The following is a 57,671-nucleotide window of genomic DNA, read 5'->3' as shown; positions in this document are numbered from 1 at the left end:
CCAGCACCGTGCCGGTGCCGTGCCCCTCCACCACGTCCACGTCGGCCGGGGTGAGCCCGGCCGCCGCCAGCGCCTTGCGGATCACCCGCTGCTGCGAGGGGCCGTTGGGCGCGGTCAGCCCGTTCGACGCGCCGTCCTGGTTCACCGCCGACCCGCGCAGCACGGCCAGCACGTGGTGCCCGTTGGCCCGCGCCTCGGAGAGCCGCTCCAGCAGCACCATGCCGGCGCCCTCGGCCCAGCCCGTGCCGTCGGCCGCGTCCGCGTAGGACTTGCACCGGCCGTCGGCCGCCAGCGCCCGCTGCCGCGAGAACTCCATGAACATGCCCGGCCCGGCCATCACGGTGGCACCGCCGGCCAGCGCCAGCGAGCACTCGCCGCGCCGCAGCGCCTGCGCGGCCAGGTGCATCGCCACCAGGGACGACGAGCACGCCGTGTCCACGGTGACCGCCGGACCCTCGAAGCCGAACACGTAGGAGATCCGGCCCGACGCCACGCTGCCGGTGGTCCCCGTCCCGGTGAAGCCCTCCAGCTCCGGGGGGACGGGGCCGCCGGTCGCGTAGCCCTCGTTGATCACTCCGACGAAGACGCCGACGTCCGAGCCCTTCAGCCCCGCCGCGTCGACGCCGGCCCGCTCCAGCGCCTCCCACGAGGTCTCCAGCAGCAGACGCTGCTGCGGGTCCATCGCCACCGCCTCGCGCGGCGAGATCCCGAAGAAGCCCGCGTCGAACAGCCCCGCCTCGTGCAGGAAGCCGCCCCGGCTCACGTAGGAGGTGCCGCTCTTCTCCGGGTCCTCGTCGAACAGCCCGTCCAGGTCCCAGCCGCGGTCGGTCGGGAAGCCCGACACGCCGTCCCCGCGCTCGGTGACCAGCCGCCACAGGTCGTCGGGGCCCGCCACCCCGCCCGGCAGCCGGCACGCCATGCCCACGATCGCGATCGGCTCCGCCTTCTCGGCCTCCAGCTCCAGCACGCGTTGCTGGGAGCGGCGCGCTTCGGCGAGGACGCGCTTGAGGTAGTCGCGAAGCTTGCTTTCATCCGCCATCGAAGTTCGGCTCCTAGAAGGCTGTGGCGTCGGGTGGTCTGCGGGGGTGCCGGTGGCGGTCAGCTGCCGAACTCCGTGTCGATGAGGTCGAAGAGCTCGTCGTCGGAGGCGGTGTCGTAGTCGATCTGTTCCTCGGCCGCCCCGCCGCCGTTCGCCGTCGACCAGGTGGCCAGCAGGCCCTGGAGCCGGGTGGCGACCTGGGCGCGGGCCGTGTCACCGGCCGGTGTCTCGGCCAGCATCGCCTCCAGCCTGCTCAGTTCGACCAGCAGCGGGTGCGAGGTGGCGGTGGCCTCGCCGGACGGGTCCAGCCGGTCGTGCAGGTAGTGCGCGAGGGCCAGCGGCGTCGGGTAGTCGAAGACCACCGTGGCCGGCAGGCTCAGGCCCGTCGCCTCCCGGAGCCGGTTGCGCAGTTCGACGGAGGTGAGCGAGTCGAAGCCGGCGTCCTTGAACGCCGTCTCCGGCCTGACCTGCTCCGACCCGGCGTGGCCGAGCACGGTCGCCACCCGGGCGCGGACCAGGTCCAGCAGCAGGGCCTGCTGCTCGGCGGGCGCCAGCCCGGCCAGCCGGCGGGCCAGCCCGCCGCCGCCGTCACCGGCGGCCGCCCGGACGGCCTGCCGGCCGGTGCGGACCAGACCGCGCAGCAGCGGCGGGACACCGCCCCCGAGCGCGGCGTCGGCGCGCAGCGCCCGCAGGTCGAGCTCGACCGGCACCAGCAGGGCCTCGCCGGTGCGCAGCGCCGCGTCGAACAGCGCCGTGCCCGCCTCGGCCGTCAGGGGCCGGACACCGCCGCGGCGGCCGCTCCGGTCCTGACCGGGCCCGTCGGCGGAGCCGTCGGCCTGCGCCCACACCCCCCAGGCGAGGGACGTGCCGGGCAGGCCTGCCGCGCGGCGCCGGTGCGCCACCGCGTCCAGATAGGCGTTGGCCGCGGCGTAGCCGCCGGTGCCCGCGCCCAGGAAGACCGAGGAGGCGGAGGACATCAGGACGAACGCGTCCAGCTCGGGGGCGAGTTCGCGGCTCAGCTCGTCCAGGTGGCGGACGGCGGTCACCTTCGGCGCGAAGACCCGCGCCATCCGGTCCGGGTCGACCTCGCCGATCACCCCGGCGTCGAAGACCCGGGCGGCGTGCACGATGCCGGTCAGCGGGTGCCCGGCCGGCACGCCGGCCAGGAGCGCCGCGACCGCCTCCCGGTCGGTGACGTCGCAGGCCACCACCGACACCGTGGCCCCGGCGGCCTCCAGCTCGGCGGCGAGCTCCGCCGCGCCGTCGGCGTCCGGGCCGCGCCGGCCCGCGAGGACCAGGTGGCGGACGCCGTGCCGCGCGACCAGGTGACGGGCGGTCAGGGCGCCGAGCGAGCCGGTGCCGCCGGTGATCAGGACCGTGCCGTCCGGGCGGAAGGCCGGTTCGCCGCCGGGCACCTCGCCGGCGGTCCGGGCCAGGCGCGGTACGTGCAGCGCCGTCCCGCGCACCGCGACCTGCGGCTCGCCGAGCGGCAGCGCCGCGGCGAGCGCGGTGTCCAGGTCGTCCGGCGCGGCCGGGTCGAGGTCGAGCAGGACGATCCGGTCCGGGCTCTCGGCCTGGGCCGCCCGGACCAGGCCCCAGACGGCGGCGCCGGCCGGGTCGGTGAGCGCGGCGTCGCCGCCGGCGGGCACCGCGCCCCGGGTCCGCACCACCAGCCGGGAGTCCTCCAGGGCTTCGTCGGCCAGCCAGGACTGCACCACGGCCAGCACCCGGGTGGTCAGCGGGAGGACGGCGTCCGCCCCCTCGCCGTCGGTGACGGCCGTCAGGACCACGACCGGGGGAACGTCCCCACCGGCCGTCAGGGCCGCGAGGTCCGCCTCGGTCGCGACGGCCGCGCGCCGCGGCGCCGTGCCGGTGCCCTGCAGCGGCGCCGGGGGCAGCGCCGTCCAGTGGACCCGGTACAGGCCGTCGCCGTCGGCCGTGCCCGCCGCGGCCGCCAACTGCTCGGCGGAGAGCGGCCGCAGCGTCACCGCGGCTGCCGTCAGGACCGGGCCGCCGGCCTCGTCGACCGCCACCAGTGCCAGCGTGCCGGGCCCGGCCGTGGTGATCCGCACCCGCAGCGCGGAGGCGCCGACGGCGTGCAGGGCCAGTCCGTGCCACTCCAGCGGCTGCCACGTCCGGTCCCGGTCCGCCGCGGCCGCCTCCCGCAGGGCGGGGTGCAGGGCGGCGTCCAGCAGCGCGGGGTGCAGGCCGAACCGGGCGGCGGTGTCCCGCTGCCCGTCGGGCAGGGCGAGCTCGGCGAACACCTCGTCGCCGCGCCGCCACACCGCCCGGAGGGCCCGGAACAGCGGTCCGTACTCGTGGCCGTGAGCGATGAGTTCGGTGTAGAGGCCGTCGACGTCGACCGGCTCCGCACCGGCCGGGGGCCACGCCCCGGTGTCGAACGGCTCGGCCCCCGCCGTGGGCGCCACCGCGAGGGTGCCGGTGACGTGGCGGGTCCAGGTGTCCGTCGCGTCCTCGTGGGCGGAGTACACCTCGACCGTGCGGGCGCCCTGCTCGTCCGGTCCGCCGACGGCGACCTGGACCCGGACCCCGCCGTGCTCGGGCAGGAGGAGCGGTACCTCGACGACCAGGTCGTCGAGGGTGCCGCAGCCGACCTCGTCGCCGGCCCGGACGGCCAGCTCCACCAGGGCGGCACCGGGGACGAGGACCACTCCCCCGACGGTGTGGTCGGCGAGCCAGCCGTGCGTGCGCAGCGACAGCCGGGAGGTGAACACCAGGCCATCCGACTGCGGCAGTTGGACGACGGCGCCGAGCAGCGGGTGGTCGGCCCGGCCCTGGCCGAGCGAGGCCGCGTCGGTGGCGGCAGCGCTCCGGAGCCAGTAGTGCTCGTGGTCGAAGGCGTAGGTGGGCAGCTCCAGATGGGTGACCGGAAGGCCGGCGGGCAGGGTCTTCGCCCAGTCCACCTCGACGCCCCGGACGAAGAGTTCGGCCACCGAGGCCAGCACGGTGTGCGCCTCGGGGCGGCCGTCGCGCAGGGCGGCCACCGTGACCGCGCGCTCACCGGCGGACTCGGCGACCACGCCGCTCAGCGCGGCGCCGGGGCCCAGCTCGACGAAGACCGCGTTCCCTAGACCGGCCGCCGTGGCGATGCCGTCGGCGAACCGGACCGGGCGGCGGACATGGTCCACCCAGTAGGCGGGATCGGCCAGTTGACCGGGCTCGGCCGGACGGCCGGTGACGTTGGAGATCACCGCGAGCTTGGGCTCGCCCCACGAGACCTCGGCGAGCACGGTGGCGAACTCCGCCAGCATCGGCTCCATCAGCGCCGAGTGGAAGGCGTGCGAGACGGTCAGCTGCTTGACCTTGCGGCCCTGCTCCCGCAGTTGCTCCGCGGCCTTCAGCACGGCCGCCTCCTCACCGGAGAGGACCACCGACGAAGGACCGTTCACCGCCGCCAGGTCCACGCCGTCACCGAGGAGTTCGGCCACCTCGTCCTCGGTGGCTGCCACCGCCACCATCGCACCGCCCGAGGGCAGCGCCTGCATCAGCCGACCGCGTGCGGCGACCACCGCCGCCGCGTCCCCGAGCGAGAGCACCCCGGCCACATGGGCGGCCGTGATCTCCCCGATCGAGTGGCCCATGACGGCGTCCGGCCGGACGCCCCAGGACTCGATCAGCCGGAACAACGCCGTCTCCACGGCGAACAACCCGGCCTGGGTGTAGACGGTCTGGTCCAGCGATCCCGCTGTACCGAACACCACGTCCTTGACCGGGTGCTCGGCCCAGCCCGCCAGCCGCGCGTCCAGCGCCGCGCAGGCCGCGTCGAAGGCCTCGGCGAACACCGGGTACCGCTTCGCCAGTTCACGGCCCATCCCGACCCGCTGCGAACCCTGACCCGGGAAGACCAGGACCGTCCGGGCCTGGCCACCCCCGGTCACGACACCGGCGGCGGACTCCCCGCGCGCCAGGGCGCTCAGCCCCGCCAGCGCCTCCTCCGGCGAGCCCGCCAGCACCACCGCGCGCTCCGACAGCAGCGCCCGCTGCGCCAGCAGCGCGGCGGCGATCTCCGCCGTCCCCGCCCGGGACGTCTCGACGAAGGGCGCCAGCCGGTCGGCCTGCCCGGCCAGCGCGCCCGTGCTCTTCGCCGACAGCACCAGCGGGACCACACCCGTCGGCTCGACGGCGGGCCGCTCCACCGCGTTCTCCTCCGGCACCTGCTCCAGGATCAGGTGCGCGTTGGTCCCGCTCAGCCCGAACGAGGAGACGCCCACCCGCCGGGGGCGGCCGGTCTCCGGCCACTCCCGCGCCTCGGTCAGCAGCTCCACCGCGCCCGCCGTCCAGTCCACCTGCGAGGACGGCGCGTCCACGTGCAGGGTGGGCGGCAGCACGCCGTGCCGCAGCGCCTGGACCATCTTGATCACACCGGCCACGCCGGAAGCCGCCTGGGTGTGGCCGATGTTGGACTTCAGCGAGCCCAGCCAGAGCGGCCGCTCCGGGTCGCGGCCGCGCCCGTAGGTGGCCAGCAGCGCCTGGGCCTCGATCGGGTCACCCAGCACCGTGCCCGTGCCGTGGCCCTCCACCGCGTCGATGTCGGCGGTGGACAGGCCCGCGTTGGCCAGCGCCTTGCGGATCACCCGCTGCTGCGAGGGACCGTTCGGCGCGGTCAGACCGTTCGACGCGCCGTCCTGGTTCACCGCGCTGCCGCGGACCACCGCGAGCACCCGGTGCCCCTTGCGCCGCGCCTCCGAGAGACGCTCCAGCACCACCACACCCGCGCCCTCGGCCCAGCCGGTGCCGTCCGCCGCGTCCGCGTAGGACTTGCACCGGCCGTCCGAGGCCAGACCGCGCTGGCGGGAGAACTGCACGAACGCGCCGGGGCCGGTCATCACGGCCGCGCCGCTGGCGAGGGCCAGCGAGCACTCACCGGTCCGCAGCGCCTGCGCGGCCAGGTGCATCGCCACCAGGGACGACGAGCAGGCCGTGTCCACGGTGACCGCCGGGCCCTCGAACCCGAACACGTAGGACACCCGGCCCGAGGCCACACTGCTGCCGGCGCCGGTCGTGACGAAGCCCTCCAGCTCGGCGGGTACGTCGCTGCCCGAGCCGTAGCCCGCGCCCATCAGGCCGGAGAAGACGCCGACATCGGTGCCCTTGAGCGTGGCCGGGTCGATGCCGGCCCGCTCCAGCGCCTCCCACGAGGTCTCCAGCAGCAGGCGCTGCTGCGGGTCCATCGCGAGTGCCTCGCGCGGCGAGATCCCGAAGAAGCCCCCGTCGAACAGCGCCGCCTCGTGCAGGAAGCCGCCCTGGTCCACGTAGGAGGTCCCGGCCTTGTCCGGGTCCGCGTCGAAGAGGCCGTCCAGGTCCCAGCCGCGGTCGGACGGGAAGCCGGACATCGCGTCCCGGCCCTCGCTGACCAGCCGCCAGAGGTCATCGGGGCTAGCCACACCGCCGGGCAGGCGGCAGGCCATGCCGACGATCGCGATCGGCTCCGACGGGTCGGCGAGCACGACCGCCGGCGCCGCCGCGCCGGTCTCGGCGGCCACGTGGCCGAACTCCTCATGCAGGTGCCGGGCGAGGGCGAGCGGGGTCGGGTGGTCGAAGACCACCGTCGCGGGCAGCTTCAGACCGGTCGCCTCGCGCAGCCGGTTGCGCAGCTCGACGGAGGTCAGGGAGTCGAAGCCGGAGTCGCGGAACGCCGTGTCGGTCTTCACGCCCTCCGGTGCCGCGTGCCCGAGCACGGTCGCCGCGTGGCCGCGGACCAGTTCCAGCAGCAGTGCCTCCTGCTCGGCCACCGTCAGCCCGGTCAGCCGGCCGGCCAGGCCGGCCGTTCCGTCGGCCGCCGCCGACCGCGCGGTCTGCCGGCTCGCCCGGATCAGCCCCCGCAGCAGCGGCGGCACCTCGCGGCCCGCCGCCGCGTCGGCGCGCATGGACCGCAGGTCGAGCTTGATCGGGACGAGCAGCGCGTCGCCGGTGCGCAGCGCCGCGTCGAAGAGGTCCAGGCCTTCGTCCGAGGCCAGCGAACGGCTCCGGCTCCGGCCGGTCCGGGCCTCCTCGGCGGTGTCGAGGTGGGCGGTCATCGCGGTGGCCTGCTCCCAGAGGCCCCAGGCCAGGGACATCGCGGGCAGGCCGTCGGCGCGGCGCCGGTGGGCGACCGCGTCCAGATAGGCGTTGGCCGCCGCGTAGTTGCCCTGTCCGGCCGAGCCGAAGACCCCGGCGGCCGACGAGAACAGCACGAACGAGCGCAGCTCCGGCGCCAGTTCACGGGTCAGCTCGTCCAGGTGCCGCACCGCGGTCACCTTCGGGGCGAACACGTGGGCCAGCCGCTCGGGCGTCAGCGCCCCGAACACCCCGTCGTCCAGCACACCCGCGGTGTGCACCACACCCGTCAGCGGATGCTCGACCGGCACCGCGGACAGCAGTGCGGCCGCCGACTCCCGGTCGGCCACGTCACACGCGGTGACGGTCACCGTCGCGCCCAGCGCGGTCAGCTCGGCCGCCAACTCCGGTGCGCCCTCGGCCCGCAGGCCGCTCCGGCTGGCCAGCAGCAGATGCCGGACCCCGTGCCCGGTGACCAGGCGCCGGGCCAGCAGGCCGCCGAGGGTGCCGGTGCCGCCGGTGATCAGGACGGTGCCCTCGGGGTCGAACGCCGCGGCCTCGTCGGCCGGGGCCGTGGCCCGGGCGATCCGGGGCACGTACATCGCCGTCCCGCGGACGGCGACCTGCGGCTCGTTGGTGCCCAGCACGGCGGCGAGCACCGGCTCGACGTCCGTCCCGGGGGCGGCGTCGGTGTCGAGCAGCACGATCCGGTCCGGGTTCTCCGCCTGCGCGACCCGGATCAGACCCCAGACCGCCGCACCTGCCGGGTCCGTCACCGCGGCGTCGCCACCGGCGGGCACCGCACCCCGGGTGACCACGACCAGCCGCGCCGCGTCCAGCCCCCGGGTGCTCAGCCAGGCCTGGACGACGTCCAGCACCCGGGCGGTCAGGCCGAGCACCGCGTGCTCGTCCGGGCCGTCCCCGACCGCGTCCAGGACGACCACGGGGGGCACGCCCGAGCCGTTGGTCAGCATGGCCACGTGGTCCGGCGAGGCCACCGGCACCCAGGCCGGCGGGAGTTCCAGGCCGGGAGCGGTACCGGTGGGCAGCTCCGTCCACTCCACCCGGAACAGCGCGTCGCGGCCTTCGTCGCCGCCCGCGCTGCCCAGCTGGTCGGCCGAGACGGCGCGCGAGACCAGCGAACGGAGCGTCAGGACGGCTCCGCCGGTCTCGTCGGCGGCCTCCAGCGCGAGCGTCTGCGCGTCGGACCGCACCAGGCGCACCCGCAGCGCCGAGGCACCGGCCGCGTGCAGCCGCAGCCCGTTCCAGCCGAACGGCAGGTGCACCTCGGACTCGCCGCCCGCCCGGTTCGCGCCCGTCGGGTCCCCCAGCGCCACGTCCAGCATGACGGGGTGGAGGGCGGCGTCGAGCAGCGCGGGGTGGATGCCGAACCGGCCGGCGGCGTCCCGCTGGTCCTCGGGCAGGGCGACCTCGGCGAACAGCTCCTCGCCGCGCCGCCAGACCGCCCGCACGCCCTGGAACACCGGCCCGTAGCCGTAACCGGCTTGGGCCAGCAGCTCGTAGCCGCCGGTGACACCCAGCTGCTCCGCGTCGGCGGGCGGCCAGGCGGTGAAGTCGAACACGGGACCGCCGGCGTCCGAGGTCGCCGTCAGGGTCCCGGTGGCGTGCCGGGTCCAGGCGTCCGCGCCGGTGTCCCCGGCCGCGTCCTCGCGGACCGAGTAGATGCCGACACTGCGGGCGCCCGCCCCGTCGGGGCCGCCGACGGTGACCTGGACCCGCACGTTGCCGTGCTCGGGCAGGACCAGTGGGGCCTCGATCACCAGCTCGTCCAGCGTGCCGCAGCCGACCTCGTCACCGGCCCGTACCGCCAGCTCGACCAGACCGGTGCCGGGCACCAGGACGGCGCCGCCGACGGCGTGGTCGGCCAGCCAGGGGTGGGTGTGCAGGGAGAGCCGGGAGGTGCAGAGCACGCCGCCCGTCTCGGGTACCTGGACCACCGCGCCGATCAGCGGGTGGTCGGCGGTGGCCTGGCCGAGCGAGGCCGCGTCGGTGGCCGGGGAGGTCCGCAGCCAGTAGTGCTGCTGGTCGAAGGCGTAGGTGGGCAGGTCCACCTGGGCGGTCTCGGCGCCGGCCGGCAGCACACCGGTCCAGTCGACGGCCACGCCGCGGACGTGGAGTTCGGCCATCGAGGCGAAGAGCCGGCGCGGGCCGCCCTCGTCCCGCCGCAGCGTCCCGGTGACCAGGGCCTCGGCCCCGGCCTCGTCCACGATCTCGCTCACCGGCTGGACCAGCACCGGGTGCGCGCTCGACTCCACGAACACCGTGTGGCCCTGGTCCAGCAGCGTCGCGATCGCCGGGCCGAAGCGGACCTGGCCGCGCAGGTTGCGGTACCAGTACCCGCCGTCCAGTACGCCCGCCTCGGTGATCCACTCACCGGTGACGGTGGAGAGGAACGGCACCAGCGGGGCCTGGCTGCGGATGTCCGCGAAGGCCTCGCCGAGGGTCTCCTCGATCGCCTCGACATGGCGGGTGTGGGAGGCGTAGTCCACCGCCACCCTGCGCACCCGCACACCGTCGGCCGCGAGGACCTCCAACGCCTCGTCCAAGGCCTCGGCGTCACCGGCGACCACCACCGAGGCCGGGCCGTTGACGGCCGCGACCTCGACGCGGTCCGCCCAGCGCACCAGGCGAGTCAGCGCCTCGCTCTCGGAGAGCGCCACCGACGCCATCCCCCCGCGCCCGGCGAGGCTGCCCGCGATCACCTGGCTGCGCACCGCCACGATCCGCGCCGCGTCCTCCAGGGACAGCGCACCGGCCACGCAGGCCGCCGCGATCTCGCCCTGGGAGTGCCCGACCACGGCGTCCGGCACCACACCCACCGACGCCCAGACCGCCGCCAGACCGACCATCACCGCGAAGCTCGCCGGCTGGAGCACGTCGACGCGCTCCAGCAGCTCGGCCGGCGCGTCCCCGCGCAGCACCTCCGCCAGCGACCAGTCGACGAACGGCTCCAGCGCCGCCGCGCACGCGGCCACCCGCTCGGCGAACACCGGGGAGGCGTCCAGCAGGTCACGCCCCATCCCGACCCACTGCGAGCCCTGCCCCGGGAACACCAGCACCGTCCGGCCCGCACCGGACACACTGCCCGTCACCAACCCCGGCGCGGACTCCCCGCGCGCCAACGCGGCGAGCCCCGTCAGCACCTCGGACCGCGAGCCCGCCACCAGCACCGCGCGCTCACCGAGCGCCGCCCGCCGGGTCGCCAGGACACCGGCCACCGCGGCCGGTGAGACCGGCGCGGACGCCTCGACGAAGGCCGCCAGCCGCTCGGCCTGCCCGGCCAGCGAGGCCGTCGAGGCCGCCGACACCACCAGCGGCACCACGGCGTCGGGGGCGGGCCCGGCCTCGGCCGGCTCCTCCTCGGGCGCCTGCTCCAGGATCAGGTGCGCGTTGGTCCCGCTCAGCCCGAACGAGGAGACGCCCACCCGCCGGGGGCGCCCGGTCTCCGGCCACTCCCGCGCCTCGGTCAGCAGCTCCACCGCGCCGACCGACCAGTCCACCTGCGGCGTCGGGGCCTCGACGTGCAGGGTGGGCGGCAGCACACCGTGCCGCAGCGCCTCCACCATCTTGATCACACCGGCCACCCCGGCCGCGGCCTGGGTGTGGCCGACGTTGGACTTGACCGAGCCGAGCCAGAGGGGTGCCTCCCCGTCCCCGCGCCCCTGCCCGTACGTGGCCAGCAGCGCCTGCGCCTCGATCGGGTCACCCAGCGAGGTCCCCGTCCCGTGCGCCTCCACCGCGTCGACGTCCGAGGCGGCCAGGCCCGCGTTGGCCAGCGCCTTGCGGATCACCCGCTGCTGCGAGGGGCCGTTGGGCGCGGTCAGACCGTTCGACGCGCCGTCCTGGTTGATCGCGCTGCCGCGCAGCACCGCCAGGATCCGGTGTCCGTTGCGCCGGGCCTCGGAGAGCCGCTCCAGCACCACGACGCCCGCGCCCTCGCCCCAGCCGGTGCCGTCGGCGGTCGAGGAGAACGCCTTGCACCGCCCGTCGGGGGCGAGTGCCTTCTGTCGCGAGAACTCCACGAAGGTGTGCGGCGTCGCCATGATCGTCGCGCCGCCGGCCAGCGCCAGCGAGCACTCGCCGGACCGCAGAGCCTGCGCGGCCAGGTGCATCGCCACCAGCGAGGAGGAGCACGCCGTGTCGACCGTCACCGCCGGGCCCTCGAAGCCGAACACGTAGGAGACCCGGCCCGAGGCCACGCTCATCGCGGAGCCGGTGGCGGTGAAGCCGCTCAGCTCCGGCGGGATGACACCGCCGATCCCGTAGCCCTGGGTCATCACGCCGGAGAACACCCCGACGTCCCGGCCCTTCAGCGCGGCCGGGTCGACCCCGGCCCGCTCCAGCGCCTCCCAGGACATCTCCAGCAGCAGCCGCTGCTGCGGGTCCATCGCCAGCGCCTCGCGCGGCGAGATCCCGAAGAAGCCCGCGTCGAAGAGCCCCGCGTCGTGCAGGAAGCCGCCCTGGTCGACGTAGGAGGTGCCGATGTTCTCCTGGTCGTCGTCGAAGAGGCCGCCCACGTCCCAGCCGCGGTCCTCGGGGAAGCCGGACACCGCGTCCCGGCCCTCGGAGACCAGCCGCCAGAGGTCCTCCGGGGTGACCACGCCGCCGGGCAGCCGGCAGGCCATGCCGACGATGGCGATCGGCTCGTCGAGGTCGGCCGCGACCACCGTCGGGACGGCGGCAGCGGCGGCGGTGTCGCCGAGCTCCTCGCGCAGGAAGCGGGCGAGCGCGACCGGCGTGGGGTAGTCGTAGACGACGGTCGTGGGCAGGTTGAGCCCGGTCGACTCGCGGAGCCGGTTGCGCAGTTGGACGGAGGTGAGCGAGTCGAAGCCGGCGTCCTTGAACGCCTTCTCCGCCTTGACGTTCGCCGCGCCGGCGTGTCCGAGCACGGTCGCGACATGGGTGCGGACCAGGTCCAGCAGCAGCGTCTCCTGCTCCGCCACGGCCAGCCCGGCGAGCCGGTCGGCCAGCCCGGAGGCGGTCCGGACGGCTCGTCGGCCGACCGGCACCAGGCTGCGCAGCAGCGGCAGGACGCCGCGGCCGGACGCGGCCTCGGCCCGGACGGCGCGCAGGTCGAGCTTGATCGGCACGGTCACGGCCCGGCCGCCGCGCAGGCCCGCGTCGAAGAGGTCCAGGCCCTCGGCCGGGGCGATCGCCAGGAACCCGCCCCGGTTCACCCGGGTCTGGTCGGCCTCGGTGAGGTGGGCGGCCATGCCACCGGCCTGCTCCCAGAGGCCCCAGGCGAGCGACGCGGCGGGCAGGCCGTCGGCGCGGCGCCGGTGGGCGACCGCGTCCAGATAGGCGTTGGCCGCCGCGTAGTTGCCCTGACCGGCCGAGCCGAAGACCCCGGCCGCCGACGAGAACAGCACGAACGAGCGCAGCTCCGGCGCCAGTTCACGGGTCAGCTCGTCCAGGTGCCGCACCGCGGTCACCTTCGGGGCGAACACGAGGGCCAGCCGCTCGGGCGTCAGTGCCCCGAACACCCCGTCGTCCAGCACACCCGCGGTGTGCACCACCCCGGTCAGCGGGTGCTCGGACGGGACGCCGGAGAGCAGTGCGGCCACCGACTCCCGGTCGGCCACGTCGCAGGCGGTGACGGTCACCGTCGCACCGAGACCCTCCAGCTCCGCCGCCAACTCCGGTGCGCCCTCGGCGCCGAGACCCCGGCGGCTGACCAGCAGCAGGTGCCGGACGCCGTGCCCGGTGACCAGGTGCCGGGCCAGCAGCGCGCCCAGCGAGCCGGTGCCGCCGGTGACCAGGACGGTCCCGTCCGGGCGGAACGCGGCGGGACCGTCGGTCGCGGCGCCGTCGGTGGCGCGGACCAGGCGCGGCGCGGACAGGGCCGCCCCCCGGACGGCGATCTGCGGCTCACCGGTGGCCAGCACGGCGGCCAGGACGGTACCGAGGTCGGTGTCGGCCTCGGTGTCGGTCTCGGTGCCGGTGTCGGTCTCGGTGTCGGTCTCGGTGTCCAGCAGCACGATCCGGTCCGGGTTCTCCGCCTGCGCGACCCGGATCAGACCCCAGACCGCGGCACCCGCCGGGTCCGTCACCACGGCGTCGCCACCGGCGGGCACCGCACCCCGGGTGCGCACCACCAGTCGGGAGCCTTCGAGGCCGGACGCGGCCAGCCAGGACTGCGCGACCGCCAGCACCCGGCCGGTCAGACCGAGAACCGCGTGCTCGTCCGTACCGTCCCCGACCGCGTCCAGGACCACCACCGACGGCGCGGGCGCGCCGTCCGCCGCGGCGGCGAGCGCGGCCACCTCGGCCGCACCGGACAGCACCGTCCACCGCACGGCGGCCGGAGCGGCGGCCGGGGGCAGTTCGGTCCACTCCACCCGGAACAGCGCGTCGCCACCGGTCGCGCCCGCCGAGGCGGCCAACTGCTCGACGGCGACCGGGCGGAGCGTCACGGAGTCGGCCGCCAGCACGGCGGCGCCGGTCTCGTCGGCGGCCTCGAAGGCCAGCGTGCCGGCGCCGAGCCGGGCCAGGCGCACCCGCAGGGCCGCCGCGCCCGTGGCGTGCAGCACCAGCCCGCTCCAGCGCAGCGGCTGCCACAGCCGGTCGGCGTCGGCCGCCACGGTGTCCCGCAGGCCCGGGTGCAGGGCCGCGTCGAGCAGCGCGGGGTGGATGCCGAAGCGGTCGGCCTCGTCGTGCTGGTCCTCCGGCAGGGCGACCTCGGCGAACAGCTCCTCGCCGCGCCGCCAGAGCGCCCGCAGGCCCTGGAACGCGGGGCCGTAGGCGTAGCCCTGGGCTACCAGGTCGGGGTAGAGGTCACCGAGGTCGACCGGCTGCGCGCCGGCCGGGGGCCAGGCGGTGAAGTCGAACTCCGGGCCGTCGGCGTCCGTCGTCGCCGTCAGGGTGCCGGTGGCGTGCCGGGTCCACGCGTCGGTGGCGTCCTCGCGGGCGGAGTACACCTCCACCGTGCGGGCGCCGTGCGCGTCGGGGCCGCCGACGGCGACCTGGACGCGGACCCCGCCGTGCTCGGGCAGGAGGATCGGCGCCTCGACGACCAGGTCGTCGAGGGTGCCGCAGCCGACCTCGTCGCCGGCCCGGACGGCCAGCTCCACCAGCGCCGTGGCGGGGACCAGCACGATCCCGCCGACGGCGTGGTCGGCGAGCCAGTCATGGGTGCGCAGGGAGAGCCGGGAGGTGAACACCAGGCCGTCGGACTGCGGCAGTTGGACGACCGCGCCGAGTAGCGGGTGACCGGCGCCGGTCAGGCCCAGGGCCGCCGCGTCGGTCACCGAGGCCAGCATCCGGAGCCAGTAGTGCTCGTGGTCGAAGGCGTAGGTGGGCAGCTCCACCCGGGCGGCGCCGGCTCCGGCGGGGAGGGTCTTCACCCAGTCCACCTCGACGCCCCGGACGAAGAGTTCGGCCACCGCGGCCAGCAGGGCGGGCGCCTCCGGGCGGCCGTCGCGCAGCGCGGCCACCGACACGGCTCGGCCGTCGACCGTCTCGTCCACCACACCGCTCAGTGCCGCGCCGGGGCCGAGTTCGACGAACACCGCGCCACCGGGTGCGGCCGCCGTGGCGACGCCGTCGGCGAACCGGACCGGGCGGCGGACATGGTCCACCCAGTAGGCGGGATCGGCCAGTCGGCCCGGCTCGGCGACGCGGCCGGTGACGTTGGAGACGAGGGGGAACCGGGGCTCGTCCCAGGTGACGCCGGTGAGCACGGTGGCGAACTCCGCCAGCATCGGCTCCATCAGCGCCGAGTGGAAGGCGTGCGAGACGGTCAGCTGCTTGACCTTGCGGCCCTGTGCCTTCAGGCTCTCGGCGGCTTTCAGTACGGCCGCCTCCTCACCGGAGAGCACCACCGACGAAGGACCGTTCACCGCCGCCAGGTCCACGCCCGCACCGAGGAGTTCGGCCACCTCGTCCTCGGTCGCGGCGACCGCCACCATCGCACCGCCCGAGGGCAGCGCCTGCATCAGCCGGCCCCTCGCGGCGACCACCGCCGCCGCGTCCGCCAGCGAGAGCACCCCGGCCACATGGGCGGCCGTGATCTCACCGATCGAGTGGCCCATGACCGCGTCCGGCCGGATGCCCCAGGACTCGATCAGCCGGAACAACGCCGTCTCCACGGCGAACAACCCGGCCTGGGTGTAGACGGTCTGGTCGAGGGATCCCGCCGTGCCGAGCACCACGTCCTTGACCGGGTGCTCGGCCCAGCCCGCCAACCGCTCGTCCAACGCGGCACACGCCGCGTCGAAGGCCTCGGCGAACACCGGGTACCGCTCGGCCAGCTCACGGCCCATCCCGACCCGCTGCGACCCCTGACCCGGGAACACCAGCACCGTCCGGGCCTGGCCGCCCCCGGTCACGACACCGGCGGCGGACTCCCCGCGCGCCAGGGCGGCCAGCCCCGCCAGCGCCTCCTCCGAGGAGCCCGCCAGCACCACCGCGCGCTCGGACAGCAGCGCCCGCTGCGACACCAGCGCGGCGGCGACGTCCGGGAGTTCCTGCTCCGACGCACCGACGAAGGCGGTCAGCCGCTCGGCCTGACCGGCCAGCGACCCGGTGCTCTTCGCCGAGAGCACCAGCGGCACGGCCCCGGCCCCCGGTGCGGCCTCACCCGCGAGGGGCTCCACCTCGTCCTCGGGCGCCTGCTCCAGGATCAGGTGCGCGTTCGTCCCGCTGACCCCGAAGGAGGAGACCCCGGCCCGGCGCAGCCGGTCCACCTCCGGCCAGGGCCGGCTGCGGTCGAGCAGCTCGACCGCGCCGACCGACCAGTCCACCTGGGAGGACGGCGCGTCGACGTGCAGGGTGGCGGGCAGCACGCCGTGCCGCAGCGCCTGCACCATCTTGATCACGCCCGAGACACCGGCGGCCGCCTGGGCGTGGCCGATGTTGGACTTCAGCGAGCCCAGCCAGAGCGGACGCCCGGGCTCGCGCTCCTGGCCGTAGGTGGCCAGCAGCGCCTGCGCCTCGATCGGGTCGCCCAGCACCGTGCCGGTGCCGTGCCCCTCGACCACGTCCACGTCGGCCGGGGTGAGCCCGGCCGCCGCCAGCGCCTTGCGGATCACCCGCTGCTGGGAGAGGCCGTTGGGCGCGGTCAGCCCGTTGGACGCGCCGTCCTGGTTCACCGCGCTGCCGCGCAGCACCGCGAGCACCCGGTGCCCCTTGCGGCGGGCCTCGGAGAGCCGCTCCAGCACGACCACGCCCGCGCCCTCGGCCCAGCCCGTGCCGTCCGCCGCGTCCGCGTAGGACTTGCACCGGCCGTCCGAGGCCAGACCGCGCTGGCGGGAGAACTCCACGAAGGTGTGCGGTGTCGCCATCACGGTCGCGCCGCCGGCGAGTGCCATCGAGCACTCGCCGCGGCGCAGCGCCTGCGCGGCCAGGTGGATCGCCACCAGGGACGAGGAGCAGGCGGTGTCCACGGTGACCGCCGGGCCCTCGAACCCGAACACGTAGGAGATCCGGCCCGAGGCCACGCTGCCCGCCGCGCCCGTCCCGGCGAAGCCCTCCAGCTCCGGCGGCACGTTGCCGCCGAAGAAGTAGTCGACGCCCATGATCCCGTTGAACACCCCGACGTCCGCGCCCTTGAGCGAGGTCGGGTCGACGCCGGCGCGCTCCAGCGCCTCCCAGGAGGTCTCCAGCAGCAGGCGCTGCTGCGGGTCCATGGCGAGCGCCTCGCGCGGCGAGATCCCGAAGAACTCGGCGTCGAACTTCCCCGCGTCGCGCAGGAACCCGCCCTGCGCGACGTAGGAGGTGCCGGCCTTGTCCGGGTCGTCGTCGAACAGCGCGTCCAGGTCCCAGCCGCGGTCGTCCGGGAACGCCGACACGCCGTCCCGGCCCTCACTGACCAGCTGCCACAGGCTCTCGGGGCCGGTCACGCCGCCGGGCAGGCGGCAGGCCATGCCCACGATCGCGACCGGCTCGTCCGCGTTCCGCTGGACCTGCTTGCGCAGGTCGTGCAGTTCGGCCGTGACACGCTTGAGGTACTTGAGGATCTTCTCGTCCGTGGCCATCGTCAATTCCTCACCGGGGTTTGGGCAGACCGTGAAGGCGTGGTGCTCAAGAGATGCCGAGCTCGTCGTTGATGAAGTCGAGGACCTCATCGGCGGAGGCGGACTCCAACTGCTCGGCGACCGTGGACTCCTCCGTCTGCTCGACCCCGTTGAACCTCGCCACCAACCCCTGGAGGCGGAGCACGATGCCGGCCTTCTTGGACTCGTCGGACACCAGTCCGGCGATCAGCGACTCGATGTCCTCGATCTTGGCGTTCACCATCGACAGCGCGTCGTCGGTGGTGCCGAGCTCGCCGTGCAGGTACCGGGCCAGGGCGAGCGGCGCGGGGTAGTCGAAGACCACCGTCGCGGCCAGTTTCAGGCCGGTCGCCTCGCGCAGCCGGTTCCGCAGTTCGACCGAGGTCAGCGAGTCGAAGCCGGCGTCCTTGAACGCCGTCTCCGGGCCGACCTGGTCGGGCCCGGCGTGACCGAGCACGGTCGCCACCTGGCCGCGGACCAGGTCCAGCAGCAGGGCCTCCTGCGCCGCCGGGGCCAGGCCGGCGAGCCGGCGGGTCAGCCCGCCGCTGTCACCGGCCGCGGTCCGGGCCAACTGCCGCCCGGAGCGCACCAGTCCGCGCAGCAGCGGCTGGGCGGTGCGGCCGGCGGCCGCGTCGGCCCGCAGCGACCGCAGGTCGAGCTTGATCGGCACGACCAGCGCCGTGTCGGTCCGCAGCGCCGCGTCGAACAGCCGCATGCCCTCGGCCGGGCCGATCGGCAGGACCCCGCCGCGGCTCATCCGGGCCTGGTCGGCGGCGCCCAGGTGGGCGGTCATGCCGCTGATCTGCTCCCAGAGGCCCCAGGCGAGGGACGTACCGGGCAGGCCCGCCGCCCGGCGCCGGTGCGCCAGGGCGTCGAGGTGGGCGTTGGCCGCCGCGTAGTTGCCCTGGCCGGCCGAGCCGAACAGGCCGGAGGCGGAGGAGAACACCGCGAAGGTCGTCAGGTCGAGGTCACGGGTGAGCTCGTCCAGGTGGCTCACGGCGGTCACCTTCGGGGCGAACACGCGGGCCAGCCGCTCGGGCGTCAGTGCGCCGATCACGCCGTCGTCCAGCACACCGGCGGTGTGCACGACGCCGGTCAGCGGGTGCTCGGCCGGGACGGCGGCCAGCAGCGCGGCCACCGCCTCCCGGTCGGTCACGTCGCAGGCGGCGACCGTCACCGCCGCGCCCAGCCCGTCCAGTTCGGCCACCAGCTCCGGCGCGCCCTCGGCGCCGAGGCCGCTCCGGCTGGCCAGCACCAGGTGCCGGACGCCGTGCTCGGTGACCAGGTGCCGGGCCAGCAGCGCGCCCAGCGAGCCGGTGCCACCGGTGACCAGGACGGTCCCGTCCGGGCGGAACGCCTCGGGTGCCTCCGTCGCGGGCCGGGCCTGCGCCCGGACCAGGCGCGGCACGGAGAGCGCCGCCGCCCGGACGGCGACCTGCGGCTCGTCGGCGGCCAGGACGGCGCCGAGCACGGTGGTGAAGGAGCCGTCGGTGTCCGGGTCGAGGTCGAGCAGGACGATCCGGTCCGGGTTCTCGGCCTGCGCGGTGCGCAGCAGGCCCCAGACCGCCGCGCCCGCCGGGTCGGTGACGTCGGCGTCGGTGCCGGCCGGCACCGCGCCCCGGGTGACCACCACGAGCCGCGCGTCCTCGAAGGCCGCGTCGGCCAGCCAGGCCTGGACGACCTCCAGGGCCTGTGCGGTCAGGGCGAGCACCTGGTCGGCGCCCTCGCCGCCGTGGGCCTCCAGGACGGCGACGGCGGGGGCCTCGGCGGCCAGCGCGGCCAGCGCGGCCACCTCCTCGCCGGTGGCGACCGGCACCCAGGAGGGCGCCGCCGCGGCCGCGGCCGCCGGCAGTGTGCTCCACTCCAGGCGGAACAGTGCGTCGCGGCCCTCGTCCGCGGCCGCGGCGGTGTCCAGCTGCTCGACGTCCACCGGCCGGAAGGTCACCGAGTCCACCGTCAGGACGGCGCCGCCGGCCTCGTCGACCGCGGTCAGCGCGAGCTTGTCCGGCCCCTGCGGGGCGATCCGGACCCGGACGGCGCCCGCGCCGGCGGCGTGCAGCACCAGCCCGTTCCAGGCGAACGGCAGGACGTTGTGGCCGTCCTCGGGCTGGGCGAACGCCTGGGTGTGCAGGGCCGCGTCGAGCAGCGCCGGGTGGATGCCGAAGCGGGCGGCCTCGTCGCGCCGCTCGTCCGGCAGGGCGACCTCGGCGAAGAGCTCCTCGCCGCGCCGCCAGACGGCCTGGAGGCCCTGGAACGCCGGGCCGTAGGCGTAGCCGTGCCGGGCGAGGTCCTCGTAGAAGCCGGCGACGTCGAGCTCCACGGGCTCCGCGCCGGCCGGCGGCCAGGCGGTGGTGTCGAAGCCGGGCGCCGCCGGGCGGTCGGCCGGGGCCGCCGTCAGGGTGCCGGCCGCGTGCCTGGTCCAGGCGTCCGGGCCGATCTCGCCGGCCGCGTCCTCGCGGGCCGAGTAGACCGCGACGGTCCGCGTGCCGTCCTCGTCGGGGCCGCCGACGGCGACCTGGATCCGGACTCCGCCGTGCTCGGGCACCACCAGCGGTGCCTCGATGACCAGTTCGTCGAGCCCGCCGGCGGCGACCACGTCGCCGGCCCGGACGGCCAGCTCCACCAGGCCGGTGCCGGGGACCAGCACGACCCCGCCGACGGCGTGGTCGGCGAGCCAGGCGTGCGTGCGCAGCGACAGCCGGGACGTGCAGAGCACCCCGCCCGTCTCGGGCACCTCCACCACCGCGCCGAGCAGCGGGTGGTCGGCCGTGACCTGGCCGAGCGAGACCGCGTCGGTGGCGGCGGTGGTCTGCAGCCAGTAGTGCCGGTGGTCGAAGGCGTAGGTCGGCAGCTCCAGGTGGGCGGTGCCGGTGGGCAGGAGGCCGGTCCAGTCCACCGCGACGCCCCGGACGAAGAGTTCGGCCACCGCGGTCAGTACGGTGTGCGCCTCGGGGCGGCCGTCGCGCAGGGCGGCGACGCAGACCGCGTCCTCCCCGGCGGACTCCGCCACCGCGCTGCTGAGCGCGGCGCCGGGGCCCAGCTCGACGAAGAGCGCTCCGCCCGGTCCGGCCGCCGCGGCGACGCCCTCGGCGAACCGGACCGGGCGGCGCACGTGGTCCACCCAGTAGGCGGGATCGGCCAGTTGGCCGGGCTCGGCGACGCGGCCGGTGACGTTGGAGATCACCGCGAGCTTGGGCTCGCCCCACGACACGTTGGCCAGGGCGGTGGCGAACTCCGCCAGCATCGGCTCCATCAGCGCCGAGTGGAAGGCGTGCGAGACGGTCAGCTGCTTGACCTTGCGGCCCTGTGCCTTCAGGCTCTCGGCGGCCTTCAGCACGGCCGCCTCCTCACCGGAGAGGACCACCGACGACGGGCCGTTCACCGCCGCCAGGTCCACGCCGTCACCGAGGAGTTCGGCGACCTCGGCCTCGGTCGCGGCGACCGCCACCATCGCACCGCCCGAGGGCAGCGCCTGCATCAACCGACCGCGTGCGGCGACCACCGCCGCCGCGTCGCCGAGCGAGAGCACCCCGGCCACGTGCGCGGCCGTGATCTCCCCGATCGAGTGGCCCATGACGGCGTCCGGCCGGACGCCCCAGGACTCGATCAGCCGGAACAGCGCCGTCTCCACCGCGAACAACCCGGCCTGGGTGTAGACGGTCTGGTCGAGGGATCCGGCCGTGCCGAGCACCACGTCCTTGACGGGGTGGTCGGTCCACCCCGCCAACTGCGCGTCCAGCGCCTCGCAGGCCGCGTCGAAGGCCTCGGCGAACACCGGGTACCGCTCGGCCAGCTCACGGCCCATTCCGACCCGCTGCGACCCCTGCCCCGGGAACACCAGCACCGTCCGGTCGGTGTCGGACACCGTGCCCGTCACCAGGACGGGGCTGCTCTCACCCCGCGCCAGGGCGCTCAGCCCGGCCAGCGCCTCCTCCGGCGAGCCCGCCAGCACCACCGCGCGCTCCGACAGCAGCGCCCGCTGGGCCAGCAGGGCGGCGGCGATCTCCGCCGCCCCCGCCCCGGAGGTCTCGACGAAGGGCGCCAGGCGGTCGGCTTGCCCGGCCAGCGAGCCCGCGCTCTTCGCCGACAGCACCAGCGGCACCGTACCGGCCGGAGCGTTCTCGACCACGACGGCCTGCGCCTCGGCCTCGACCGGGGCCTGCTCCAGGATCAGGTGCGCGTTCGTCCCGCTGACGCCGAAGGCGGAGACCCCGCCACGCCGCGGTCGGCCGGTCTCCGGCCAGTCCCGCGCCTCGGTCAGCAGCTCGACCGCGCCGGCCTGCCAGTCCACCTCGGTCGAGGGCTCCTCGACGTGCAGGGTGGGCGGCAGGACGCCGTGGCGCAGGGCCTCCACCATCTTGATCACACCGGCGACCCCGGCGGCCGCCTGCGCGTGCCCCAGGTTGGACTTCACGGACCCGAGCCAGAGCGGACGCCCGGGTTCCCGGTCCTGGCCGTAGGTGGCCAGCAGGGCCTGCGCCTCGATCGGGTCACCCAGCACCGTGCCGGTGCCGTGCGCCTCGACCGCGTCCACCTCGACGGTGGACAGGCCCGCGTTGGCCAGCGCCTTGCGGATCACCCGCTGCTGCGAGGGCCCGTTGGGCGCGGTCAGCCCGTTGGACGCGCCGTCCTGGTTCACCGCCGAGCCTCGGACCACCGCGAGCACCCGGTGCCCCTTGCGTCGTGCCTCGGAGAGCCGCTCCAGCACCACCACACCCGCGCCCTCGGCCCAGCCGGTGCCGTCCGCCGTCGAGGAGAAGGCCTTGCAGCGGCCGTCGGGCGAGAGCGCCTGCTGGCGGGAGAACTCCACGAAGGTGTGCGGGTTGGCCAGCACCGTGGCGCCGCCGGCCAGCGCCATCGAGCACTCGCCCTGGCGCAGCGCCTGGGCGGCCAGGTGGATCGCCACCAGCGACGACGAGCAGGCCGTGTCCACGGTGACCGCCGGGCCCTCGAACCCGAACACGTAGGAGACCCGGCCGGAGGCCACGCTGCCGGCGGAGCCCGTCGCGGTGAAGCCGCTCAGCTCCGGCGGCACCTCGCCGCCGAACCCGTAGCCCTGGCTCATGACGCCGGAGAAGACGCCGACGTCGGTGCCCTTCAGCGCGGCCGGGTCGATGCCCGCCCGCTCCAGCGCCTCCCAGGACGCCTCCAGCAGCAGCCGCTGCTGCGGGTCCATCGCGAGCGCCTCACGCGGCGAGATCCCGAAGAACCCGGCGTCGAACAGGCCGGCCTCGTGCAGGAAGCCGCCCCGGTCGACGTAGGAGGTGCCGATCCGGCCGGGGTCGGCGTCGAACAGGCCGTCCAGGTCCCAGCCGCGGTCCTCCGGGAACGGGGAGAGGGCCTCCCGGCCGTCGGCGACCAGCCGCCAGAGGTCCTCCGGGCTCGCCACGCCGCCGGGCAGCCGGCAGGCCATGCCGACGATCGCGATCGGCTCGTCGGGGTCGGCGGCCAGGACGGCCGGCGCCGCGGGCCCGGCCGCGGCGGCCACGTGGCCGAACGCGCCGTGCAGGTGGCGGGCCAGGGCGAGCGGGGTCGGGTAGTCGAAGACGACGGTGGTGGGCAGGTTGAGGCCGGTCGCCTCACGGACCCGGTTGCGCAGTTCGACGGAGGTCAGCGAGTCGAAGCCGGCGTCCTTGAACGCCTTCTCCGCCTTGACGCTGTCCGCCCCGGCGTGGCCGAGGACGGTCGCCACCTGGCCGCGGACCAGGTCGAGCAGCAGGGCCTCCTGCTCGCTGGCCGACAGCCCGGCCAGCCGGTCCGCCAGCCCGCCGCCGCTACGCTGGGCGGCCGCCGCCCGGACGGCCTGCCGGCCGGCCCGGACCAGACCCCGCATCAGCGGCTGGACGGCGCCGCCGGAGGCCGCGTCGGCGCGGGCCGCCCGCAGGTCGAGCTTGATCGGCACGACCAGGGCCCGGTCGGCGTGCAGGGCCGCGTCGAACAGGGCCAGGCCCTCGGCCGGGGTCAGCGCCAGGACGCCGCCGCGGCTCATCCGGGCCTGGTCCAGCTCGCTCAGGTGCGCGGTCAGGCCGGTGCTCTGCTCCCACAGGCCCCAGGCCAGCGAGACACCGGGCAGCCCGTCGGCCCGCCGGCGGGCCATCAGGGCGTCCAGGTAGGCGTTGGCGGCCGCGTAGTTGCCCTGGCCAGCCGAGCCGAACAGGCCGGCGGCGGAGGAGAACACCGCGAAGGCCGTCAGGTCGAGGTCACGGGTCAGCTCGTGCAGGTGCTGTACGGCGGTCACCTTGGGCGCGAAGACCCCGGCGATCCGCTCGGGCGTCAGTGCGCCGATCACGCCGTCGTCCAGCACACCGGCGGTGTGCACGACGCCGGTCAGCGGGTGCTCGGCCGGGACGGCGGCCAGCAGCGCGGCCACCGCCTCCCGGTCGGTCACGTCGCAGGCGGCGACCGTCACCGCCGCGCCCAGCCCGTCCAGTTCGGCCACCAGCTCCGGCGCGCCCTCGGCCCCGAGGCCGCTCCGGCTGGCCAGCACCAGGTGCCGGACGCCGTGCTCGGTGACCAGGTGCCGGGCCACCAGCGCGCCCAGCGAGCCGGTGCCACCGGTGACCAGGACGGTCCCGTCCGGGCGGAAGGCCGGTTCGGCGCCGGTCGCGTCGCCACCGGCCGCGCGGACCAGCCGCGGTGCGGAGAGCACCCCGGCCCGGACGGCGACCTGCGGCTCGCCGGAGCCCAGCACGGCGGTGAGCAGCGGCTCGACGTCGGTGCCGGAGGTGAGGTCGGTGGCGGTGTCGGTGTCGATCAGGACGAGCCGGTCCGGGTTCTCCGCCTGGGCGGCGCGGATCAGGCCCCAGACGGCGGCGCCCGCCGGGTCGGTCACCGCGGCGTCGCCGCCGGCCGGCACCGCGCCCCGGGTCACCAGCACCAGCCGGGAGTCCTCCAGGCTCGGTGCGGCCAGCCAGGTCTGGACGAGGTCCAGGATCCGGTCGGTCAGGGCCAGGGCGTCGCCGCGCCGGTCGGTCGCCTCCACCAGCGCGACCACCGGGGAGGTGACGTTGTCGGCGAGGATCTGCACCTCGTCCGCGTGGAACAGCGGCACCCACGGCGGCAGCGTCTCGCCGCCGGCGGGGGTCTCGGGCAGGTCGGTCCAGTCCACCCGGAAGAGGGCGTCCGGGCCGGCGTCCGCCGCGGCGGACGAGAGCTGCTCGGCGGAGACCGGCAGGAAGGCGAGCGCCTCCAGGGTCAGGACCGGGCCGCCCGTCTCGTCGGCGGCCTCCAGCGAGAGCCCGTTCCGGTCGGACGGCGCGAGCCGCACCCGCAGCGCCGAGGCGCCGGCGGCGTGCAGCGTCAGGCCGGTCCATTCGGCCGGCTGCCAGAGCCGCGGTCCGCCCGCGGTCCCGTCGGCCACGGCGGCGTGCCGCAGGCCGGACTGGAGGGCGGCGTCCAGCAGCGCCGGGTGGATGCCGAAGCGGCCGGCGTCGGCGCGCTGGTCCTCGGGCAGCGCGACCTCGGCGAAGACCTCCTCGCCGCGCCGCCAGAGCCCGCGGACGCCCTGGAAGGCCGGGCCGAGGGCGTAGCCGAGGCGGAGCAGGTCGTCGTAGAGCTCGTCGGCACGCGCCTGCCGGGCGCCGGTGGGCGGCCAGACGACGAGGTCGGCGTGCGCCTCGGTGCGGGCCGCCGCAGGGGAGAGCCGGCCGGTGGCGTGCCTGGTCCAGGCGCCGGTGTCGTCGTCGGCGTCCTCGCGGGCGGCGTAGACGTCGACGCTGCGGGCACCGCTCCCGTCGGGGCCGCCGACGGTGACCTGGACCCGGACGCCGCCGTGCTCGGGCAGCACCAGCGGGGCCTCGATCACCAGCTCGTCGAGGGTGCCGCAACCGACCTCGTCACCGGCGCGGACGGCCAGCTCGACCAGCGCGGCGCCGGGGACGGGGACGACCCCGCCGACGCCGTGGTCGGCCAGCCAGGGGTGGGTGCGCAGCGACAGCCGGGAGGTGAACGCCAGCCCGTCCGACTGCGGCAGCCGGACGACGGCGCCGATCAGCGGGTGGTCGACGGTGGCCTGGCCGAGCGAGGCCGCGTCGGTGGCCGGGGCGGTCTGCAGCCAGTAGTGCCGGTGGTCGAAGGCGTAGGTCGGCAGGTCGAGCGGGGCGGTGCCGGTGGGCAGCACGCCGCTCCAGTCCACGGCCACGCCGCGGACGAAGAGTTCGGCCATCGACAGGAACAGCCGGCGCGGGCCGCCCTCGTCCCGTCGAAGCGAGCCGGTGACCAGGGCGTCGGCCGCGGCCTCGTCCACGATCTCGTTGATCGGCTGGACCAGCACCGGGTGGGCGCTGGACTCGACGAAGACGGTGTGGCCCGCTTCGAGCAGCGCGGCGACGGCGGGGCCGAAGCGGACCTGGCCGCGCAGGTTGCGGTACCAGTACCCGCCGTCCAGCACGCCCGCCTGGTCGATCCACTCACCGGTGACGGTGGAGAGGAACGGCACCAGCGGGGCCTGGCTGCGGATGTCCGCGAAGGCCTCCGCCAGGGTCTCCTCGATCGCCTCGACATGACGGGTGTGGGAGGCGTAGTCCACCGCGACCCGGCGCACCCGCACGCCGTCGGCCGCGAGGACCTCCAGCGCCTCGTCCAAGGCCTCGGCGTCACCGGCCACCACGACGGAGGCCGGGCCGTTGACGGCCGCGACCTCGACGCGGTCCGCCCAGCGCTCCAGGCGAGTCAGCGCCTCGCTCTCGGGGAGCGCGACCGACGCCATGCCACCGCGACCGGCCAGCTGACCGGCGATCACCTGGCTGCGCACCGCGACGATCCGGGCGGCGTCCTCCAGCGACAGCGCACCGGCGACGCAGGCTGCCGCGATCTCGCCCTGGGAGTGGCCCAGCACGGCGTCCGGCAGCACGCCCACGGACGCCCAGACGGCGGCCAGACCGACCATCACCGCGAAGCTGGCCGGCTGGAGCACGTCCACCCGGTCCAGCAGCTCGGCCGGGGCCTCGCCGCGCAGCACCTCCTCCAGCGACCAGTCCACCCAGGGGCTCAGCGCCCGGGCGCACTCCGCGATCCGCTCGGCGAACACCGGGGAGGCGTCCAGCAGTTCACGCCCCATCCCGGCCCACTGCGAACCCTGCCCCGGGAACACCAGGACCGTCCGGCCCGCGCCGGCCGAGCCGAGCGAACCGCCGGTCACCAGGGCGGGAGCCGACTCGCCCCGGGCCAGCGCGCCCAGTCCGGCCAGCGCCTCCTCCGTCGAACCGGCCACCAGCACCGCGCGCTCGGAGAGCAGCGCGCGCCGGGACAGCAGCGCGTTCGCCGTGGCGGCGAGCGACGGCCGGTCCGCCGCGTCGAGGAAGGCCGCCAGGCGCGCGGCCTGACCGGCCAGCGAGCCGGTCGAGGCGGCCGACACCACCAGCGGCACCGTGTCGGCGCCCGGCAGCACGTCGCCCGCCGCCGGCTCGACGGCCGGCACCTCGGCGGACTCCTCCAGGATCAGGTGCGCGTTGGTGCCGCTGATCCCGAAGGAGGAGATCCCGGCCCGGCGCGGCCGGCCGCCGGCGGCCCAGTCGCGCGCCTCGGTCAGCAGCTCGACCGCACCGGCGGACCAGTCCACCTCCGGGGTCGGCGCGCTGACGTTCAGTGTGGAGGGCAGCACGCCGTGCCGCAGCGCCTGCACCATCTTGATGACGGCCGCGACACCGGCCGCGGCCTGGGTGTGGCCGATGTTGGACTTCAGCGAGCCGAGCCAGAGCGGCCGCTCCGGGTCGCGGTCCCGGCCGTAGGTGGCCAGCAGGGCCTGCGCCTCGATCGGGTCGCCCAGCGCCGTTCCGGTGCCGTGCGCCTCCACCGCGTCGATGTCCGAGGCGGCCAGGCCCGCGTTGGCCAGCGCCTTGCGGATCACCCGCTGCTGCGAGGGGCCGTTGGGCGCGGTCAGACCGTTGGAGGCGCCGTCCTGGTTCACCGCGCTGCCGCGCAGCACCGCGAGCACCTGGTGCCCGTTGCGCCGGGCCTCGGAGAGCCGCTCCAGGACCACGATGCCGACGCCCTCGGAGAGGATGGTGCCGTCGGCGCCCGCCGAGAACGCCTTGACCCGGCCGTCGGCGGCGAGGCCGCGCTGGCGCGACATGCCGAGGACGCCGACCGGCGAGCCCATCACGGCGACGCCGCCGGCCAGCGCCAGCGAGCACTCGCCGGACCGCAGCGCCTGCGCGGCCAGGTGGATCGCCACCAGCGAGGAGGAGCACGCCGTGTCCACGGTGACCGCCGGGCCCTCGAAGCCGAACACGTAGGAGACCCGGCCGGAGGCCACACTGCCCGCGGTCGCGGTGGTGACGAAGCCTTCGAGCTCGGCGGGCATGCTGGTCAGCGACTCGACGTAGTCGTGGATGGAGACACCGGAGAAGACGCCGATGTTGCCGCCCCGCGCCGTGCCGGGGTTGATGCCGGCCCGCTCCAGCGCCTCCCACGAGGCCTCCAGCAGCAGCCGCTGCTGCGGGTCCATCGCCAGCGCCTCGCGCGGCGAGATCCCGAAGAACTCGGCGTCGAACTCCCCGGCGTCGCGCAGGAAGCCGCCCTTGTGGACGTAGGAGGTGCCGGGCTTCGCGGCGTCGTCGTCGAAGAGCTCGTCGAGGTTCCAGCCGCGGTTGTCCGGGAAGCCCACCATGCCGTCGCGGCCCTCGTGCACCAGGCGCCACAGGCCCTCGGGGTCGACCACGCCGCCGGGCAGCCGGCAGGCCATGCCGACGATGGCGATCGGCTCGTCCGGGTCGGCCGCGACCACGGTGGGGGCGGCGGCGGCACCGGCCGCGGTGTCGCCGAGCTCCTCGCGCAGGAAGCGGGCGAGCGCCACCGGCGTGGGGTAGTCGAAGATCAGGGTGGCGGGCAGCTTGACCCCGGTCGCGGCGCTCAGCCGGTTGCGGAGCTCTACCGCGGTGAGCGAGTCGAAGCCGATGTCGCTGAAGCCCCGGGTGCCCTGGGCCAGTTCGTGGCCGTTGAAGCCGAGCACCGCAGTGGCCTCGGCCTGGACGATGCCCAGCAGGATGCTCTCCTGCTCGGCCTCGGACTTCCCCGCCAGGCGGCGGACCAGCCCGCTGCCGTCCCCGGCGGCGGTCCGTGCCACCCGGCGCCCGCTCCGCACCAGGCTGCGCAGCATGTGCGGGACGGCGCCGCCGGACGCGGTGTCCGAGCGCAGCGCCCGCAGGTCGAGCTTGATCGGGACGAGCAGCGCCTGCTCGGCCCGCAGGCCGGTGTCGAAGTGGGCCAGGCCCTCGGCCGGGGTCAGCGCCAGGACGCCGCCGCGGCTCATCCGGGCCTGGTCGACCTCGCTCAGGTGGGCGGTCAGGCCGGTGCTCTGCTCCCAGAGGCCCCAGGCCAGCGAGAGACCGGGCAGTCCGCCGGCCCGACGGCGGGTCATCAGGGCGTCGAGGTAGGCGTTGGCGGCGGCGTAGCTGCCCTGGCCGGCCGAGCCGAGCAGCGCGGCGGCGGACGAGAAGACCACGAACGTCCGCAGCTGCGGGGCGAGTTCCCGGGTCAGCTCGTCCAGGTGGCGCACCGCGGTCGCCTTGGGCGCGAAGACCCCGGCGATCCGCTCCGGCGTCAGCGCGCCGATCACCCCGTCGTCCAGGATGCCGGCCAGGTGGACGAGGCCGGTCAGCGGGTGTTCGGCCGGGACGGCGGTCAGCAGCGCGGCCACCGCCTCCCGGTCGGTGACGTCGCTCGCGACGACCGACACCGTGGCGCCGAGTCCGGCGAGTTCGTCGGCCAGTTCGTCGGCGCCCTCGGCGGCGGGGCCCCGGCGGCCGGCCAGCACCAGGTGCCGGACGCCGTGCTCGGTGACCAGGTGGCGGGCGACCACGGCGCCCAGCGAGCCGGTGCCGCCGGTGACCAGGACGGTGCCGTCCGGGTCGAAGGCGGTGGCAGGGGCCTCCTCCGGGGCGGCGTCGGCGCGCACCAGGCGGGAGGCGGAGAGCGCCGTGCCGCGCACCGCGACCTGCGGCTCGCCGGAGGCCAGCACCGCCCCGAGGACGGCTCCCGCCCCGGCCGCGGCGGCGGGGTCGAGGTCGACCAGGACGATCCGGTCCGGGTTCTCTGCCTGGGCGGCGCGGACCAGGCCCCAGACGGCGGCGCCGGCCGGGTCGGTCACGGCGGCCTCGCCGCCGGCCGGGACGGCGCCCCGGGTGGCGACCACCAGGCGGGCCTCGGCCAGGCCCGGCGCGGCCGTCCAGGCCTGGATCGCGGCCAGCACCCGGCAGGTGAGCTCCAGCGGGTCGGCCTCGGCGTCGGCCGCGGTCGCGTCCAGCACGGCGACCGCCGGCACGTTCTCGCGGGCGGCCAGCGCGGCCACGTCCTCCGGTCCGGACAGCGGGGCCCAGACCGGCGCGGCCGTGGCGCCCTCGGGCGCGGGCAGCCCGGTCCACTCGACCCGGAACAGCGAGTCCCGGCCGTCCTGGCCGGCCGCGCTGCCCAACTGCTCGGCGGAGACCGGCAGCGAGACCAGCGAGTCCATCGTCAGGACCAGCTCGCCGGCCTCGTCGGCGGCCTGGAAGGACAGCGCGTCGGTGCCCCGGGGGGCGACCCGCACCCGCAGCGCGGAGGCGCCCAGCGCGTGCAGCACCAGCCCGTTCCAGGCGAACGGCAGCACGTTGCGGCCGTCCTCCGGGTTGGTGAACGCGTTGGTGTGCAGGGCGGCGTCCAGCAGGGCGGGGTGGATCCCGAACCGGTCGGCGTGCTCCCGCTGCTCCGGCGGCAGCACGGCCTCGGCGAAGAGCTCCTCGCCGCGCCGCCAGACCGCCCGCAGGCCCTGGAACGCCGGGCCGTAGGAGTAGCCGCGGACGACCAGGTCGGTGTAGAAGTCCTCGATCTCCACGGGCTCGGCGCCGGCCGGCGGCCAGGCGGCGAAGTCCACGGCGGGCGTGGTGCTGCCGCTCGGGGCGGCGGACGAGAGCAGACCGGTCGCGTGCCTGGTCCACTCGCCGTCGCCGTCCTCGCCGGCGGCGTCCTCGCGCAGCGAGTAGACGTCCACCGTCCGGGAGCCGGTCGGGCCGGGGCCGCCGACGGCGACCTGGACCCGCACGCCGCCCTGCTCGGGCAGCACCAGCGGGGCCTCGATGACCAGCTCTTCGAGGATGCCGCAGCCGAACTCGTCGCCCGCGCGCACCGCCAGGTCGACGTAGACGGTGCCGGGGACGATCACCACGCCCTGCATGGCGTGGTCGGCGAGCCAGGGGTGGGTGCGCAGCGACAGCCGGGAGGTGAAGACCAGCCCGTCCGACTGCGGCAGCCGCACCACCGCGCCGAGCAGCGGGTGGTCGGTGCCGGTGAGGCCCAGCGAGGCGGCGTCGGTGGCCGATCCGGTCAGCTGGAGCCAGTAGTGCTGGTGGTCGAAGGCGTAGGTCGGCAGGTCGACCAGGGCGGTGTCGGCCCCGGCCGGCAGGATGCCGGTCCAGTCCACGGCGACGCCCCGGACGAAGAGTTCGGCCATCGAGGTCAGCAGGCGGCGCGGGCCGCCCTCGTCGCGCCGCAGCGAGCCGGTGACCACGGCCGAGGCGTCGGCGGCGTCCACCAGCTCGCTGATCGGCTGGACCAGGACCGGGTGGGCGCTGGACTCGACGAAGACGGTGTGGCCGGCGTCGAGCAGCGCGGTGATCGCCGGGCCGAAGCGGACCTGGCCGCGCAGGTTGCGGTACCAGTAGCCGCCGTCCAGCGCGCCCGCCCCGTCGATCCACTCGCCGGTGACGGTGGAGAAGAACGGGACCAGCGGGGCCTGGCTGCGGATGTCCGCGAAGGCCTCGCCGAGGGTCTCCTGGATCGCCTCGACGTGCCGGGAGTGGGAGGCGTAGTCCACCGCGATCCGCCGCACCCGCACGCCCTGGTCCTCCAGCGCGTCGAGGGCCTCGTCGAGGGCCTCCGCGTCACCGGCGACCACCACGGACGCCGGGCCGTTGACGGCGGCGACCTCGACGCGGTCCGCCCAGCGCTCCAGCCGCTCGACGGCGTCGGTCTCGGAGAGCGCCACCGAGGCCATCCCGCCGCGTCCGGCGAGGCTGCCCGCGATCACCTGGCTGCGCACCGCCACGATCCGCGCGGCGTCCTCCAGCGACAGCGCACCGGCCACGCAGGCCGCCGCGATCTCGCCCTGGGAGTGCCCGACCACCGCGTCCGGCAGCACGCCCACGGACGCCCAGACCGCCGCCAGACCGACCATCACCGCGAAGCTGGCCGGCTGGAGCACGTCGACGCGCTCCAGCAGCTCGGCCGGGGCCTCACCGCGCAGCACGTCCTCCAGCGACCAGTCCACCCAGCGCTCCAGCGCCGCCGCGCACTCCGCGACGCGCGCGGCGAACACCGGGGAGGAGTCCAGCAGTTCACGGCCCATGCCGACCCACTGCGAACCCTGCCCCGGGAAGACCAGGACGAGCTTGCCCGCCCCGGTCGCGCTCCCCGTCACCAGCCCGGCGGCGGATTCGCCCCGGGCCAGCGCGGCCAGCCCGGCCAGCGCCTCGTCCCGCGAACCGGCCACCAGCACCGCCCGCTCGCCGAGCACCGCGCGCCGGGTGGCCAGCGTCCCCGCCACACCGGCGAGGGAGACCCCCTCCGCGGCGTCGAGGAAGGAGACCAGCCGCTCGGCCTGGCCCGTCAGGGACCCTGCGGAGGCCGCCGAGACCACCAGCGGCACCACGGCGTCGGGCGCGGCCGCGGCCTGGGCGGGCTCCTCCTCGGGCACCTGCTCCAGGATCAGGTGCGCGTTGGTGCCGCTGGCGCCGAAGGAGGAGACCCCGGCCCGGCGCGGCCGCCCGGTCTCCGGCCAGGGCCGGGTCTCGGTCAGCAGCTCGACGGCGCCCGCCGTCCAGTCCACCTGCGGGGTGGGCGCGTCGACGTGCCGGGTGGCCGGCATCACGCCGTGCCGCAGCGCCTGCACCATGTTGATCACACCGGCGACCCCGGAGGCCGCCTGGGTGTGGCCGATCACCGACTTGACCGAGCCGAGCCGCAGCGGTTCCCGGCCGTCCACGCGGTCCTGCCCGTACGTTGCCACCAGCGCCTGTGCCTCGATCGGGTCGCCGAGGACGGTGCCGGTGCCGTGGCCCTCGACCATGTCGATGTCGCCCGTGGACAGGTTGGCGCTGTCCAGCGCCTTGCGGATGACCCGCTGCTGGGCGGGGCCGTTGGGCGCGGTCAGACCGTTGGAGGCGCCGTCCTGGTTGAGCGCGGAGCCCCGGACGACCGCCAGCACGCGGTGGCCGAGCTCCCTGGCCCGGGAGAGCTTCTCCAGCAGGACGACACCGGCGCCCTCGGCCCAGCTGGAGCCGTCGGCGCAGGCCGCGTAGGACTTGCAGCGGCCGTCAAAGGCCAGGCCGCGCTGGCGGGCGAAGCCCACGAAGCCGCCCGGGGTGGACATCACGGTCGCACCGCCGGCCAGCGCCATCGAGCACTCGCCGCGGCGCAGCGCCTGGGCGGCCAGGTGGATGGCGACCAGCGAGGAGGAGCACATGGTGTCGACGGTGACCGCCGGGCCCTCCAGCCCGAGCGAGTAGGCGACCCGGCCGGAGGCGACGCCGCCGGCGGTGCCCAGGGCCCGCTCCAGGCTGAGGAAGCCCTCGTAGCCGCTGAGGTCCGGGGCGTAGTCCTGGTGCACGATGCCGGCGAACACGCCGATGTCGGTGCCCCGGACGGAGTGCGGGGCGATGCCGGCCCGCTCCAGGGCCTCCCAGGACACCTCCAGCAGCTGCCGCTGCTGCGGGTCCATGGCGAGCGCCTCGCGCGGCGAGATGCCGAAGAACCCGGCGTCGAACTGGCCGGCGTCGTGCAGGAACGCGCCCTCGCGGACGTAGGTGGTGCCGGGGTTGTCCGGGTCCGGGTGGTAGAGGCCTTCGAGGTCCCAGCCCCGGTCCTCGGGGAACGCGGTGTACACGTCGGTGCCGTCGGTGACGACCCGCCAGAGGTCCTCGGGGGTACGGATCCCGCCCGCGTACCGGCAGGCCATCGACACGATGGCGATGGGCTCGGCAGGGGCCTCCAGGAGCTTCTGGTTCTCCTGCTGGAGCCGCGCGTTCTCCTTCAGCGAGGCACGAAGTGCGTTGACGATCTGCTCGTCCGGCGTCGTCATGTTCCTACGTCCTCCGTGTCAGTCCGCTGTCAGTGGTCAGCTGGTCGTACCGGGTCATCGGGGCGGTTCGGGGCAGTTCGGGGTGGAACGGGTGGTCGCCGGGCGTCCGGGTCAGTTCCGGCCGAGGGCGCGCTGCACCAGGTCGGCGACGTCCATGGCATCGATCAGGTCGGCGTCGTCCTCGGCCGGTTCGGCCGCCGCGTCGGGTGCGGGGGCGTCCTCGGTCTCGACGAGGGCGAGCAGGGTGTCCAGGAGGCCGGCCTCCTTGAAGCGGGCGAACGGGACGTCCGCGAGCGCGCGCCGCAGGTCGTCCTCCCGCCCGTCGAGGTCGTCGCCGGTGTCCCGCAGGAGTTCGGCGCGCAGGTAGCCGACGAGGGCGTCCGGGGTGGGGTAGTCGAAGATCAGGGTCGCGGGCAGCCGCAGGCCGGTGGCGACGTGCAGGCTGTTGCGCAGGTTGACGGCGGCCAGCGAGTCGAAGCCGACCTCCTGGAAGGCCTGCAGCGGGCCGATGCTCTCGGCGCCGCTGTGGCCGAGGACGGTCGCGGCGTGGCCGCAGACCAGCTTCAGCAGGATCCGGCCCTGCTCCGCCTCCGGGACGGCCCGCAGCGAGTCCACCAGCGAGGAGGTGGTGTCGCTGTTCCCGCTGTCCGGCTGGGAGGCCCGCAGCGCGGCGTCGGCCTCGGGGAGGTCGGCGAAGAGCGGGCTGGCCCGGACGGAGGTGAACGCCGGGATGAAGGCGTCCCAGTCCATGTCGGCCACCGTGACGAACTTCTCGTGCGCCCGCACCGCCTGCTCGAAGGCGGTCATCGCGACCTGCGGGGCCATCGGCAGGACGCCCCGGCGGCGCAGCTGGGCGAGGGTCGCCTCGTCCATCCCGGCGCCGACCTGGTCGAGGGCGCCCCAGGCGATCGAGGTCGCCCGCAGGCCGCGTCCGCGACGCCACTCGACCAGCGCGTCCAGCACGGTGTTGGCCGCGCCGGAGACGCCCTGCCCGCCGCCGCCCCAGACGCTGGCGATCGAGGAGAAGACGACGAACGCGTCGAGCGGGGTGTCGGCGAACAGCTCGTCGAGCCAGAAGGCGGTGTCCACCTTGGCGGCGAAGACCTCGGCGAGGTCCGCCGCGCCGGTGTCGGTGACGGAGCCGGTCCAGGCCATGTCGGCCGCGTGCAGCACGGCGGTGAGCGGCTGGTCCGCGGGCGCCTCGGCGACCAGCCGGGTGAGTGCGTCCCGGTCGGCGTCGGCGCAGGCCACCACGGTGGTGCCGGTGCCCAGTGCGGCGAGTTCCGCCCGCAGCCCGGCCAGGTCCTCCTCGGCCGTCCGGGGGCCGGTGGTGACGATCAACCGGCTCGCGCCGGACTCCGCCAGCCAGAGCGAGGCGTTGCGGCCGAGCCCCTCGGCGCCGCCGGTCACCAGCACGGTGCCACTCGGCTGCCAGCCGCCCGTGGTGGGCTCCGGCGCGGCCTTGCGGACCAGCCGGCGGCTGTAGACGCCGGAGCGGCGGACGGCGAGCTGGTCGTCGCCGGCGGCGCCGTTCAGCGCGCCGAGCAGGTACTGCGCCGTCCGGGCGTCGTGCGCGGCGGGCAGGTCGATCAGACCGCCCCAGCGGTCGGGGAACTCCAGCGCGGCGGCCCGGCCCAGGCCCCACAGCGCGGCCTGCGCCGGTGCGGTGAGGGTGTCCTGGATCCCGATGTTCACGGCGCCCCGGGTGAGGCACCAGAGCGGGCGGCCGGGCGCGGCGTCGCCGAGCGCCTGGATCAGCGCGAGGGTGGCCACCGTGGCGCTCACGTCCGGCCCGGTGGTCCCCGGGTCGAGCGCGAGCAGCGAGAGCACGCCGGTCACGTCCTGCTCGGCCAGCACGGCGGTCAGCCGTTCGGTGAGGCGGGCACGGGTGGTCTCCTCGGCCGCGACCTCCAGGGTGACGAGGTCGAGGCCCTGCGCGGCCAGCGCGGCCGGCAGGCCGTCGACGGGTGCGTCCGCCGGTCGCCCGGACGGGACGACCACCAGCCACCGGCCGCCCGGCACACCGACGGCCTCGCGTTCGAGCGGCCGCCAGGTGACGTTGTAGCGCAGCTTCTCGGCGCTGGACCGGCGCCGCCGCCGGCCCCGCCAGTCGGCCAGGACGGGGGTCAGCGTGCGCAGCGCCTCGCGCTGGTCGGCCGCGGCCAGGTCGAGCAGTCGGGCGAGCGAGTCGGGGTCGGTCTGCTCCACGGCCGCCCAGAAGTCGGCGTCCGCGCCCTCGGCCGCCGAGGCGGCGTCGTCGGGCGTCTCGCCCTCCTGGAGCCAGAAGTGCCGGCGGTCGAAGGCGTAGGTCGGCAGCTCCGCCAGCGGGGCGTCGGCCCCGGCCGGCAGGATGCCGGTCCAGTCCACGGCGACGCCCCGGACGAAGAGTTCGGCCATCGAGGCCAGCAGCCGGCGCGGCCCGCCCTCCTCGCGGCGGAGCGTGCCGCCGACGACGGCGCGCAGCCGGACGCTGTCGTCCTCGGCGGTGTCGAAGATCTCGTTGACCGGCTGGACCAGTACGGGGTGCGCGCTCGCCTCGACGAAGACGGTGTGGCCCTGGCCGAGCAGGGCGGCGACGGCCGGCCCGAAGCGGACCTGGCCGCGCAGGTTGCGGTACCAGTACCCGCCGTCCAGCACGCCCGCCTCGTCGATCCACTCGCCCGTGACGGTGGAGAAGAACGGGACCAGCGGGGCCTGGCTGCGGATGTCCGCGAAGGCCTTCGCCAGGGTGTCCTCGATCGCCTCGACGTGGCGGGTGTGGGAGGCGTAGTCCACCGCCACCCGGCGCACCCGGACACCGTCGGCCGCCAGGACCTCCAGCGCCTCGTACAGCGCCTCGGCGTCACCGGCCACCACCACGGAGGTCGGACTGTTGACCGCGGCGACCTCCACGCGGTCCGCCCACGGCGCCAGCCGGACCAGCGCGTCGGCCTCGGAGAGCGCCGCCGAGGCCATCCCGCCGCGCCCGGCGAGGCTGCCGGCGATCACCTGGCTGCGCACCGCGACGATCCGCGCGGCGTCCTCCAGGGACAGCGCACCGGCCACGCAGGCCGCCGCGATCTCGCCCTGGGAGTGGCCCAGCACGGCGTCGGGCACCAGGCCGACCGCGGCCCAGACGGCGGCCAGGCCGACCATCACCGCGAAGCTCGCCGGCTGGAGCACGTCCACCCGGTCCAGCAGCTCGGCCGGCGCGTCCCCGCGCAGCACGTCCACCAGCGACCAGTCCACCCACGGGTCCAGCGCCCGGGCGCACGCGGCCACCCGCTCGGCGAACACCGGGGAGGCGTCCAGCAGTTCACGCCCCATCCCGACCCACTGCGAACCCTGCCCCGGGAAGACCAGCACGGTGCGGCCCGGTCCGCCGGAGGACGCGGCGGTCCCGGTCACCACGGCGGGGCTGCGCTCGCCCCGGGCCAGCGCGGCCAGCCCGGCCAGCGCCTCGGACCGCGAACCGGCCACCACCACCGCGCGCTCGGCGAGTACCGCCCGTCGCGCGATCAGTGCCCCGGCGACTCCGGTGAGCGGCGCGGCCTGCGCCGACTCCACGAAGGCCACCAGCCGGCCGGCCTGGCCCGCCAGCGAGGCGGCGCTCCGCGCCGACACCACCAGCGGCACCACCGCGTCGGGCGCGGGCCCGTCGGCCGGCTCCGCGGGGACCGGCTCGGGGCCCTCCTCCAGGATCACGTGCGCGTTGGTCCCGCTCGCACCGAACGACGAGACCGCCGCGCGGCGCGGCCGGCCGTCGCGCGGCCACTCTCGTGCCTCGGTGAGCAGTTCGACGGCGCCCGCCGCCCAGTCCACCTGCGGGGTCGGCTCGGTGACGTGCAGGGTCGCGGGCATCACGCCGTGCCGCATCGCCTCCACCATCTTGATCACGCCGGAGACACCCGCCGCCGCCTGGGTGTGGCCGATGTTGGACTTCAGCGAGCCGAGCCGCAGCGGCCGGTCGGCGGGCCGGTCCTGGCCGTAGGTGGCCAGCAGCGCCTGGACCTCGATCGGGTCGCCCAGCGAGGTGCCGGTGCCGTGGCCCTCGACCACGTCCACCTCGGCGGCGCTCAGGCCCGCGTTCGCCAGCGCCCGGCGGATCACCCGCTGCTGCGAGGGGCCGTTGGGCGCGGTCAGACCGTTCGACGCGCCGTCCTGGTTCACCGCGCTGCCGCGCAGTACGGCCAGGATCCGGTGCCCGTTGCGCCGCGCCTCGGAGAGCCGCTCCAGCACCACGACGCCCACGCCCTCGGCCCAGCCGGTGCCGTCGGCCGTCGCCGAGTAGGCCTTGCAGCGCCCGTCGGCGGAGAGGCCGCGCTGCCGCGAGAACTCCAGGAAGGCGTCCGGGCTGGACATCACGGTCGCGCCGCCGGCCAGTGCCATCGAGCACTCGCCGCGCCGCAGCGCCTGCGCGGCCAGGTGCATCGCCACCAGGGACGACGAGCAGGCCGTGTCCACGGTGACCGCCGGGCCCTCGAAGCCGAACACGTAGGACACCCGGCCCGAGGCGACGCTGGAGGACGTCCCGGTCATCACGTAGCCCTGCACGTCGTCGGGCACCTGCCGCAGCCGGGTCACGTAGTCGTGGTGGACGATGCCGGTGAAGACGCCGATGTCGCGGCCCCGGGTGGAGAGCGGGTCGATCCCGGCCCGCTCCAGTGCCTCCCAGGAGGTCTCCAGCAGCAGCCGCTGCTGCGGGTCCATGGCGAGCGCCTCACGCGGCGAGATGCCGAACAGGCCAGCGTCGAACTGGGCCGCGTCGTGCAGGAATCCGCCGACCCGGGTGTAGCTGGTGCCCGGGTGGGCCGGGTCCGGGTGGTACAGCTTGTCGACGTCCCAGTCCCGGTCGGTGGGGAAGGCGGAGAGCCCGTCCCGCCCCTCCGCGACCATGGTCCAGAGCTCTTCGGGGGTGTTCACGCCGCCCGGCAGCCGGGTGCTCATGGCGATGATGGCGATCGGCTCGTCCGGGTCGGTGGCGGCCGCCGTGGCCGCCTGCCCGTCCGCCGGCCGCTCGCCGAGCAGTTCGGCGCGCAGGTGGTCGGCCAGTGCGGCCGGGGTCGGGTAGTCGAAGACCAGGCTGGTCGGCAGGGACAGGCCGGTGAAGTCCTGCAGCCGGTTGCGGAGTTTGACGGCGCTGAGCGAGTCGAAGCCGAGCTCGCGGAACGGCTGGCCGGCGTCGAAGGAGTCGGCGCCCTGGTGGCCCAGGACGGCGGCGGCGCTCTCCTGCACCAGCGCCATCAGCCGGCGGTGCTGTTCCGCCGGGGCGAGGTCGGCCAGGCGGGCGGCCGTCGAACCGCCGGCCGCCGCACCGCGCCGCACCACGCGCCGGGCCAGCGGGGCGTCCGCCGGGGCCGCCGGAACCGCCACGGAAGTGGCGTCGGCACGGGTGGCCCCGTCGGTGCCCGCCGGCGTCAACGGCCCGATGGTGGCGACCGGTTCGCCCTCCGCGTCGGCCAGCTCCAGCAGGTGGCGCCCGCCCTCGGCCGGGGTGATCCGCAGCCGCAGGGCGGCGGCGCCCTCCGCGTACACGGCGAGCTCGGCGCAGGCGGCCGGCTCGCGGTCGCGCCCGTCGGCGTCGCCTCCGGTGTGCGCGGCGAGGACCTTCAGCGCGGTGTCGACGAGCGCCGGGTGGAGCGTGAACGCCTCGGCCTCGGCCAGGAGTTCGGCGGGCAGCTCGATGTCGGCGAGGAGCCCGCCGTCGCGCTGCCAGAGCCTGCGGACGCCGGCCACCTTCGCGGCCGGGGACACGGTGTCCGTCGCCTCGCCGGCGTCCGTGGTGTCCGCAGCGTCCTCGGCGGACGGCCAGTCCCGCAGGTCGAAGCCGGGCTGCGGCAGCCCGGGGGCCAGCAGGGCGCGGGCGTGGCAGACCCAGGGGCCCTGCTCCGGACCGGCCGTCCGGGAGTGCACCCCGGCGCGGCGCAGGCCGTCCGTGCCCGGGGCCTCCACCGAGACCCGCAGCTGGAGGTCCCCGTGGCCGGGCAGGACCAGCGGCGTCACCACGGTGAGCTGCCGGACGGCGCCGCTGGCGGCCTCGCTGCCGGCCAGGACGAACAGGTCCAGTAGCACGGCCGCCGGGACGGCGGTGTCACCGGGGCCGGCCGGGTCGACCAGCAGGCCGCGGCTGCGCCGGGTCAGCCGCCCGGTGAGCACCACGCCGGTGCCGCCGTCCTCGCCGGGGACGTCGACGACGGTGCCGAGCAGCGGGTGCCCGGTGCTGCGGGCGCCGAGTGCCTCGGCGTCCGCGGCGGCGCCGCTCTCGACCCAGTACCGCTCGTGCTGGAAGGCGTAGGTGGGCAGTTCGGCGCCGACCGCCGTGACCGGCCGGCCGAGGACGGCGGGCCAGTCCACGTCCACGCCGCGCACGTGCAGTTCGGCGAGCGCGGTGAGGACGGCGGTGTCGTCGGGGGTGTCGCCGCGCAGGGTGGCGACGCAGCCGCCGGCCTGCCGCTCGCCGAGCGTGCCGAGCGCCATCGCGGTCAGCACCCCGCCCGGGCCCAGTTCGAGGTAGGTCGCGGCGCCCTGGTCGCGCAGCGCGGTGACCGCGTCGCCGAACCGGACGGCGTCGCGCACCTGGTCGACCCAGTACGCCGCCGTCCCGAAGTGCCCCTCCTCGGCGAACCGACCAGTGACGGTGGAGACCACGGGGATGCTGCCCGGCCGGTACCTCAGCTTGGCCGCGACCGCCTCGAACTCCGCCAGCATCGGCTCCATCAGGGCCGAGTGGAAGGCGTGGCTGACGGTGAGCCGCCGGGTCTTGTGACCGGTCCGGGCCAGCTCGGCCGCGACGGCGAGCACCGCGTCCTCGGCGCCGGAGAGCACCAGCGAGTCGGGGCCGTTGACCGCCGCGACACCGACCACGCCCGCCCCGCCGGCCAGCAGCGGCGCGACGTCGGCCTCGGTCGCCCGCACCGCGACCATCGCGCCGCCGGCCGGCAGTGCCTGCATCAACCGCCCTCGGGCGGCGACCAGTTCGCCCGCCGAAGCGAGGTCGAGGATGCCGGCGGCGTGGGCGGCGGCGAGCTCGCCGATCGAGTGCCCGGCCAGCAGGTCGGGCCGTACGCCCCAGGAGGTGAAGAGCCGGAACAGCGCCGTCTCCAGGGCGAAGAGACCGGCCTGGGTGTACAGGGTCTCGTCGAGCAGCGCGGCCTCCGCCGTACCGGGGTCGGCGAAGACGATCTCGTGCAGCGGGCGCGTCGACGCGCCGTCCAGGTGCCGCTCGACGGCGGCGCAGGCGGCGGCGAAGGCGTCCCGGAAGACCGGGAAGGCCTCGGCGAGGCGGCGGCCCATCCCGGCCCACTGGCTGCCCTGCCCGGTGAAGAGGAAGGCCAGCCTGCCGTCGGCGGCGGCGGCGTTGCCGACCACGGTCGTGGCGTCGGGCGTGCCCGCTTCGAGGGCGCGCAGGGCGTCGGCCAGCTGCCGGCGGTCACCCGCCAGCAGCACCGCGCGGTGGTCGAGCCCGGCCCGGGCGGTGGCGAGCGCGTGGGCCGTCCCGGCCAGCGGGACGTCGGACCGGTCGTCGACGAAGCGGGCGAGCCGCCCCGCCTGGCCGCGCAGCGCGGCCGCCGACCTGGCCGACACCGGCACCGGGACGAGCACCGGCGGCGCCTGGGCGGCGTCGGCCGGGTCCTGCGGCGGCGCGGGCTCCGGCACGGCGGCGGCGTCGGCCGGCGCCTGCTGCACCAGGACGTGCGCGTTGGTCCCGCCGATGCCGAAGGAGGACACCCCCGCGCGGCGCGGGCGGCCGGTCTCCGGCCAGTCCCGGGCCTCGGTCAGCAGCTCGACCGCGCCCACCGACCAGTCCACATGGGTCGAGGGCCGGTCCACGTGCAGCGTCCGGGGCAGGACGCCGTGCCGGATGGCCATCACCATCTTGATCACCCCGGCCACCCCGGCCGCGGCCTGGGTGTGGCCGATGTTCGACTTGACCGAGCCGAGCCAGAGCGGCTCCTGCCCGTCCACGCGGTCCTGCCCGTACGTGGCCAGCAGGGCCTGCGCCTCGATCGGGTCGCCCAGCACCGTGCCGGTGCCGTGCGCCTCGACCGCGTCCACCTCGGCCGGCGAGAGGCCCGCGTTCGCCAGCGCCGTGCGGATCACCCGCTGCTGGGAGAGCCCGTTCGGCGCGGTCAGGCCGTTGGACGCGCCGTCCTGGTTGACCGCGCTGCCGCTGATCACCGCCAGGACCTGGTGGCCGCGCCGGCGCGCCTCGGAGAGCCGCTCGACGAGCAGCACGCCGACGCCCTCGGCCCAGCCGGTACCGTCCGCGCCGTCCGCGAAGGCCTTGCAGCGGCCGTCCGGGGCCAGCCCGCGCTGCCGGGAGAACTCCACGAAGGTCTCCAGGTTGCCCATCACCATCACGCCGCCGGCCAGCGCCATCGAGCACTCGCCCCGGCGCAGTGCCTGGGCCGCGAGGTGCAGGGCGACCAGCGAGGAGGAGCAGGCGGTGTCGACCGTGACGGCCGGGCCCTCGAAGCCGAACTGGTAGGCGACACGGCCCGACAGGACGCTGCCGGACCCGCCGGTGAGCCGGAAGCCCTCGACGCCGGCCGCCTGGTGCATCCGCACGGTGTAGTCGTGGCTGTTGACGCCGACGAAGACGCCGATGTCCTGGCCGCCCAGCCCGGTGGGGTCGATCGCGGCGCGTTCGAAGGCCTCCCAGGAGGTCTCCAGCAGCAGCCGCTGCTGCGGGTCCATCGCCAGCGCCTCGTTCGGCGAGATGCCGAAGAAGCCGGCGTCGAACCCGGTGGCGTCGTCGAGGAAGGCGGCGTGGCGGACGTAGGTCTTGCCCGCGCTGTCCGGGTCGGCGTCGTAGTGCCGCTCGATGTCCCAGCCGCGGTCCTCGGGGAACTCGGTGACGGCGTCGACCCCGTCGGCCACCAGCCGCCAGAGGTCCTCGGGGCTGTGCACCCCGCCCGGGAGGCGGCAGGACATCGCCACGATCGCGATCGGCTCGTCGGGGTCGACGGCCGCGGCGCTCGCGCGGCCCGTCCCGGCGCCGTCCGGGGCGGTGGTGCCGAACAGCCTGGCGCGCAGGTGCTCGGCGAGGGCGACCGGCTTCGGGTAGTCGAAGACGATGGTCGAGGAGAGCGTGAGTCCGCTCGCGGAGGCCAGCCGGTTCCGCAGCTCCACGGCGGTCAGCGAGTCGAAGCCGGCCTCCTTGAAGGCCCGGTCGGCCCGGACGGCGTCGGGGGCGGCGTGGCCGAGCACCTCGGCGGCGTGCCGGCGCACCAGGGCCACCAGTTGCTCGGTCCGCTCGGCCTCGCCCAGCCGGGCGAGCCGGTCCCGCAGGGAGCCGGTGTCGGGGCCGGCGGCGGCGCGGACGGTCCGCCGTCCGGCCGGCGCCAGGCCGCGCAGCAGCGGTGCCACGGGGCCGCTGCGGGCGGCCGCGCGCAGGGCGGGCAGGTCGAACCTGGCGGCCACCAGGGCGGCGGGCGTCCCGGCGCCGGCGCGCAGGGCGGCGTCCAGCAGGGCCATCCCCTCGGCGTCGGACAGCCCGGCCATGCCCAGCCGCCTGGTGCGCCGGAGGTCGGCGGTGCCGAGGTGGCGGGTCATGCCGCTGGCCTGGCTCCAGTAGCCCCAGGCGAGCGAGACGCCGGGCAGGCCGAGCCCGCGGCGCAGCTCGGCCAGGGCGTCCAGGCAGGCGTTGGCCGCCGCGTAGTTGCCCTGGCCGGGGTTGCCCAGGACGCCGGCGGCCGAGGAGAACAGCACGAAGGCCGCGAGGTCCAGGCCCCGGGTGAGCTCGTGCAGGTGGAGCGCGGCGTCCAGCTTGGGCCGCAGCACGGTGTCGACCCGGTCCGGGGTCAGCGCGGTGACCACGCCGTCGTCCAGGACGCCGGCGGTGTGCACGACGGCGGTCAGCGGGTGCTCGGCCGGTACCGCCGCGAGGAGCGCGGCGAGCTGGGCGCGGTCGGCGGTGTCGCAGGCGGCGACGGTGACGGTGGCGCCCAGCGCGGCGAGTTCCTCGCGCAGCGCCTGCGCGCCCTCGGCGGCGGGGCCGCGGCGGCTGACCAGCAGCAGGTGGCGGGCGGCGTGCGCGGTGACCAGGTGCCGGGCGACCAGGGCGCCGAGCGTCCCGGTCCCGCCGGTGACCAGGACGGTCCCGGCGGGGTCGAGACCCGCGGCGGTCCCGGCTCCGGGCGCCTCGGCTCCGGGCGTCCCGGCTTCGGCGGTCCCGGCTCCGGGCGTCCCCGTGGTGCGCTCCGGGACGGTGGCCCGGACCAGTCGGGGTACCTCGGCCAGACCCGCCCGGACCCGCACCCGCGGTTCGCCACTGGCCAGCACGGCCGGCAGCAACGCGGCGGCGGAGTCGTCGAGTTCGGCGATCACGATGCGGTCCGGGTGCTCGGACTGCGCCGAGCGCAGCAGACCGGACACGGCGGCGGTCGCGAGGTCGGTCCCGTCCCCGCCCACCGACACGACCAGCCGGGACTGCGCCAGCGCGGGGGCGGACAGCCAGGCCTGGAGGACGGCCAGCGCGGCGGCCACGGCGGCCCGGGGGTCACCCCCCGGGTGCTCCACGGCGTACCGCAGCACCTCCGGAGCCGGACCGTCGGACGCGGCGAGGGTCTCGACGTCCCCGGCGGTCGCGATCGTCGCCGTACCGGGGGCGGCCTCCGCCACGGCGGGCAGCGGCAGTTCGGACCACTCCAGCCGGAACAGCGCGTCCTGCGTCAACTCCCGTGCGACACCGTTCTGTTCCGGCGCGTAGGGCCGGGCGAGGACGGCATCGGCGATCAGCACCGGCGCACCGGTCGGGTCGCTCAGCTCCAGCCGGGCCCCCTCGTCCGTCGTCCCGGAGGTGCGGACCAGCAGCTCGGTGGCGCCCGAGGCCAGCAGGGTCACCCCGCGCCACTCGGCGGCGAACGCGCCCTCCGGGAGGGCGGTGCGCACGGCGGCGTCCAGCAGCGCCGGGTGCAGGCCGAATCGGTCGGCGGGGCCGGCCGCGTCGTCCAGCGAGACCTCGGTCACCGGGCCGTCGGCGGGCCGGGCGGCCCGGGTGTCCGCCGGGGCGGGTGCCAGGGTGCCGTGGGCGTGGCGCGTCCACTCCGCGTCCAGCGGCGCGTCGTCCGCGCGGGAGTACACCTCGACGGCGCGCCGGCCGGTGTCGCCGGCCGCTTCGACGGTCATCTGGACGGCGCGCCCCCCGCGCAGCGGGAGCACCACCGGCCGGTCGACGGTCAGTTCCGCGACGGTCGGGGTGCCGACCTCGTCGCCGAACCGGACGGCCAGCTCGACCAGCGCCGCGCTGGGTACCGGGACGGTGTCGCCGACCACGTGCTCGGAGAGCCACGGGTGCGCACCGAGCGACCACCGCGCGGTGGTCATGAAGCCGCCCGAGCCGGGCACACCGACGATCGCGCCGATCAGCGGGTGGTCGGCGGCGGCCTGGCCGAGCGAGGCCGCGTCGGTGGCCCGGGTGGTCCGCAGCCAGTAGTGCCGGTGGTCGAAGGCGTAGGGCGGCAGCTCGACGCGGGCGGTGCCGGTCGGCAGCACGCCCGTCCAGTCCACGGCCACGCCGCGGACGAAGAGTTCGGCCATCGAGGCCAGCAGGCGGCGCGGGCCGCCCTCGTCCCGCCGCAGCGTCCCGGTGACCAGGGCCTCGGCCCCGGCCTCGTCCACGATCTCGCTGACCGGCTGGACCAGCACCGGGTGCGCGCTCGACTCCACGAACACCGTGTGGCCCTGGTCCAGCAGCGTCGCGATCGCCGGGCCGAACCGGACCTGGCCGCGCAGGTTGCGGTACCAGTACCCGCCGTCCAGCACGCCCGCCTCGTCGATCCACTCACCGGTGACAGTGGAGAAGAACGGCACCAGCGGGGCCTGGCTGCGGATGTCCGCGAAGGCCTTCGCCAGGGTGTCCTCGATCGCCTCGACGTGGCGGGTGTGGGAGGCGTAGTCCACCGCCACCCGGCGCACCCGCACACCGTCGGCCGCCAGGACCTCTAGCGCCTCGTCCAAAGCCTCGGCGTCACCCGCGATGACCACCGAGGCCGGGCCGTTGACAGCCGCGACCTCCACCCGTTCCGCCCAGCGCACCAGCCGCTCGACGGCCTCGGGCTCGGAGAGCGCCACCGACGCCATCCCCCCGCGCCCGGCGAGGCTGCCCGCGATCACCTGGCTGCGCACCGCCACGATCCGCGCCGCGTCCTCCAACGACAGCGCACCGGCCACGCAGGCCGCCGCGATCTCACCCTGCGAGTGCCCGACCACCGCGTCCGGCACCACACCCACCGACGCCCAGACCACCGCCAGACCGACCATCACCGCGAAGCTCGCCGGCTGGAGCACGTCCACCCGGTCGAGCAGCTCGGCCGGCGCGTCCCCGCGCAGCACGTCCTCCAGCGACCAGTCGACGAACGGCTCCAGCGCCGCCGCGCACGCGGCCACCCGCTCGGCGAACACCGGGGAAGAGTCCAGCAGTTCACGCCCCATCCCGACCCACTGCGAACCCTGCCCCGGGAACACCAGCACCGTCCGGCCCGCCCCGGCCGCGCTGCCCGTCACCAGCCCGGGAGCGGACTCGCCCCGGGCCAACGCGGCCAGCCCCGCCAGCGCCTCCTCCGAGGTGCCGGCCACCACCACGGCACGCTCGTCCAGCAGCGCCCGCCGGGTGACCAGCGCACCGGCCAGGGCCGCCCGGTCACCGGCCGTCACCAACGGCGCCAGCCGCCCGGCCTGGCCCGCCAGCGAGGCCGCGCTCTTCGCCGAGACCACCAGCGGCAGCACACCCGCGGGGCCAGCCTCGACCTCGGCCGGCTCCTCCTCGGGGGCCTGCTCCAGGATCAGGTGCGCGTTGGTGCCGCTGACACCGAAGGAGGAGACGGCGGCCCGCCGGGGGCGCCCGGTCTCCGGCCAGTCCCGCGCCTCGGTCAACAGCTCCACCGCACCGAGCGACCAGTCCACCTGGGTGGACGGCACGTCCACGTGCAGGGTGGGCGGCATGACGCCGTGCCGCAGCGCCTGCACCATCTTGATCACACCGGCGACCCCGGCGGCGGCCTGGGTGTGGCCGATGTTCGACTTCAGCGAGCCGAGCCGCAACGGCCGCTCGGCGGGCCGGTCCTGACCGTAGGTGGCCAGCAGGGCCTGCGCCTCGATCGGGTCACCCAGCACCGTGCCGGTGCCATGGCCCTCGACGACGTCCACATCGGCGGTGGACAGGCCCGCGTTGGCCAGCGCCTTGCGGATCACCCGCTGCTGGGAGAGCCCGTTGGGCGCGGTCAGACCGTTCGACGCGCCGTCCTGGTTCACCGCGCTGCCGCGCAGCACGGCCAGCACGTGGTGCCCGTTGGCCCGCGCCTCGGAGAGCCGCTCCAGCACCACGACGCCCGCGCCCTCGGCCCAGCCGGTGCCGTCCGCCGCGTCCGCGTAGGACTTGCAGCGGCCGTCCGTCGCCAGCGCCCGCTGCCGCGAGAACTCCACGAAGGTGTCCGGGGTCGCCATCACGGTCGCGCCGCCGGCCAGCGCCAGCGAGCACTCCCCGCGCCGCAGCGCCTGCGCGGCCAGGTGCATCGCCACCAGGGACGACGAGCACGCCGTGTCCACCGTCACCGCCGGGCCCTCGAACCCGAACACGTAGGAGACCCGGCCCGAGGCCACGCTCGACGCCGTACCGGTGGCGGTGAAGCCCTCCAGCTCCGCCGGCGCCGCGCCGCCCGCGCCGTAGCTCTGGCCCATGACGCCGGAGAACACCCCGACGTCCGCGCCCTTCAGACCGGCCGGGTCGATACCGGCCCGCTCCATCGCCTCCCAGGACGCCTCCAGCAGCAGCCGCTGCTGCGGGTCCATCGCCAGCGCCTCCCGCGGGCTGATGCCGAAGAACCCGGCGTCGAACAGACCGGCGTCGCGCAGGAACCCGCCGCGGTCGGCGGTGGAGGTGCCGGCCTGCTCCGGATCGCCGGAGAACAGGGCGTCCAAGTCCCAGCCACGGTCCTCCGGGAAGCCGGACAGGGCCTCCCGGCCCTCGCGGACCAGCCGCCACAGCTCGTCCGGGCCGGTCACACCGCCCGGCAGGCGGCAGGCCATGCCGACGATCGCGATCGGCTCGTCCGGATCGGCGGGCACCGCCCGGCCGGCCGGCTCCGGGGCCTCGCGCAGGCCGAGGACGCGGGCCCGCAGGTGGGCCGCCAGCGCCTCCGGCGTCGGGTGGTCGAAGCTCACGGTGGCGGGCAGGCGCAGCCCGGTGCTCCCGGTCAGCCGGTTGCGCAGTTCGACGACGGCGAGCGAGGTGAGGCCCAGGTCGCGGAAGGCCTGCCCGGCCGGGACGGCGCCGGTGCCGGGCCGGTTCAGCACGGCGGCGGCCTGGGTGCGGACCAGCTCTTCGAGCAGGGCGAGCTGCGCCCGCTCGTCCAGGCCCGACAGGCGGGCGCGCAGGTCGGCGGTGACGGTCTCGTCGGGCCGGGCGGCGGGCGGCGGGGTGGCCGCGAGGGCGCGCAGGACCGCCGGCACCCGGCCGTCCGGGTCGAGCGGGCCGGTCCGCAGCGCCACCAGCGCCGGGGCGCCGGTCTCGATCAGCAGGTCGAAGGCGGCGAGCCCGTCCCGCAGGTGCCGGGCCCCGGCCTCCTCGGTGGCGTCGGCCACGGGGTAGCCGGTGCTCCAGGCGAGGGCCGAGCCGGCCTGCCCGCGCAGCCGGCGGCTGTGCGCCAGTGCCTCCGTCAGCGCCTCGGCGACAGCGGTGTCCGGGGCCCCGGGGGAGCCGAGCACGGCGGCGGTGCCGGTGACGGCGACGAAGGCGGTGAGGCCGGTGTCGGCCGTGAGCTCGTCGAGGGCCCGGGCGAGGGCCTGGTCCCCGGCGGCGTGCACGACGGCCGTGACCGGGTGGCCGAGATCGGCCAGCGCCGTCCGCAGTGCGGCCCGGTCCGTGCCGTCGGCGCTCACCCGGGCGAGCTCCACCCCGGTGGGGAGATCGGCGTCCAGCGGCTCGCCCGCATCCGGCGCGTCGACCAGCAGCAACCGCTCCACCCCGTACGCGGTGGTCAGGTGGCGCACCAGAGCGGCGCCGGCCGGGGTGTCGGCCCCGGTGACCACCACGGTCGCGCCGAGTCCGGCCGGGCCGGCGCCGAGCGGACGGTCGGCGACCGGCACCGGGAGCAGTCGCGGCACCAGTGGTTGTCCGTCCCGCAGGGCGAGTTGGGGTTCACCGGAGGCGACGGCGGCCAGCAGCTCCGGGGCGGACACCTCGGCGCCGGGCCGGGCGTCGAGATCGAGGACGGTCACGGCCTCGGGGCGGTCACTGCCGGCCTGGACGGAGCGCGCGACGGCCCAGAGCGGGACGCCCGCGGGGTCGGGCGCGGCGTCCCCCTCGGTGGCGGTCACCGCGCCGCGGGTGAGCAGGACCAGCCGGGCCCCGGCCGGGACCGGCCGGGTGGCCGAGGCACGGCCCTCGGCGGCGGTGGCCATCGGGTCGAGCAGGGTCACGCCGGGAGCCGGCTCGCCGGCGGCCACGGCGGCGTCCAGGGCCGCGAGGTCGGGGTGGTGCCGGACGCCGAGACCGGCGGCCCGCAGGGCGGTGACGAGCGCGTCGGCCGGCCCGACCACCGCCCAGCCCGGTGCGGCTGTTCCGGCGGCCGCCGGGGGTGCGGGCGGCGCCGGCACCCAGGCCGGTGCCAGCAGGGCGTCATGGTGTCCGTCGGCGGCGTAGCGCAGCCGGGCGGGCTGCTCGGCCAGCAGGCGCCGGACGATCTTCCCGGAGGCCGTCCGGGGGATCCCGGCGACCTCGTAGACCCGCTCGGGCAGCTTGTACGCGGAGAGCCGCTCGCGGCAGCGGTCGATCAGCGCGGCGGTGTCGAGGCCGGCCGGCCCGGGGACCACCCAGGCGACGGGCACCTCGCCGAGCGTGTCGTGCGCCACCCCGGCGACCCCGGCGTCGGCCACGCCCTCGACGGTGCGCAGGACGGCTTCGACCTCGTCGGGGTGGATGTTCTCGCCGCCGCGGATGACCAGGTCCTTGAGGCGGCCGCAGATGGTGAAGTACCCGGCCTCGTCCCGCCGGGCCAGGTCGCCGGTGTGGAACCAGCCGTCCCGCACCGCCGCGGCGGTGGCCTCCGGGCTGTTGTGGTAGCCGACCATGACGTTCGGTCCGCTGACCCAGACCTCGCCCTCCTCGCCGGCCGCGACGTCGAGGCCGGTGCGCGGGTCGACGATCCGCACGCCGACGCCCGGCACGGGCAGGCCGCAGGAGCCCTCGACGCGGGCGGCGTCCGGCGGGTTGATGGTGATCGCGCCGCAGGTCTCGGTGCTCCCGTAGGCGTCGACCAGCGGCACCCCGAAGCCCTCCTCGAAGGAGCGGCGCAGTTCGGAGCCGGTGACGGCGCCGCCGACCAGCCCGATCCGCAGGTCGGGCAGCGACAGACCGGTCCGCCGGGCGGTGGTGACCAGGTGGTGGTAGGTGGTGGGGACGCCGGCGAGGAAGGTGGAGCGGTCCTCGCGGAGCGCGGTCAGGATGTCGTCCGCGGAACTGCCGTCCATGATCCGGGCGGTGGCGCCGGCCACCGGGACGGAGAGCACGCAGGCGATGTGCGAGAGGCTGTGGAAGAGCGGCAGCGGCCACAGCACCCGGTCGTGCTCGGACAGGCCCGGCACGGGCACGTAGCAGGAGGCCACGGACCAGAGGCAGTTGCGCTGGGTGGACAGGACGCCCTTGGGCCGGCCGGTGGTGCCCGAGGTGTAGAACATCCAGGCCACCTCGTCCAGTCCGAGGTCGTCGGGGGCCTCGGTGACGGGTTCGGTGACGGCGAGTTCGTCGAAGGAGAGGGTGCCCGCCGGTGCCGGGGCCGGGCCGGACACCAGCACGCCGGACGCACCGGCCGGGGCCGGCAGCAATCGCAGGAACGTTTCTGCGTGACCGGTGTCGGTCAGCGCGAAGACCGCGCCGCTGTCGGTCAGCAGGTACTCGGTCTCGGCCGCCGTGGCCCGCGGGTTCACCGGCACACCGATGCCGCCGGCCCGCACGACGGCGAGATAGCCCTCCACCATGGCGACGGAGTTGCCGAGGCAGAGTGCCACCCGGTCCCCGCGCCGGACGCCGAGGCCGGCCAGGTGACCGGCCAGCCTCCGCGTCCGTGCTTCGAGCTCTCCGTAGGTGACCGCGTGCCGGTCGTCCTCGAAAGCGATCTTGTCCGTGAAACGGACCGCGTTCTCCCGGAGGATGACCGGGAGCGGGGTGATCAGATCGGGGCGCACCTTACCGCGAACTCCTTCCGGAGAGCAGGGAGTTACCAGGAAACGGGCAGGGACTTCACAGCGAAGACGGACCCGTGGGTCCGCAGCGGGACGTCGTCCGCCGGCACCGCCAGGCGCAGGTCGGGGAAGGCCTCCAGCAGGGCCCGCAGGCCGACCCGCAGCTGCAGTCGGGCCAGGTTCTGGCCGATGCACTGGTGGACGCCGTAGCCGAAGGCCACGTGGCCCGCGGTGTCCCGGGAGAGGTCGAGGTCGGCGGGGCAGCCGAACTTCGCCGGGTCGCGGTTGGCGGCCGGCAGCGAGACGGTGACCGTCTCGCCCTTCTTCACGGCGTGGCCGCCGAGTTCGAGGTCCTCCAGGGCGGTCCGGAAGATCTCGTACTGGTTGACGGTGATGTAGCGGAGGATCTCCTCCACCGCGTCATCGATCTTCGAGGGGTCGGCCCGCAGGGCGGCCAGCTGCTCCGGGTGGTGCAGCAGCGCGAACACGCCGACCGTCAGCGCGCCCTCCGTGGTCTCGTAACCGGCGAACAGCAGCAGGGCGGTGATGTTGCCCAGCTCCTCGTCGCTGAGCTCCCCGGTGGCGATCAGCCGGCTCAGGATGTCGTCCCCGGGCTCCGCCTTCTTGCGCGCGATGGTCTCGTGGATGAACGCGCCCACCTGGGCGAACGCGGCCATCGACTCCTGCGCGCCACCGAACGGGTTGTTCATGACCGCCGGCGCCTCGGCGTAGCGGTCCCGCTCGCTGTAGGGCAGGCCGATCAGGTCCGACAGCACCCGCAGGACCAGCGGGTTGGCGAAGGTCTCCAGCAGGTCGGCGGAGTTGCCGTGCTCGCGCATGACCTTGATCTGCTCGGCGGCCACCGCCTCGACCTGCGGCGTCAGCTGGTTGATCGTGCGCCCGGTGAACTCGCGCGTCAGCAGCTTGCGGAACCGGGTCTGCTCCGGCGGGTCCATGTGGATGAACATCCCCGGCATGGCCGGGAACTGCGGTACCGGACCACCGTACTTGGTGACCGGGAAGTGCCCGATCTCCAGGTTGTGGCTGAACTTCGGGTCGCTCAGGACCTGCCGGGCGAGCTCGTGGCTGGTGGCGATCCACCCGACGTGCCCGTCGGGGTAGACCATCCGCGCCAGCGGGCGCTCCTTCCGCAGCTCGTCGAAAATCGCCGGCGGGTCGAACTTGTCAGTCCGCGCCCAGGCATCCTCGTAAGAGATCGCCTCGCTCATGACGCACCTTCTCCGTTTCGGGTCGAAATATCCCTGCGCACGAAAACGGCAGCCCCGCCGGTTCGGTACGGAGCCGTTTCCCGGAGGATTCACCGGGCCCGCACCGGTGTGCGGGCACGGCGAATCACGCGGCGAATCCGGCACGAGCCCGCCGCGATGTTCCCGCCGGCCGCGAATGACGGCCGGGCCGTTCCGTGGAATCAGAGAGCCAGCTTCTTGAGCGTCTCGTTGGCGTTCGCCAGGGACTGCTCGCCCAGCGGCTTGAGCGCCGCCATCGCCGGCACGATCGCCGCGAGGGTCAGCTCGGCGTGCACGAACTTCAGATCGTCGGCGAGGCCGATCGAGCTCAGCACCGCGCGCAGGTAGGGCTCCTGGTGGTCCCAGCCCTCCCGCGGCGTGCCCGGCGCGTACGAGCCGCCGCGGGCGGTGACCACGATGACCGTCTTGCCGCTCAGCGGGCCCGACTCGGCGCCCGGGGGCACCATGTGGGCCGGGCTGACCAGCAGGTCGATCCACGACTTGATCGTCGACGGCACGGCGTAGTTGTACATCGGGACGCCGAGCACGATCGTGCTCGCCTCGCGGACCTCGGCCACCACGGCCTCGGTGAGCGCCTTCTCCGCCGGCGCCAGCCCGTGGTCACGGCTGGGGTCCAGGAGCGACTCGCGCACCGCGTGGGTGATGTGCGGGACCGGCTGGGCCGCCAGGTCCCGGTAGGTGTAACCGTCACCGGGGTGGTTCTGGCGCCACTGGGTGGCGAAATACGACGACAACTGCCTCGTCACGGAGCCGGTGGCGCGGATGCTCGAATCAATGTGGAGAAGAGAAGACACAAAGGGCCCCTGGATTGTCCTGAGCGATTCACCGAGAACTGCTTTTCCAACGCTCTTCGAGTCTAAGGAGAAGCGCCCCGGACGGGCATCCCTCAGTCTGGTAGCGCGGGTGGCCACCGGCCCGTGAGGAGCCGCGCGGCGGGCCCACGCGCCGGCCCGGACGGCCGGGCGGCACGCCGCGGCGGCCCATCGGAAGGGCCCGTTCCGCGAACGTCCGCACACCGTCGCACCGGCGCGCGGGCCTCACACGGCCAACCGCCCGGCCGGTACCTCGGGCACGAACGCGGACTCCGCGCCCAATTCGGTCGTCCGCTCCTCCACGAGCCGGTTCCAGGTGCCTGCCAGCTCCACCCGGGAGGCGACGTCGAGCTTGCGGAAGATCTTCTTGAGATGGAACGCCACCGTGTGCGGGGACATGAAGAGCTGTCGCCCCACCCGCCCGTTGGTGAGTCCCTGGCTCACCAGCTCCGCCACCGCGTACTCGGTGTCGGTCAACTGGCTGGCCATCGTTCTGGTCCGGCTCGGGCGGCGCGAGAACTGCCCGCTGTTGCCCTCCAGTTCCCTGAGCTTGCTGCGCACCCGCAGGACGTCGCGGGAGGCACCGACCGCCCCGTAGCCGTCCGCCGCCCGTTTCAGCAGCTCGACGGCCTGGTCCTGCTCGGAGCGGCGGGCGAACCGCACCGCACTCGCGTCCTCCAGCGCGGAGGCCTGCGCCCACCGGTCCAGGTGCAGGCCGGCGGCCCGCTCCAGGGCCGCGGCGTTCCGCTCGAACAGGCCGATGGCGTGCGCGGACGCCGCCTGGACGGTGCGGAAGCTGGGGTTGCGCGCCGCCAGTTCGTTGACCTGGGTGACCGTCCGGACGGCGATCTCGTCGTCCGACAGGCGCTGCGCGGCGCGGACCAGCCAGGCCGCCGCGGCCGGCTGCGAGACCAGCAACTCCCGGGCCAGCGCACCGTCGTGCACCAGCCCCTTCAGGAGGTGGGCGATGCTCTCTGTCCCGTCCCGGGCCTCCAGCACCTGGGCGACGGCCCAGGCGCACTGCCCGGCCATCAGGTTCGCGCGTCCGAGCAGGGCGTGGTCCCGCAGCCGGTTCGCGTACTGGAGGGCGGTGGTGAGGTCCAGCTGCCGGGTCGTACTGACCGCCATGACGAGGAACCCGCTCGGGTTCAGCGATCGGTTGCCGGCCTGCTGGGCCAGCCGGAGACCGGCCTGGGCCGAGGCGACCGCCCGGTCGAGCTCGCCCTTGGCCAGGCTCAGCTCCGCCTCGCACAGCAAATGAGCGGCCCGCTTCTCAACTTGGTTCGATCCGTGGACAGGTGACGTGTCGTCGGCGAGCATGTTGGTAGCCGCCCCCAGACCGCGGACGCGGGTCAACAGCGTCGCGTGCCAGATCCTCGCCTTCAGCGAGCAGGAGCCCGGCGCTCCGGCCTGCGCCCGGCCCGTGGCGGCGGCGGCCAGATCCATACTCCTACCGAGCTGGCCGTCGAGCCACGACTGGGCGGAACGCGCCGCCAACTGGACGACTTCGTCGGATAACTGCAGGGAAGGACCGGGCGCCGTGTAAGTCCGAAATGACACTGTATCCTCCGACTCGGAATCGGTACCGCCCTGTCCTGCCCGGCTGCTCGGCGGGCATCGTCGGACGCCACTCGATTCGACATGGGAATGTGGGGCCTGCAACACGATCGTGCCGGTGGTGCCTGGTCGGTCGCGGACGAGCGGCGGCCCGGCGGTCCGCGACGCATGGTCGGGCCCCCGTGCCCCGAGCCCGTCGACCTGCGGGCCGGGCCCGGTCCGCGGGACGGAAGGGCCGGTTCCGGAGCGCCGGAACGTCTGGACAACATTCGGCAACCCCCTTCCACAGAGCCGTCGTTCGGCTCCAGGAAGGCCTGCCGGGGCCGCCTGGGGCGCTGACGTGAGATTGACCACTGCGCGACGGTGCGTCGGCCGCCGAACGCGCGGCGGCGCGCAGCCGATGAGCCGGAAGAGCCCGCTCCGGTCACGAGGTGCCGGGTGCGACCACCATGTCGACGGGGCCCTGAACAGCCGCCCGACCACCGGACGGGGCCGGCGGGAGGAGACGGGGAGAGGAATGCGCGATGACCGGGTCGTCGGTCATCCGCGAACGGTAGGGCAGCGAACACCGTCCGATCTGTAAGAAGCTTTCGCCGCAGGCACCCTGATGTCCCGCCGGCCGGTGACCCGGGCTGCGACAGCGACCCCGGTCGCCGTGACCGGCGAAGGCGGCGCCCCCCCGGCGGCCCCCCACGAGCATGCCCAGAACACCGAGGCCTTGGAAAGGGCTGGCCACATCGTGGAACAGATCGTCTCGCCGCCGCAGCTGTTCAGACACGTCGCGACCCACCACGACCACCGACTCGATCCGCACGCAGCATCCACCCCCTCGGCCCGCAGCCTCGCCCGCTGTGCGACATGCCGGAAAGACCCGTCCCCGCCCGCACCGCGGGCCGTCGCCCCCCGGCCCCCGCCGGAAGACGCACTCGGACGCGCCCCCTGGCCTGTCCATGCCGATTCAGACTCTACGTCATGTCGAACACGATCGGGTGATGATCGTGATCATTTCTGTGACCGGAGTGACGCCTGTGGCATGTCGCTCTCCGTGTGCACAGAGGGCGGCCGGCCGGTCCGAGCCATGCCGACGACCGGCGCGGCGCAGGCCGCACCGGCCGCTCGACGTTCAGCCCGTCACGGCGAGTTCGGCCACCACCGCACGGTGATCCGTACCCGGCACGCGGTGCCCGGACACCGCCACGGCGGTCAAACCTTCACCATGGAGGACATGGCCGATCTGGATCACCGGCGGTAGGTGCGGGAAGTCCGCATTGTCCTCCGGCCAGGCGGGCGAACCGCCCCGGCCGAGTTCGGCGTGGGTCTCCGTCAGACCGGTGGCGAGCGGCCCGGCCAGGGCCGCCGCCCACCACGGGCGCAGGGCGAGCAGCACACCCAGCACCACCAGGCCGGCACCCGCCGCGTAGGGCAGCAGCACCGGCGGGGTGCCGTCGTCCCAGTCGCCGCGCCGGATCACGACCAGCGCCGCCGGAAGCAGCAGGACCGCCCCGCAGAGTCCGATCAGCGCCCTGCGCGTCCACGTCCACGTCCGCCAGCTGATTCCGGCCACCCGCTCCCCCGCCGGGTACTCCGCTCCGCTCCCCACGGTCCGGTGCGGCCGGCGGGTTGCCCGGTGGCTCGCCCGCGCGGCCGTCGGCCCGGTTCTCGCCTTCGCCCTTCGCCCTTCGCCTTCGCCGGAGGACGCGGTGGGCACGGGCCCGTCAGGCGCCGACCGCCCGTCAGGCGGAGGCGAGGTGCGCCGTCCACTTGGCGCGCCAGGCGAGGGCGTCGGCGACGGCCTCGGCGATGGTGCGCCGCGCGGTCCAGCCGAGCAGTTCGCGGGCGGTGTCGACGGCGGCGTAGCAGCCGATCACGTCGCCGGGGCGGGGGTCCGCCTCCCGGACCTCGACCTCGGCGCCGACGGCGGCCTCGAAGGCCGCGATCAGCTCGCGGACGGTGGTGCCCTCACCGGTGCCGATGTTGATCACCCGGTAGCGGGCCTCGGCCGCGGGCTTGATCACCTCGTCGAACCGGGTGAGCGCGGCGACGTGGGCCTCGGCGACGTCCTGCACGTGGATGTAGTCCCGGATGCCGGAACCGTCCCGGGTCGCCCAGTCCGCGCCGGTGACGGTGAACGGCACGCCGTCGGCATGGGCCTCGATCAGCTTGCCGAGGGCGTGGGTCGGCCGGAGGTCCTGCAGCCCGGTGCGCAGCCGCGGGTCGGCGCCGACCGGGTTGAAGTAGCGCAGTGCGACGACCCGGAGGTCCTCGGCGCCCTCGCCCCGGGTCCAGTCCTGGAGGACCAGCTCCATCATCTGCTTGGTCCGCGCGTACGGGCTGCCGGCGGCGACGGGGCAGCTCTCGTCGACCCGGGCGTCCGGGGTGGGCGCGTAGATGGAGCCGGAGCTGCTGAAGACGACCCGGGTACAGCCGTTGCGCTGGAGGCCCTCCAGCAGCTCGACCGTCTTGGCGACGTTCTCCCGGTAGTAGAACAGCGGCTTGGCGACCGACTCCGGCACCACGATCCGGGCCGCGCAGTGCAGGGTGGCGCCGATGTCGGGGTGCTCGGCGAAGACGCGGTCCAGGAGGTCCGCGTCGGCGATGTCGCCCCGGTAGAACACCCGGCCCTCGACGAACTCCGGCCGGCCGGTGGAGAGGTCGTCGAGCACGACCGGCGTGATGCCCTGGTCGAGCAGTGCGGACGCGACCGTGCTGCCGATGTATCCCGCGCCACCGGTGATCAGGACCTTCTTCATGCGCGGACGCTCCCTTGCTCCCGTCGGACGCCGTGGCGGCGTCCGGTTGAGAGGGGGGACGGTGGGTTCGGGCCCGCCGGTTCCGCTGACCTGCGGATCCTTCGACCGGGAGTCAGCGCCGGCGGGCCCGGCGGCGGAGCGCGAAGCCGGTGGCGGCCAGGACGACGGCGGCCACGGCGGTACCGACGGCCACCCGGACCGCCGTGGACGAACCGTCGCTCCCGGCGGCGGTGTCCTGCGCGGGGGGCACGGTCTGCCCGGCGGTCGGGCCGGCTGTCGGGCCGGCCGTCGGTCCGGCCGTCGGTCCGGCGGAGGGGGACCCCGCCGGAGGGGTCGGTGCGGGCGTGGCTCCGGACGTGAGCGTGGGCGTGGGCACGGCGGTGGGCCCCGCCGTGGGCCCGGCGGTGGTGGGCTGCGCGCCGGACGTCCCGGTGGGGGTCGGCAGGGGCGGGTCGGAGATGACCGCCGGTTCGATGTCGAGCTCCCGCTCGCCGTGCCCGAGCGAGGGGAACGCGCAGTCCACGGTGATCCGCCAGTGGCCGGCCGGCAGCATCTCCCGGGTGGTGTAGGAGCCGGGGTGCCCGGGCACGGCGACCAGACGCCAGGGCCCGGCCGAGCGGCCGTCGGCGGAGGTCGCGGCGAGCGACCCGGCGAACTCCTCGGTGACCGGGTCGTGGTCGTTCTCCCAGGTGGCCACGGTGGTGACGTGTCCGCTGTCCTGCCCGGTGACCTCCAGGTGGACGGTGTCGCCGTGGGCGGCGGCGGGCAGCGCGGCGGGTGCGAGAACGACCGCCCCCGCGACGGCGAGGGCGGTGGCGAACGTTCGGGTGCGCATGGTGGGGCATCCTCGGGGGTAACCGGGTGGGGGCCCCCCCCCCCGAGGGCGGGGGGGGGCGCCCCCCGGGGGGCGGGGGCGGGGGGGGGGGCGGGGTGGGGCGGGGGGCCCCCCCCCGCCGCGGGCGCC

Annotated in this window: 10 protein-coding genes (1 of these 10 running past the window's edge); all 10 read right to left on the bottom strand. The window is 75.8% G+C overall.

Features of this window, described 5'->3' with window-relative positions; translation table 11 throughout:
- On the bottom strand, positions 1-1,102 hold the 5' portion of the coding sequence (locus ACFWA9_RS08450; RefSeq protein WP_380384586.1) for a type I polyketide synthase. 9,791 nt of this gene lie to the left of the window's left edge; the window shows 1,102 of its 10,893 coding nt (coding positions 1-1,102); it begins with the start codon at positions 1,100-1,102; the stop codon falls past the left edge of the window.
- The gene (locus ACFWA9_RS08445; RefSeq protein ID WP_380384580.1) at positions 1,099-17,091 is read right to left on the bottom strand and encodes an SDR family NAD(P)-dependent oxidoreductase; all 15,993 of its coding nucleotides are present in this window, start codon (positions 17,089-17,091) and stop codon (positions 1,099-1,101) included. Before ACFWA9_RS08445 ends, ACFWA9_RS08450 begins: the two co-directional genes overlap by 4 nt.
- Positions 17,092-17,137: 46 nt before the next feature.
- A complete protein-coding gene (locus ACFWA9_RS08440; RefSeq protein WP_380384577.1) occupies positions 17,138-33,160 on the bottom strand; it encodes a type I polyketide synthase in 16,023 nt (5,340 codons plus the stop codon).
- A gap of 111 nt (positions 33,161-33,271) precedes the next feature.
- Complete coding sequence (locus ACFWA9_RS08435) at positions 33,272-50,323, bottom strand: type I polyketide synthase (protein ID WP_380384574.1); 17,052 nt, start codon at positions 50,321-50,323, stop codon at positions 33,272-33,274.
- 32 nt (positions 50,324-50,355) lie between these two features.
- A complete protein-coding gene (locus tag ACFWA9_RS08430; protein ID WP_380384571.1) occupies positions 50,356-51,549 on the bottom strand; it encodes a cytochrome P450 in 1,194 nt (397 codons plus the stop codon).
- Between the two features lie 200 nt (positions 51,550-51,749).
- Positions 51,750-52,382, bottom strand: a complete 633-nt coding sequence (locus ACFWA9_RS08425; RefSeq protein ID WP_329491259.1) for an NAD(P)H-dependent oxidoreductase — start codon at positions 52,380-52,382, stop codon at positions 51,750-51,752.
- A 243-nt stretch (positions 52,383-52,625) separates the two neighbouring features.
- A complete protein-coding gene (locus ACFWA9_RS08420) occupies positions 52,626-53,846 on the bottom strand; it encodes a LuxR C-terminal-related transcriptional regulator (protein WP_329491258.1) in 1,221 nt (406 codons plus the stop codon).
- Positions 53,847-55,080: 1,234 nt separating this feature from the next.
- A complete protein-coding gene (locus ACFWA9_RS08415) occupies positions 55,081-55,521 on the bottom strand; it encodes a hypothetical protein (protein WP_380384567.1) in 441 nt (146 codons plus the stop codon).
- A gap of 169 nt (positions 55,522-55,690) precedes the next feature.
- Positions 55,691-56,707, bottom strand: coding sequence for a UDP-glucose 4-epimerase GalE (gene galE / locus ACFWA9_RS08410; protein WP_380384565.1), 1,017 nt, complete (start codon positions 56,705-56,707; stop codon positions 55,691-55,693).
- A gap of 112 nt (positions 56,708-56,819) precedes the next feature.
- Complete coding sequence (locus ACFWA9_RS08405; protein ID WP_380384562.1) at positions 56,820-57,542, bottom strand: hypothetical protein; 723 nt, start codon at positions 57,540-57,542, stop codon at positions 56,820-56,822.
- Between the last annotated feature and the right edge of the window lie 129 nt (positions 57,543-57,671).

The organism is Kitasatospora sp. NPDC059973 (genome assembly GCF_042737525.1).
In the GTDB taxonomy this organism is placed as follows: Bacteria; Actinomycetota; Actinomycetes; order Streptomycetales; family Streptomycetaceae; genus Kitasatospora.
This window is presented reverse-complemented; position numbering and strand designations above follow the sequence as displayed.

Bases quoted from the DNA above. Each gene is read 5' to 3' on its own strand.
- galE (WP_380384565.1), bottom strand. From the start codon at position 56,707: ATGAAGAAGGTCCTGATCACCGGTGGCGCGGGATACATCGGCAGCACG.
- ACFWA9_RS08430 (WP_380384571.1), bottom strand. From the start codon at position 51,549: ATGAGCGAGGCGATCTCTTACGAGGATGCCTGGGCGCGGACTGACAAG.
- ACFWA9_RS08445 (WP_380384580.1), bottom strand. From the start codon at position 17,091: ATGGCCACGGACGAGAAGATCCTCAAGTACCTCAAGCGTGTCACGGCC.
- ACFWA9_RS08440 (WP_380384577.1), bottom strand. From the start codon at position 33,160: ATGACGACGCCGGACGAGCAGATCGTCAACGCACTTCGTGCCTCGCTG.
- ACFWA9_RS08420 (WP_329491258.1), bottom strand. From the start codon at position 53,846: ATGGATCTGGCCGCCGCCGCCACGGGCCGGGCGCAGGCCGGAGCGCCG.
- ACFWA9_RS08405 (WP_380384562.1), bottom strand. From the start codon at position 57,542: ATGCGCACCCGAACGTTCGCCACCGCCCTCGCCGTCGCGGGGGCGGTC.